General features: G+C 42.7%; 65 protein-coding genes (2 of these 65 cut by a window edge). 50 read left to right on the top strand and 15 right to left on the bottom strand.

Annotated elements, in window-relative coordinates; translation table 11 throughout:
- Nucleotides 1–536, top strand: the 3' portion of a protein-coding gene (locus JOC95_RS06425) for a 5'-3' exonuclease (protein ID WP_275580517.1). The gene continues 337 nt to the left of window position 1, outside the view; only the last 536 of its 873 coding nucleotides appear in the window; the start codon falls outside the window, past its left edge; its stop codon occupies nt 534–536.
- 74 nt (nt 537–610) lie between these two features.
- Here the strand turns inward: JOC95_RS06425 and sspL are convergent, their stop codons facing one another.
- Complete coding sequence (gene sspL / locus JOC95_RS06420) at nt 611–745, bottom strand: small, acid-soluble spore protein L (protein WP_204414512.1); 135 nt, start codon at nt 743–745, stop codon at nt 611–613.
- Nucleotides 746–843: 98 nt separating this feature from the next.
- Between sspL and JOC95_RS06415 the strand changes: the two genes are divergently transcribed.
- Nucleotides 844–1,332 carry a divergent PAP2 family protein gene (locus JOC95_RS06415; protein ID WP_204414511.1) on the top strand — a complete coding sequence of 163 codons (489 nt, stop codon included), beginning with the start codon at nt 844–846 and terminating at the stop codon, nt 1,330–1,332.
- 78 nt (nt 1,333–1,410) lie between these two features.
- Entirely contained in the window at nt 1,411–1,671 is a 261-nt protein-coding gene (locus JOC95_RS06410; RefSeq protein WP_204414713.1) for a DUF6123 family protein, read from the top strand.
- 45 nt (nt 1,672–1,716) lie between these two features.
- On the opposite strand, the gene JOC95_RS06405 is transcribed toward JOC95_RS06410, so the two are convergent.
- Nucleotides 1,717–2,109 (bottom strand): reverse transcriptase-like protein, encoded by a 393-nt coding sequence (locus tag JOC95_RS06405; protein WP_204414510.1) that lies wholly within the window; start codon nt 2,107–2,109, stop codon nt 1,717–1,719.
- 168 nt (nt 2,110–2,277) lie between these two features.
- Between JOC95_RS06405 and JOC95_RS06400 the strand changes: the two genes are divergently transcribed.
- On the top strand, nt 2,278–2,931 hold the full coding sequence (locus JOC95_RS06400; protein ID WP_204414509.1) for a reverse transcriptase-like protein: 654 nt from the start codon (nt 2,278–2,280) through the stop codon (nt 2,929–2,931).
- A 17-nt stretch (nt 2,932–2,948) separates the two neighbouring features.
- Nucleotides 2,949–3,140 (top strand): zinc-finger domain-containing protein, encoded by a 192-nt coding sequence (locus tag JOC95_RS06395; protein WP_239582719.1) that lies wholly within the window; start codon nt 2,949–2,951, stop codon nt 3,138–3,140.
- A gap of 595 nt (nt 3,141–3,735) precedes the next feature.
- Here the strand turns inward: JOC95_RS06395 and JOC95_RS06390 are convergent.
- Both JOC95_RS06390 and cspD read right to left on the bottom strand, forming a co-directional pair.
- Nucleotides 3,736–4,014 (bottom strand): DUF2564 family protein, encoded by a 279-nt coding sequence (locus tag JOC95_RS06390; protein ID WP_204414709.1) that lies wholly within the window; start codon nt 4,012–4,014, stop codon nt 3,736–3,738.
- A 133-nt stretch (nt 4,015–4,147) separates the two neighbouring features.
- Entirely contained in the window at nt 4,148–4,348 is a 201-nt protein-coding gene (gene cspD / locus JOC95_RS06385; RefSeq protein WP_204414507.1) for a cold-shock protein CspD, read from the bottom strand.
- Nucleotides 4,349–4,547: 199 nt separating this feature from the next.
- On the opposite strand from cspD, the gene JOC95_RS06380 reads away from it, so the two are divergent.
- From JOC95_RS06380 to JOC95_RS06370, 3 genes are all read left to right on the top strand, one after another.
- Nucleotides 4,548–4,796 carry a hypothetical protein gene (locus tag JOC95_RS06380; protein WP_204414504.1) on the top strand — a complete coding sequence of 83 codons (249 nt, stop codon included), beginning with the start codon at nt 4,548–4,550 and terminating at the stop codon, nt 4,794–4,796.
- A 99-nt stretch (nt 4,797–4,895) separates the two neighbouring features.
- Nucleotides 4,896–7,067, top strand: a complete 2,172-nt coding sequence (locus tag JOC95_RS06375) for a DNA topoisomerase 3 (RefSeq protein ID WP_204414502.1) — start codon at nt 4,896–4,898, stop codon at nt 7,065–7,067.
- Between the two features lie 23 nt (nt 7,068–7,090).
- Nucleotides 7,091–7,630 (top strand): NUDIX domain-containing protein, encoded by a 540-nt coding sequence (locus JOC95_RS06370; RefSeq protein WP_204414500.1) that lies wholly within the window; start codon nt 7,091–7,093, stop codon nt 7,628–7,630.
- 22 nt (nt 7,631–7,652) lie between these two features.
- Here the strand turns inward: JOC95_RS06370 and JOC95_RS06365 are convergent, their stop codons facing one another.
- The 3 genes from JOC95_RS06365 to JOC95_RS06355 form a co-directional block, all read right to left on the bottom strand.
- Nucleotides 7,653–8,270 (bottom strand): FMN-binding negative transcriptional regulator, encoded by a 618-nt coding sequence (locus JOC95_RS06365; protein ID WP_204414498.1) that lies wholly within the window; start codon nt 8,268–8,270, stop codon nt 7,653–7,655.
- A 142-nt stretch (nt 8,271–8,412) separates the two neighbouring features.
- Entirely contained in the window at nt 8,413–8,556 is a 144-nt protein-coding gene (locus JOC95_RS06360; RefSeq protein ID WP_204414496.1) for a hypothetical protein, read from the bottom strand.
- Between the two features lie 15 nt (nt 8,557–8,571).
- The gene (locus JOC95_RS06355; RefSeq protein WP_204414494.1) at nt 8,572–8,799 is read right to left on the bottom strand and encodes a DUF3892 domain-containing protein; all 228 of its coding nucleotides are present in this window, start codon (nt 8,797–8,799) and stop codon (nt 8,572–8,574) included.
- Between the two features lie 126 nt (nt 8,800–8,925).
- Between JOC95_RS06355 and JOC95_RS06350 the strand changes: the two genes are divergently transcribed.
- The 7 genes from JOC95_RS06350 to JOC95_RS06320 all read left to right on the top strand — a co-directional run bounded on the left by JOC95_RS06350 (nt 8,926) and on the right by JOC95_RS06320 (nt 15,081).
- Nucleotides 8,926–9,606, top strand: coding sequence for a class I SAM-dependent methyltransferase (locus tag JOC95_RS06350; RefSeq protein WP_204414492.1), 681 nt, complete (start codon nt 8,926–8,928; stop codon nt 9,604–9,606).
- A gap of 14 nt (nt 9,607–9,620) precedes the next feature.
- On the top strand, nt 9,621–10,319 hold the full coding sequence (locus JOC95_RS06345) for an AIM24 family protein (RefSeq protein WP_204414490.1): 699 nt from the start codon (nt 9,621–9,623) through the stop codon (nt 10,317–10,319).
- 200 nt (nt 10,320–10,519) lie between these two features.
- Nucleotides 10,520–12,154, top strand: a complete 1,635-nt coding sequence (locus JOC95_RS06340) for a formate--tetrahydrofolate ligase (RefSeq protein WP_239582760.1) — start codon at nt 10,520–10,522, stop codon at nt 12,152–12,154.
- 21 nt (nt 12,155–12,175) lie between these two features.
- A complete protein-coding gene (locus tag JOC95_RS06335; protein WP_204414487.1) occupies nt 12,176–12,670 on the top strand; it encodes a hypothetical protein in 495 nt (164 codons plus the stop codon).
- A gap of 65 nt (nt 12,671–12,735) precedes the next feature.
- Nucleotides 12,736–13,212, top strand: a complete 477-nt coding sequence (locus tag JOC95_RS06330; protein WP_204414485.1) for a glutathione peroxidase — start codon at nt 12,736–12,738, stop codon at nt 13,210–13,212.
- A 131-nt stretch (nt 13,213–13,343) separates the two neighbouring features.
- Nucleotides 13,344–14,204, top strand: coding sequence for a TatD family hydrolase (locus JOC95_RS06325; protein ID WP_204414483.1), 861 nt, complete (start codon nt 13,344–13,346; stop codon nt 14,202–14,204).
- Nucleotides 14,205–14,238: 34 nt separating this feature from the next.
- Nucleotides 14,239–15,081 (top strand): DegV family protein, encoded by an 843-nt coding sequence (locus JOC95_RS06320; RefSeq protein WP_204414481.1) that lies wholly within the window; start codon nt 14,239–14,241, stop codon nt 15,079–15,081.
- 2 nt (nt 15,082–15,083) lie between these two features.
- Here JOC95_RS06320 and JOC95_RS06315 read toward each other — a convergent pair whose 3' ends face one another.
- A complete protein-coding gene (locus JOC95_RS06315; protein ID WP_204414479.1) occupies nt 15,084–15,326 on the bottom strand; it encodes a hypothetical protein in 243 nt (80 codons plus the stop codon).
- A 724-nt stretch (nt 15,327–16,050) separates the two neighbouring features.
- Here JOC95_RS06315 and JOC95_RS06310 point away from each other — a divergent pair.
- The 17 genes from JOC95_RS06310 (at nt 16,051) to JOC95_RS06230 (ending at nt 30,057) form a co-directional block, all read left to right on the top strand.
- Nucleotides 16,051–16,677: an HD domain-containing protein gene (locus JOC95_RS06310; protein WP_204414708.1), complete on the top strand. Its 627-nt coding sequence runs from the start codon at nt 16,051–16,053 to the stop codon at nt 16,675–16,677.
- A 2-nt stretch (nt 16,678–16,679) separates the two neighbouring features.
- On the top strand, nt 16,680–18,581 hold the full coding sequence (locus JOC95_RS06305) for an ABC-F family ATP-binding cassette domain-containing protein (protein WP_204414478.1): 1,902 nt from the start codon (nt 16,680–16,682) through the stop codon (nt 18,579–18,581).
- A gap of 74 nt (nt 18,582–18,655) precedes the next feature.
- Nucleotides 18,656–19,777 (top strand): virulence factor, encoded by a 1,122-nt coding sequence (locus JOC95_RS06300; protein WP_204414476.1) that lies wholly within the window; start codon nt 18,656–18,658, stop codon nt 19,775–19,777.
- A gap of 15 nt (nt 19,778–19,792) precedes the next feature.
- Nucleotides 19,793–20,230 (top strand): BrxA/BrxB family bacilliredoxin, encoded by a 438-nt coding sequence (locus tag JOC95_RS06295; RefSeq protein ID WP_204414474.1) that lies wholly within the window; start codon nt 19,793–19,795, stop codon nt 20,228–20,230.
- 413 nt (nt 20,231–20,643) lie between these two features.
- Nucleotides 20,644–20,817 (top strand): hypothetical protein, encoded by a 174-nt coding sequence (locus JOC95_RS06290; protein ID WP_204414472.1) that lies wholly within the window; start codon nt 20,644–20,646, stop codon nt 20,815–20,817.
- Nucleotides 20,814–21,593 (top strand): class I SAM-dependent methyltransferase, encoded by a 780-nt coding sequence (locus JOC95_RS06285; RefSeq protein WP_204414470.1) that lies wholly within the window; start codon nt 20,814–20,816, stop codon nt 21,591–21,593. The genes JOC95_RS06290 and JOC95_RS06285 overlap by 4 nt, the downstream gene beginning before the upstream one ends.
- A 55-nt stretch (nt 21,594–21,648) precedes the next feature.
- On the top strand, nt 21,649–21,780 hold the full coding sequence (locus tag JOC95_RS06280) for a YuzL family protein (protein ID WP_204414468.1): 132 nt from the start codon (nt 21,649–21,651) through the stop codon (nt 21,778–21,780).
- 404 nt (nt 21,781–22,184) lie between these two features.
- On the top strand, nt 22,185–22,775 hold the full coding sequence (locus tag JOC95_RS06275) for a YpjP family protein (protein WP_204414466.1): 591 nt from the start codon (nt 22,185–22,187) through the stop codon (nt 22,773–22,775).
- 22 nt (nt 22,776–22,797) lie between these two features.
- Nucleotides 22,798–23,328, top strand: coding sequence for a phosphatidylglycerophosphatase A family protein (locus JOC95_RS06270; protein ID WP_204414464.1), 531 nt, complete (start codon nt 22,798–22,800; stop codon nt 23,326–23,328).
- A 527-nt stretch (nt 23,329–23,855) separates the two neighbouring features.
- Nucleotides 23,856–24,611, top strand: a complete 756-nt coding sequence (locus tag JOC95_RS06265) for an anthrax toxin lethal factor-related metalloendopeptidase (RefSeq protein WP_204414462.1) — start codon at nt 23,856–23,858, stop codon at nt 24,609–24,611.
- Between the two features lie 81 nt (nt 24,612–24,692).
- Nucleotides 24,693–25,487 (top strand): thymidylate synthase, encoded by a 795-nt coding sequence (locus JOC95_RS06260; protein ID WP_204414460.1) that lies wholly within the window; start codon nt 24,693–24,695, stop codon nt 25,485–25,487.
- Entirely contained in the window at nt 25,484–25,969 is a 486-nt protein-coding gene (locus tag JOC95_RS06255; protein WP_204414458.1) for a dihydrofolate reductase, read from the top strand. Before JOC95_RS06260 ends, JOC95_RS06255 begins: the two co-directional genes overlap by 4 nt.
- 28 nt (nt 25,970–25,997) lie before the next feature.
- Nucleotides 25,998–26,708, top strand: coding sequence for a lysophospholipid acyltransferase family protein (locus JOC95_RS06250; RefSeq protein WP_204414456.1), 711 nt, complete (start codon nt 25,998–26,000; stop codon nt 26,706–26,708).
- Nucleotides 26,709–26,816: 108 nt separating this feature from the next.
- Nucleotides 26,817–27,992: a beta-aspartyl-peptidase gene (iadA, locus tag JOC95_RS06245; protein WP_204414454.1), complete on the top strand. Its 1,176-nt coding sequence runs from the start codon at nt 26,817–26,819 to the stop codon at nt 27,990–27,992.
- A 14-nt stretch (nt 27,993–28,006) separates the two neighbouring features.
- On the top strand, nt 28,007–28,672 hold the full coding sequence (locus tag JOC95_RS06240; protein ID WP_204414453.1) for an SOS response-associated peptidase: 666 nt from the start codon (nt 28,007–28,009) through the stop codon (nt 28,670–28,672).
- A gap of 90 nt (nt 28,673–28,762) precedes the next feature.
- Nucleotides 28,763–29,014, top strand: coding sequence for a DUF2535 family protein (locus JOC95_RS06235; protein WP_204414452.1), 252 nt, complete (start codon nt 28,763–28,765; stop codon nt 29,012–29,014).
- Nucleotides 29,015–29,214: 200 nt separating this feature from the next.
- Nucleotides 29,215–30,057 carry a DegV family protein gene (locus JOC95_RS06230; protein ID WP_204414451.1) on the top strand — a complete coding sequence of 281 codons (843 nt, stop codon included), beginning with the start codon at nt 29,215–29,217 and terminating at the stop codon, nt 30,055–30,057.
- Between the two features lie 37 nt (nt 30,058–30,094).
- Here JOC95_RS06230 and JOC95_RS06225 read toward each other — a convergent pair whose 3' ends face one another.
- Both JOC95_RS06225 and JOC95_RS06220 read right to left on the bottom strand, forming a co-directional pair.
- A complete protein-coding gene (locus tag JOC95_RS06225; RefSeq protein ID WP_239582718.1) occupies nt 30,095–30,616 on the bottom strand; it encodes a PCYCGC domain-containing protein in 522 nt (173 codons plus the stop codon).
- A gap of 106 nt (nt 30,617–30,722) precedes the next feature.
- A complete protein-coding gene (locus JOC95_RS06220; RefSeq protein ID WP_204414450.1) occupies nt 30,723–30,989 on the bottom strand; it encodes a hypothetical protein in 267 nt (88 codons plus the stop codon).
- A gap of 122 nt (nt 30,990–31,111) precedes the next feature.
- On the opposite strand from JOC95_RS06220, the gene JOC95_RS06215 reads away from it, so the two are divergent.
- The 13 genes from JOC95_RS06215 to JOC95_RS06155 all read left to right on the top strand — a co-directional run bounded on the left by JOC95_RS06215 (nt 31,112) and on the right by JOC95_RS06155 (nt 49,088).
- The gene (locus JOC95_RS06215) at nt 31,112–32,086 is read left to right on the top strand and encodes a nucleoside hydrolase (RefSeq protein WP_204414449.1); all 975 of its coding nucleotides are present in this window, start codon (nt 31,112–31,114) and stop codon (nt 32,084–32,086) included.
- 102 nt (nt 32,087–32,188) lie between these two features.
- Entirely contained in the window at nt 32,189–33,664 is a 1,476-nt protein-coding gene (locus JOC95_RS06210; protein WP_204414448.1) for a spore germination protein, read from the top strand.
- A gap of 11 nt (nt 33,665–33,675) precedes the next feature.
- Nucleotides 33,676–34,785 carry a GerAB/ArcD/ProY family transporter gene (locus JOC95_RS06205; protein WP_204414446.1) on the top strand — a complete coding sequence of 370 codons (1,110 nt, stop codon included), beginning with the start codon at nt 33,676–33,678 and terminating at the stop codon, nt 34,783–34,785.
- Nucleotides 34,782–35,921, top strand: coding sequence for a Ger(x)C family spore germination protein (locus JOC95_RS06200; protein WP_204414443.1), 1,140 nt, complete (start codon nt 34,782–34,784; stop codon nt 35,919–35,921). The genes JOC95_RS06205 and JOC95_RS06200 overlap by 4 nt, the downstream gene beginning before the upstream one ends.
- A gap of 182 nt (nt 35,922–36,103) precedes the next feature.
- Complete coding sequence (locus tag JOC95_RS06195; protein ID WP_204414441.1) at nt 36,104–38,548, top strand: hypothetical protein; 2,445 nt, start codon at nt 36,104–36,106, stop codon at nt 38,546–38,548.
- Complete coding sequence (locus JOC95_RS06190) at nt 38,545–39,477, top strand: ABC transporter ATP-binding protein (RefSeq protein WP_204414439.1); 933 nt, start codon at nt 38,545–38,547, stop codon at nt 39,475–39,477. Before JOC95_RS06195 ends, JOC95_RS06190 begins: the two co-directional genes overlap by 4 nt.
- Nucleotides 39,478–40,347 carry an ABC transporter permease gene (locus JOC95_RS06185; RefSeq protein ID WP_204414437.1) on the top strand — a complete coding sequence of 290 codons (870 nt, stop codon included), beginning with the start codon at nt 39,478–39,480 and terminating at the stop codon, nt 40,345–40,347.
- Nucleotides 40,337–41,902, top strand: a complete 1,566-nt coding sequence (locus tag JOC95_RS06180) for a hypothetical protein (RefSeq protein ID WP_204414435.1) — start codon at nt 40,337–40,339, stop codon at nt 41,900–41,902. Before JOC95_RS06185 ends, JOC95_RS06180 begins: the two co-directional genes overlap by 11 nt.
- Nucleotides 41,903–42,910 carry an AAA family ATPase gene (locus JOC95_RS06175; protein WP_204414433.1) on the top strand — a complete coding sequence of 336 codons (1,008 nt, stop codon included), beginning with the start codon at nt 41,903–41,905 and terminating at the stop codon, nt 42,908–42,910.
- 6 nt (nt 42,911–42,916) lie between these two features.
- Nucleotides 42,917–43,780 carry a DUF58 domain-containing protein gene (locus JOC95_RS06170; RefSeq protein WP_204414432.1) on the top strand — a complete coding sequence of 288 codons (864 nt, stop codon included), beginning with the start codon at nt 42,917–42,919 and terminating at the stop codon, nt 43,778–43,780.
- Nucleotides 43,781–43,785: 5 nt separating this feature from the next.
- Nucleotides 43,786–45,585, top strand: coding sequence for a vWA domain-containing protein (locus JOC95_RS06165; protein ID WP_204414431.1), 1,800 nt, complete (start codon nt 43,786–43,788; stop codon nt 45,583–45,585).
- Nucleotides 45,569–48,361, top strand: a complete 2,793-nt coding sequence (locus tag JOC95_RS06160; protein WP_204414430.1) for a VWA domain-containing protein — start codon at nt 45,569–45,571, stop codon at nt 48,359–48,361. Before JOC95_RS06165 ends, JOC95_RS06160 begins: the two co-directional genes overlap by 17 nt.
- A 148-nt stretch (nt 48,362–48,509) precedes the next feature.
- On the top strand, nt 48,510–49,088 hold the full coding sequence (locus JOC95_RS06155; RefSeq protein ID WP_204414706.1) for an SCO family protein: 579 nt from the start codon (nt 48,510–48,512) through the stop codon (nt 49,086–49,088).
- Nucleotides 49,089–49,138: 50 nt separating this feature from the next.
- Here JOC95_RS06155 and JOC95_RS06150 read toward each other — a convergent pair whose 3' ends face one another.
- Complete coding sequence (locus tag JOC95_RS06150; RefSeq protein WP_204414429.1) at nt 49,139–49,285, bottom strand: hypothetical protein; 147 nt, start codon at nt 49,283–49,285, stop codon at nt 49,139–49,141.
- A 234-nt stretch (nt 49,286–49,519) separates the two neighbouring features.
- Between JOC95_RS06150 and JOC95_RS06145 the strand changes: the two genes are divergently transcribed.
- The 4 genes from JOC95_RS06145 (at nt 49,520) to JOC95_RS06130 (ending at nt 51,513) form a co-directional block, all read left to right on the top strand.
- Nucleotides 49,520–50,449, top strand: coding sequence for an SGNH/GDSL hydrolase family protein (locus JOC95_RS06145; RefSeq protein ID WP_204414428.1), 930 nt, complete (start codon nt 49,520–49,522; stop codon nt 50,447–50,449).
- 26 nt (nt 50,450–50,475) lie between these two features.
- Nucleotides 50,476–51,054, top strand: a complete 579-nt coding sequence (locus tag JOC95_RS06140) for a YpmS family protein (RefSeq protein WP_204414427.1) — start codon at nt 50,476–50,478, stop codon at nt 51,052–51,054.
- A 190-nt stretch (nt 51,055–51,244) separates the two neighbouring features.
- Nucleotides 51,245–51,337: a YjcZ family sporulation protein gene (locus tag JOC95_RS06135; protein ID WP_239582717.1), complete on the top strand. Its 93-nt coding sequence runs from the start codon at nt 51,245–51,247 to the stop codon at nt 51,335–51,337.
- Nucleotides 51,338–51,378: 41 nt separating this feature from the next.
- A complete protein-coding gene (locus tag JOC95_RS06130) occupies nt 51,379–51,513 on the top strand; it encodes a YjcZ family sporulation protein (RefSeq protein ID WP_204414424.1) in 135 nt (44 codons plus the stop codon).
- Between the two features lie 48 nt (nt 51,514–51,561).
- On the opposite strand, the gene JOC95_RS06125 is transcribed toward JOC95_RS06130, so the two are convergent.
- The gene (locus JOC95_RS06125) at nt 51,562–52,311 is read right to left on the bottom strand and encodes a DUF4397 domain-containing protein (protein ID WP_204414417.1); all 750 of its coding nucleotides are present in this window, start codon (nt 52,309–52,311) and stop codon (nt 51,562–51,564) included.
- Nucleotides 52,312–52,484: 173 nt separating this feature from the next.
- Here JOC95_RS06125 and JOC95_RS06120 point away from each other — a divergent pair, with 173 nt between their 5' ends.
- A complete protein-coding gene (locus JOC95_RS06120; RefSeq protein ID WP_204414415.1) occupies nt 52,485–53,306 on the top strand; it encodes an alpha/beta fold hydrolase in 822 nt (273 codons plus the stop codon).
- A 25-nt stretch (nt 53,307–53,331) separates the two neighbouring features.
- Here the strand turns inward: JOC95_RS06120 and JOC95_RS21375 are convergent, their stop codons facing one another.
- The 3 genes from JOC95_RS21375 to JOC95_RS06110 form a co-directional block, all read right to left on the bottom strand.
- Nucleotides 53,332–53,580, bottom strand: a complete 249-nt coding sequence (locus JOC95_RS21375) for a DNA alkylation repair protein (protein WP_224840580.1) — start codon at nt 53,578–53,580, stop codon at nt 53,332–53,334.
- 96 nt (nt 53,581–53,676) lie between these two features.
- Entirely contained in the window at nt 53,677–54,408 is a 732-nt protein-coding gene (locus tag JOC95_RS06115) for a LytR/AlgR family response regulator transcription factor (RefSeq protein ID WP_204414413.1), read from the bottom strand.
- Nucleotides 54,401–55,309: the 3' portion of a sensor histidine kinase gene (locus tag JOC95_RS06110; protein ID WP_204414412.1), read on the bottom strand. Its footprint extends 849 nt past the window's final position; the window shows 909 of its 1,758 coding nt (coding positions 850–1,758); its start codon lies off the right edge, out of view; its stop codon occupies nt 54,401–54,403. Before JOC95_RS06110 ends, JOC95_RS06115 begins: the two co-directional genes overlap by 8 nt.

Raw genomic sequence — 55,309 nt, 5'->3', positions numbered from 1 at the left:
AAGCCGATGATTGCCTAGGTACGCTTGCGAAAAGCTACAGCGAGGAAGCGGAAGTCATCATTCTGACTGGAGACCAGGATGTCCTCCAACTGATCACGGAGAATGTGAAAGTGGCACTTCTGCAAAAAGGGTACGGCAATTATGAAGTATTGGATGAGAATGGCTTCTATGAGAAAAAAGGGCTCACTCCCCGTCAGCTGATCGACTTAAAAGCAATCATGGGTGACAGCAGTGACAATTATCCCGGAGTAAAAGGGATTGGAGAAAAAACGGCTTCCAAACTGTTGATGGAGTATCAAACAGTGGAAGGGATCCTGGAAAATATCCATTCCCTCACAAAGAGTCAACGCCAGAAGTTTGAAGATAGCCTCGAGCTGCTGCACCTTTCGAGGGAACTTGCGACCATCAAATGTGATGTCCCTGTGTCCTGTGATCTCCCTTTGGCCACTATCACGATTGACCGTGACAAGGTCATGGACAAATTCGAAGAGCTTGAGTTCAACGGTTTACATTCATTTGTCAGCAAGGTTTGTTAATGTCAAAGAAGATGATTCACGAATGAGTCATCTTCTATTTTTATTTCTAAAAACTTGATGCAAGTAAATGCAAATTATCTTTTAGTGTTACTCTTTTTTGCATTGTTTTCCAGTTTGGATTTCGGTTCCTCTGAAAATTCCTGACCGTATCCTTGTGGATTTACTCCCGGTGCCGCTTTTCCTTTGTTAGCTGATTTGTTTCTGCTCATACAATCACCTCCCATCCATCTAGTTTTCCTTTTTTCCACAATAAATATGTTGCATACAAGTGCACTTGCCTTTGGAAACTATAGATGAGGTGATAATAATGAACAAAGCACTTAAGATTGCCCTTAGTGCGATCATGCTGGCACAATTCATAAAAATACCGATTAAATATGTTCGGACGGGAAGATGGGAATGGACGACATTTTTTGAAACCGGGGGAATGCCAAGCTCCCATTCCGCAGGTGTATCCGCGCTTGCGACATTTATTGCAATCAAACGGGGGTTCAGGACGATCGATTTTGCACTTTCCAGCATCTTCGGGTTGATTGTGATGTATGATGCACAGGGTGTACGGAGACAGACCGGGGAAATTACATTGGCAGTCAATGACCTAGCGGAGAAACTGGATAAATTGGAGGGGAAACCCGATGAAAATGTCCATGATAAGATTGAAAAGCGTTTGAAGGAGCGATTGGGGCATCAGCCTGAAGAGGTGATCGGGGGCGCATTATTCGGGGTCCTCCTAGGCATCATGGGAATATTATTTTTTCCGAAAACCAGGAAATACGATTGGCTGGAAAAACTTTAATAGGCATCCGACAAATTTTGCGGTAAGATAAAAAATAGGATCGATTAGAATAAGGGTGGATTTCTATTGAAAAGCACAATGAGCACAGAAGAATACATTGATCAGCTTACCGCAAAAGGATTTGTCTTCCGGGAAGATTCACTCGGGTTCATAGAATTTGGAAAGCACTACACTGCAAGTTCAGATTATTTAGTCAATGTGGCCATCGAAATCACTCTTAAGGCGCAAAAGCAGTTTGATGGCAGCTTTTTCGTATCTATTTTGGAGATGTTAAAAGCAGAAAAAATAGAATCCAAACATGCGGCTTTCCAATTAGTTAAAGATAAGAATATTATGTAACCTTGGCTCTTCATCATTTGGATGAAGAGCTTTTCAAACCAACTTTTATTCCCCGTTCTTCAATATTGCCTTCCGTGACAATTCATCAGCAACCTTGTTCTGCTTGCTAGGAATCCATTTGATGAAAAACAAATCAAATTCATCCACGAGCTTCAACGATTGTTCAAGAAGTTGCCGATAGGGCTCCTTTTTGGCAAACCTTTTCTCCACCGCATGCTCTACGGCCTGGGAATCCGTTCTGAAAGACACGATCTGGTAGTTTTGTTTCCGGCATATTTTCAATGCATGCAGAAGCGCATGGAATTCCGCTTCATGATTGGACATTGTCCCGAGGGGGATGCTATATTGCTCTGCTCCGCCATGCCCTTTAATGAATATGCCTGCCCCGGATGGTCCGGGATCACCGGCACTTGCTCCATCTATGTATACTTCAATCATCTTCTCTCTCCCTTTACAAACATATTCTAGGCGTTCCTGTGATAAGATAAGAATACACAACTTAGTTCCGTTAGGAAAGTTTGAAAATAAAGGTGTATCCCCCTGATCCTTTGGGTCAGGGGGGGATGATCCTGTATAAATGTAAAATGTAGGAGAGGGGCATAAAGCGTGAAAGTGACGGTGGAATGGCATTACCAAACACCAAGGCATATAGAGACCATTTTCCGAAGCGAGGAAATGGATAGCAGGCTTGCACTGCGCCTGGCAGAGGACATTGAAAAAACGGGCAGGGTGAAGCAGCTATATTTCCACGATCAAAAAGGGGAAGAATGGACGAAAAAAGAGCTGCTGAAATGGATTAAACAAAGTGAAGAAGGAATCTCGGATGTTATCGCATTTTTCGATGGGGGCTATGATGTGGACACAAAACTGGCCGGAATCGGAAATGTGGTGTATTATAACCAGAATAGAAAAGACTATAGATACAGAATCAATGCCCGCCTGGAGGAACTGGAATCCAACAACGAGGCGGAATACGCAGCCTTTTATTTTCTTGTCCAACAGCTTGAACATCTCGGGGTAAGGGCGATGGAGGTCACGTTCAAAGGGGATTCACTTGTGGTCCTGAACCAATTATCTGGAGAATGGCCTTGTTATGATGAACTCTTCAACCGATGGCTGGATAAAATAGAAGAAAAACTGAAAACCCTAAAAATAGGGCCGGTCTATGAACCAGTGACCAGGAAAGAAAACGAGGAAGCGGATAGACTTGCCCGTCAGGCACTTGAAGGAACGCCAATTGAAAGTAATCTGTTATTGTAGCTAAGGAAGTGACGACATTGATAAATCGAAAGAAGATATTGATGGAAGTTGGTGAGATTTTAGACACATATTGTACCGAATGCTTGGTTAAACAGGCACTGCGTAAGGATTACGGCAAGAATCAAGCCCAGTCCTTCTGCATCAACGAATGTACAGTAGGTGCTGAAATAAAAATCCTCGGGGACCAATTGGTTCACAGGAGTGAATAAGGTAATGGGCACATGAACGGTTCGATTTAACTGATCTTGTGCTTTTTTTATTTGACTTTGATAAAGAATGTTGTTGATAAATCACGTTGAAAAGGTCTTCATCCGGGTTATGAAGACCCTTTCTCTATATAACTGCCGGCAATTTGGTCTTCATCCGGGTTATGAAGACCTTTTCTCTATACAACGGCCGGCAATTTGGTCTTCATCTGGGTTATGAAGACCCTTCCTCTATACAACTGCCGGCAATTTGGTCTTCATCCGGGTTATGATGGCCTTTTCTCTATACAACTGCCGGCAATTTGGTCTTCATCTGGGTTATGAAGACCTTTTCTCTATACAACTGCCGGCAATTTGGTCTTCATCTGGGTTATGAAGACCTTTTCTCTACACAACGGCCGGCGTTTTGGTCCTCCTTTGGCTTACTATACATTCTATCCCCATCCATACGGTCGAATCCCTAGTTCGGGGGGGATGTAGGAGTTGGTGGAGAAGTAGCGAGACAAAGTCCGATCCAGAAATCAACAGGTGTATTTAACAGAGTTTTTTATGTAAAAAAGGGAGTCATCCTATAACAACAGGACAACTCCCTTAAAAATTATTTCTTCGCCTCGGAAAGCTGGTGCTCACATTGAGCCAATGAGAGCTCTGCATTTTGGAGGAAATCTGTATCCATCCCGGTACCGTTGCTTTTTGCATCATTCAAAAGGCTTCTTGCATTTGAAATTGCCCGTTCGGCATGCTCCATTGATTCAGGATCCAAGCTCATGGTCGCGGAACCAACCATCTTCTCGGCGGATTGAATGGAGACCTCCACCTGCATGAGATCATTATATCCTGTGTGTATATCTTGTGATTGAGTATTGTTATTGTCCATCATTACGCCTCCTTCTGTTGTTAGAATCGCTCAGAATAAAGGAAGATATGCATGGATGAACAGAAATTTATCAAAAGAAAAAAGAGGCCATCAGAGCCTCTTTCCAAAACTTATATGTGTTTGGTCGTTTAGATTATAATTTTGTGACGTTTGCAGCTTGTGGTCCACGGTTACCTTCTACGATTTCAAAAGAAACCTCTTGGCCTTCTTCCAAAGACTTGAACCCGTCACCTTGGATTGCTGAGAAGTGTACAAATACATCGTCTCCGCCTTCTACTTCAATAAACCCGAAACCTTTTTCATTGTTGAACCATTTTACTTTACCGTTTTGCATTGTTTCTTTTCCTCCTAAAAATAGCGCACCTTGTGCTTTGAAAGTAGATTATCATCTTCCCCGCTTTTAGTTTGAAAGAAAGCGGTTAAATGACACTTTCACTATACAATATATGCCTAATCAAGGTCAAGAATTCTAAAAAATACGAGTGCTAAACCTTTTCTTTTTTCATAAATTAAATAAAAAGGGAGGATTAGCTATGCTGAGAACCACATTTGGAAACCAAGAAGTCATCCTTCGTATCAAGCCGAACATTTCACGCTACACCTTGAATGATGAATTGATTTACGAGGTTTTGCAAAAGGCTATGGGAACCATCTTCCATCTAGAGAATTTTGTGTTGAATGTGGAGGGAAAATATCTGATAATAGGCGATACTCAGCAAAGTGCCTATCCGTTGATTACAGTCCTGCAAATTGTCCCGATCCGCAATATGGTCACTCTGTAAAATCCTATACAAACAAATGTTTTCCTTTTATAATAAATGGAGGAAAGGAGATTACGCTTTCCTGCATTTATTTTGTTTTAGAGCGGAGTGAAGCATGTTGTGAAATTGATTATTGCGGAAAAACCTGACCAAGGATTAAAGCTGGCTGCTCCATTTTCCCCGAAGAAAAAAGATGGCTATGTGGAAATCCCCCCTCAACCGATGTTTCCGGGCGGTGCGCTTTTGACCTGGGCTGTGGGACATCTGTGTGAGCTGCTGTCCCCGGAAGAATATGATCCCTCATGGAAGCGCTGGTCCTTACAAACCCTCCCCATATTACCCGACCGATTCCAACACAAAGTAACAAAATCGAAATGGAAGCAATTTAAGATTGTCAAAGAGCTGATCCATAAAAGGGAAGTAGATGAAATCATCATGGCAGGCGATGCCGAGCGAGAAGGAGAGGCAATCATCCGAATCATTTTGACAGTGGCCAAATGCAATAAACCACTGAAGCGTCTGTGGATTTCTTCCCTTACTCCTAAAGCGGTCCAGAACGGTTTTAATAATCTTTTGGAGGAAAATCAGACTAGAAGCATCTATTATGAAGCGCTTAGCAGATCCTGTGCGGATTGGCTTATCGGAATGAATGCCTCCCGAGCTTATACACTTCTGCTTCAGCAAAAGGGAGTATCTGACGTTTTCTCTACAGGAAGGGTGCAGACACCAACCTTGGCACTTATCGTAAAGCGGGAATTGGAAATCGAAAACTTTCAGTCCAAGCCGTTTTGGGAAGTTATAGCGACATTTAACATGGATGGTAAAATGTACAATGGAAAATGGCAAAAGGATGGGGAGTCAAGGCTTGATAACCCGGAACTTGCCAAAAGAATAGTCCAGTTCTGTAGAGGGAAGGATGCGAGGATTGATACGATAGAAAAGGAGCGGAAAGAATTCCAGCCGCCATTCTTATTTAACCTTTCTTCTTTACAGGCAACGGCAAATAGCATGTACAAGTTCTCACCTCAAAAAACGCTGGAGATTGCCCAAAAGCTATACGTAAAAGGCATCATTTCGTACCCTCGTTCCGATTCGAGCTTTGTGACGAAGGAAGAGGCGTCCATGTTTCCTGAAACACTGCAGAAGCTGAGCCAGTTCCCTGCATTCAAGGAGTATTTCCCATTGCCGTTCCAATCGGTGATGAACAATAAAAGGGTCGTGAACGATAAAAAGGTGACAGATCACTATGCCATCATCCCGACCGAGCAAGTGAAAGATCCATCCAAGATGTCACCCGAAGAGGAAAAGATTTATAGCCTGGTTGTTAAACGGCTCATCGCAGCGCACTATGATAAAGCCATTTTTGACTATACCACGATTCACACTTTAGTCGAGGAGAGAGCCGAATTCCTGTCAAAGGGGAAGGAAGAGGTCCAGGCTGGATGGCGCAAAGTGATATATGGCAACAAAAAAGAGAAGGAATCCAGTGAAGACGAACAGGATCTCCCAACGCTACAAGATGGAGAAAAAGGGATTGTACAGGAAGTGAATGTGAAGGAAGGGAAAACCCAGCCGCCAAAACGTTATACAGAAGGGCAGCTTATCACGGTCATGAAGACGGCCGGTAAGCATCTCGACGATGGTGAACTTACAAAGGTCCTAAATAAAACGGAGGGCCTTGGGACAGAAGCGACCAGGGCCGGCATCATAGGCGTATTGAAAGACCGTCAATACATTGAGGTCAGTAAAAATCAGGTTTTCGCAACCAATAAAGGAAAGCTCCTTATCCAATCGATCGGCCCAAGCATCCTAGCCAGTCCGGAAATGACCGCAAAATGGGAGCAGCGCCTGCATGAAATCGGGGAAGGAAAAGCTTCTCCTGAGGAGTTCATGGAACAGGCAAAAAAGCTATCCCTCAAATTGATTGAGGACGCACAAAGACAAAGCACCCAATGGTCCTTTAAGGGCATGGATCTAAGTGAATTCAAAAGGGGGAGACCTGGCAAAAAAGGCCGACCATCCGTTGGGACAAAAGTGGGTAAATGCATGAAATGCGACGGCGAAGTGGTGGATAAAGGGACTTTCTATGGCTGTTCCAACTACCAGAAGACACAATGCAATTTTACCATCTCTAAAAAAATACTTGGTAAGACCATTTCGGCCACGAACGCAAAGAAGATATTGGCTGGTGGAAGAACCGATGAAATCCAAGGCTTCAAAAAAGGGGATAAGGTGTTTAATGCAGCATTGGAATGGAAGGACGAACGGGTGCAGTTTGTGTTTGAGAAATAGAGGATTTTTGGGAGGACGATACGATGTTTCATAAACTAATCGGGAAACAGGAGCAACCGGATGTATCAGCGAGGATGAACTACAGGGAAGCTGTCAGGGCAGTCGTATTGGAAGATGACAAAATCCTGCTGGTGGGTTCTAACCTAGGAGATTTTAAACTCCCAGGTGGAGGAGTCGAGGCTGACGAGAGCCATGAGCAGGCACTATCCCGAGAAGTGAAGGAAGAGACGGGTTTTCCTGAAACCAACGTTTTACGAAAAATTGGAGTCGTTATCGAACGACATTCAGATGAGTATGATCCAGGTGCCATCTTTGAAATGACCTCCCACATCTATCTATGCAGGATAGTAGGAAAGAAGGGAAACCCAACTTTAGATGATTACGAGTATGAACAGGAGTATTCTCCGGAATGGGTGGATATAGAGAAAGCAATTTCTCAAAATAATAAAGTTCTTCAACAAGCTGATCACAGATGGATTCAACGTGAAAATTTTGTCTTGAATGAACTAATTGCCCATCAGGAGTTATTCAACTCTGAATTAAAAGACGCCCAGACGTATTAGTCCGGGCGTTTATTCTGTCATTCTAATCTTTCATTTGATCTTGCATCAATTGTGCAATCTCCTGGGAATCATAAGCGTGCTGCTCTTTTAGCCTAGTGATGACCTTTTCTTTTCGTTCTTTTGGATGGTGCTGATTCAGCTTCCATTTGCCTTCAAGTTTATCTACCATCAAACGGATTCCGACAATACCATTCAACATGCTGTCCACTGTTTCTTCATTTTCTTCTAGTTTCCATGGTTTATCAAAGCCTGCTTCATAGAAATCTGTCGCAGTTTTTAATATTTCTTTCAATGATCGGGAGTCTGTCAGGATTTCAACTCTTCCATGTACATGAACACTGACATAGTTCCAAGTGGATACCGTTCCCGGCTCCTCGTACCAGCCTGCTGAAATATACGCATGTGGACCGGTGAAAACAGCCAATGCCTTCTTGCCATCGAGGGTCTTCCATTGTGGATTTGCTTTAGCCATATGTGTGATCAAGATAATGCTCCCATCGGTCACTTTTACAATAAAGGGGAGATGCGTGGCTGTCGGTTGATCGCCGTCCTGTGAGAAAAGCACTCCGAAACTGTTATGCCGGATAAATTCGATGATTTCATCTTGTTTTTCATTTTTGAATTGTTTTGGTATGTACATGTTGAAAAGTTCCCCCCGATTTAATTCGTCATTTTATTTTCATTATAAATGAATGCGACTTGGAAAAGGGGGAGAAATAATGTGAAAAACCGGAAATAAAAAGCACACGGCACCATTAGCCGCATGCTTTACAACAAAAATATTATAGCTCCGTTTTGTCCTTTTGATCTTTGTTCCGCTTATTGCCCTTGCTATTATCACCGGCAACATGCTTCACAGAGCTTAAGCTCTCCCCGGTAGGGCTATTCTGATTTTGGCTTCCACCACGGTTATATTTCTTTGTCATATTTGATTCGCTCCTTCACGAGAATGTAGGTAACTGATCAAGATTGTTGGTAGGGTCGCCGTCTGCATTACCCCGGATATACATCTCGCCATCTTTCCCTTTGAATACATTGGCACCTAGTACGGCACCAGTATTGACGGCCAACAACGCTTCTTCATAGGAGAGTACGTTGCCGGAAGAAGTTTTAAACTTTACAATGTCTCCATCTCCGTTCTTTTGAACAGCAACGAAAGTTTCGCTCATCCTGCACACCTCCTTTTCGTTATGCTACTAATCTGTCCCAGAAGAACGAATTTATTCTTAAACAAAGAAAAGGATATCCCGGCGCACATAGAGAAATGAAAAGGGGAAAGGGCGTGCTGAAAAATAATGACATCATTTGATTGGAATCAGGAAACAGAAAAGAAGTGGAATGAGAATGCCGATTTCTGGCATGAAAATAGTGAAAATATGTGGCTGAAAGGGAGCAGGAGCACCATCATCCCTTTCATCCGTAAGAGACTGCCTGAAGGCTCAAAGGTTCTTGATGCCGGCTGCGGCGACGGTTTTGGATCTTACCTACTTGCAGAAAACTCCTACAAAGTGACAGGAATTGATATAGCGGAAAAGATGATCTCCCATGCAAAGGATAAGCGCAAACACTCAAATCTGACTTTTTATAAGGCCGATCTTACCAGGCTCCCATTCGAAAAAGGTCAATATGATGCGATCATGGCAATCAACTCCATCGAATGGGTAGAACAGCCACTTGATGTTCTGAAGGAATTCCACAAGGTTACAAAGGAAAAAGGTATTTTGTTTTTGGGGCTTCTTGGACCGACTGCCGGTCCTCGTGCAAACAGTTTCCCTAGACTCTATGGAGATAAAGCGATCTGCAATACAATGATGCCTTGGGAATTCGAGCAACTGGCACAAGAAAATGGCTGGGAACTTTTAGATGGGATGCCCGTATATAAGGAAGAAGCCAAGAAGGTTGATGTGTCTGGTCTTCCTAGACACCTGAAGCAGGCATTATCGTTCATGTGGGTGTTTATGCTGCAAAAAAAATAAAGGGGCGTGTTTGTATGTCAAAGTATAGCATCGATCAGTTTATTCAAAAGAGCAAACAGGTAGATAAGGGGCAGGGGTTGTTTGAGCTTGAAACGGAAAGGATATTGGAAATCAACCTGGACGGGGAAATCTGGGCCAAAATGGGTTCGATGATATCCTATGACGGAAAAATAAAATTTGAAAGGGAGGGCATCCTGGAGCACGGATTGGGCAGGCTCGTGAAAAAAGCATTTACAGGAGAAGGTTCTCAATTGATGAGGGCAACCGGGAACGGGAAGCTTTATGTTGCCGATCAAGGGAAGAAGATCACGATATTGGATCTTCAGGGTGAAAGCATCTACATCAATGGAAATGATCTGCTTGCATTTGAAAAAGGCTTGGAATGGGATATTAAGCTGATGAGAAAAATCGCTGGTATGATGGCAGGAGGATTATTCAATGTCAGACTTGAGGGGCAGGGGATGGTGGCGTTCACCTCACACTATGAGCCATTGACCTTGATGGTTCATCCGGGGCGCCCCGTCTTCACCGATCCGAATGCAACTGTCGCCTGGTCTGGAAATCTTCAACCGGAATTTGTCACGGATATACAATTGAAGACCTTTTTTGGCAGAGGAAGCGGCGAGTCGATACAGATGAAATTTTCCGGAAGCGGATTTGTTGTCGTACAGCCTTATGAAGAGGTCGTTTATGCGCAAGGCACCCAAAGTTAAACTTTGTGAATAAGCAGATGGTCTATCCATTCTGCTTATTTTCTTTCTGTAAAACAAAAAGTAATGAAAGGTAGTAGTCCATTAAAAAAGTGGTACAATAACGGGTAGGAGTAATACAATTTCTATCTGTTGGGGGAATGAAAGTGAAGCATACAAAAACGGTTGTGCCTTCTGATATTGAGATAGCGCAACAGGCATCCATGAAGAGGATTTTTGAAATTGCAGATGGACTGGACATCGAAGAAGAGGAGCTTGAGCCTTACGGGCGATATAAAGCGAAGCTATCCTTGAATATATTAAAGAGATTACATACGAAAGAAAACGGGAAATTGATACTTGTGACAGCCATCAATCCTACACCTGCAGGAGAGGGAAAATCCACTGTGACTGTAGGACTCGGGCAGGCGCTACATAAACTCGGTAAAAATGCAGTCATAGCAATGAGGGAGCCCTCTTTGGGGCCAACGATGGGTATGAAGGGTGGCGCTACCGGCGGGGGCTTTTCACAGGTTTTGCCGATGGAGGATATCAACCTTCATTTTACAGGAGACATCCATGCCATCACGACTGCCAACAACGCCCTTGCTGCCATGATCGACAACCATATCCATCAAGGAAATCAGCTGAGGATAGATACGAGAAGAATCAGCTGGAAGCGGGTAGTAGACCTTAATGACCGTGCTTTGCGTAAAGTGGTCATCGGACTTGGCGGACCTGTGCAGGGAGTCCCGAGGGAGGACGGCTTTGATATTACCGTAGCCTCAGAGATTATGGCGGTATTCTGCCTGGCAAAAGACCTGATTGATTTGAAACTCCGCCTCTCCCGCATTGTGGTGGCTTATGATATTGATAAAAATCCGATAACAGTGAAAGACCTGAATGTCGAAGGTGCTTTGACTCTATTATTAAAAGATGCGCTTCAACCGAACCTCGTTCAGACATTGGAGCATACGCCGGCAATCATCCATGGCGGCCCTTTTGCAAACATCGCCCATGGGTGCAATAGTGTGATTGCAACCCAGATGGCTGCAAAGCTCGGTGATTATGTGGTGACAGAAGCAGGATTTGGAGCAGATCTTGGTGCAGAGAAATTCCTGCATATCAAGTCACCGTCTCTAGGGTTCAATCCAGAAGTGGTAGTCATTGTGGCAACCATCCGTGCATTGAAAATGCATGGCGGCGTATCAAAAGATAACCTAAAAGAGGAGAATGTAGAAGCGCTGAAAAATGGTATTGCCAACCTGAAGAAACATATTGAAACCATCCAAAGCTTTGGTCTTCCATTCGTAGTCGCCTTAAATGAATTCGTTACCGATACCGAAATGGAGGTTTCTTATGTACTTGACTGGTGCAGAGAGCACAACATTCCAATCTCGCTGACACAGGTATGGGAAAAAGGCGGAGATGGTGGTGTGGCCTTGGCCGAGACTGTATTGCAGCAAATCGAGAACAAGAAGGCCGCCTATACACCGTTGTACGTTCAGGAAGATACACTGGAACAGAAATTGGAGAAAATCGCAGTCAACGTATATGGTGCAAAAGGAGTCGAGCTATTGCCTGCTGCAAAAAAACAACTGCAGCAGATTGAGGGAGAAGGCTGGGGCAACCTTCCTGTATGCATGGCAAAAACCCAGTACTCCTTAAGTGATGATGCAAAATTGCTTGGCAGACCGGAGGATTTCGTCATCACCATAAGAGACTTGAAGCCTTCTGTTGGAGCAGGTTTCATTGTCGCTTTGACTGGAAGTATCATGACCATGCCTGGACTGCCAAAAGAGCCGGCCGCCCTTAACATGGATGTGGACGAAGAGGGCAGGGCTGTAGGCATATTCTAAAATGTGAAAGGGATGAAACGAATGTTTGATCCTACAGTATTTGACAACTTGAAAGTCATTATAGAGGGAGCGATTTATGACCTCGATCTGGATGGAGAGCTGCAGGTTGTCAATCGGAGGGATCTAGTCGACCTTGCGACCATGTCAAGGCAGTTTTCCATGGATATTGCCGTATCCGCAGCAATGTTCGGCAGAATAGAGTTATCGAGCAACCTGGAAAACATATCAGGTGAACTCCTTAAAAGGTTGGACAGACCCGGATGCTCCGTGACGGTATCCTTCTACCAGGAAGGCAAGAGAAGCTCCATTATCAGAGAGAGCTTGGAACAGTGGAAAAAAGAATTGCAAAATATATGGGGGGAAAGTTGGGAGATGGAACTTTCCTATACAGAATCCCTTGATGCACCAGAGCCAATAAAACTGTGTGCCACAATCAGATTCGACCGACTATTCTATGAGGATAATGTCGATGACCTACAGGAGCTCATCCCCTACATGTTGAGCACATTGAGGTAAGCCTATCATTAGACAATGTGAAGCACTATCCATCATAATAAAGAAAAATAGCGGAGGTGGCCGGGATGTCCATTTATGAGTTTTCAGCCAAGGATTTGAAAGGTAACGATATTCCTTTAAATGAGTATAAGGGTCATGTTGTGTTAATTGTGAATACGGCAAGCAAATGCGGATTTACCCCTCAATATGAAGAGCTTGAACAGCTTTATAAGGAATATGCCGACAGGAAGTTTGTGATATTGGGGTTCCCTTGTAATCAGTTTGGCAATCAGGAGCCAGGAAGTGAAGATGACATAGGCGAGTTCTGTCAATTGAATTACGGGGTGACATTTCCGATGTTTGCAAAAGTGGATGTGAATGGAGATAACGCTCATCCTTTATTCAACTACTTGAAAGAGAATGCCACCGGGCTCCTGGGCTCAAAGGCAGTCAAATGGAATTTCACCAAATTCCTTGTAAATCGGGATGGGGAAGTGGTTGACCGAATTGCATCAGCGACAAGCCCTCTTAAAATGAAAAATGATATTGAAGCTTTACTATAATAATTATTTGGGATACTAACGATCTATTGTGTTGAATACTATTACAAAAATCCTTTCCGTATGGGAAAGGATTTTTTAGTATTACTATCGAATTAATAATAATACTATTATGTTAAGAGAGGAGTAACGAGGTGAAGATCATAGATGCCCATGTGCATTTTTCAAATATCGGCAGTTTTCATGATACGGCTAAACGGCTCTCTCAGCTTTCTTATTCCTATGAAGGCCTGCTTCGGGAGTGGAAGGAAAATGATGTGGTAGGCGGAGTTGCGATGGGAGTCACGGAGACAGTACATAACGGCTTTCCCGATTCCAATAGCAATACTCCCATGGGATTGGATTTATCAATGTCCATTCCACAGAATCTGGTGTATTGCCCAGGGATCAATCCATTCAAAATGGAAAAACAAAATGTAAATGATCTGGAGCTGGAATTACTGAAGCCGAATGTCGCAGGAATCAAGATCTATCTGGGCTATTATCCATTCTATGCCTATGATGAGGTCTACACCCCAGTTTATAGATTGGCAGCAAAGCACAATCTGCCTGTTGTCTTTCATACTGGTGATACATACTCCGAACGCGGTCTGTTGAAATATTCGCATCCCCTGACGCTCGATGAGGTCGCCGTAAGCAACAGGGATGTAACGTTTGTCATGGCGCATTTTGGCGACCCTTGGGTGCTTGATGGAGCGGAGGTAGTCTATAAAAACAAGAATATGTATGCCGATCTTTCCGGATTGATTGTTGGAACGGAAGCGGAAATTGACAGGCATAGGAGAACACGCTTCCTGAATCACCTTTTGCATGCCCTTGACTATTGTGATCACTACGAGAAGCTGATGTTTGGAACCGACTGGCCTTTAATTGGAGTAGGGGCTTACATCGATTTCATCAAGGGGATCATTCCGGAAGAATTTCATCATGATGTTTTTTATCGGACTGCACTTAAGGTTTTTCCAAGATTAGAGGCAAATTTGATTGAAAGATAAGTAGATAAAAAAGTTATCAAGGGGGAGAAGGTAAGTGGAGAAAATTGCTTGGGTAACAGACAGTACGGCATATTTGGATGAGGTGCTTACCAACCATCCGGATGTATATAGCATACCGATGGTCGTATATTTCGAAGAGGACGAATATCTGGATGGGGTCACGCTCTCATTAGAAGACTTTTATACAAAGCTTGAATCCAGTCAGGTTCCGCCAAAAACTTCACAGCCATCGGTCGGCGCATTTGTTGAGTTGTATAATAAACTTTCCGAGTCATATGACCGAATCATATCGGTCCATCTTTCCAGTCATTTAAGCGGGACAGTGTCATCAAGCAAACAGGCAGGAGAAATGGTCGATATTCCTGTCCACACCGTCGATTCGAGAGTGATTTCCTTTCCTTTGTCGGCGATGGTGAAAAGAGGGCTTGAAATGCGTGAAGCAGGTACCTCACATGAAGACATCCTCACACATTTGGCGGAATTGGCGAAAAAATGTGAAATTTACGTGCTGATCGGAAGTCTTGAGCAGCTTCACAGAAGCGGAAGAATGACCGGGGTGCAAAAACTGCTGGGCAGTCTTTTGCAGATAAAGCCGATCATTAAGATTGAAGATGGAAAGCTTGAAGTTTCAGAGAAAGTACGGACAGAAAAGAAAGCGTTATCAAAGATTACGGATTACTTAAAGGAAGCAGCTGCCCATTCCTCAATCAGGGAACTGTTTGTCCTGCATGGAACAAACGTTGATCAAGCAGAAGCACTAGTCAAAGAACTGCGTGAAACCTACCCTTCGATACCCATCAATGCCTTTCCGCTTTCCACGGCGATTGCTGTACATGCCGGGGTGAATACAATCGGTATCTCTTGGTTTAACGAGTAAGTTTAGCGATAGATCAAAAGATATTGAATATCTGATTGATTCAGGGGGTAGCCGCCGATAACGGTGTAACCAATGCTGATGAAGCGCGAGAGTGTTTCCGCACAGCTTATGCTTGCAGGCTCTGATGGTGCGTGATCGCTTTTTGTGATGGAGAGGACCTGGTTGGTAAGATAATTGCACCTTATGAGAACGACATGCGTTCCCTGCCACGCAGTCCCGATCTGATTGGAGTTAGGATTAACCATTATATTCCCTCCTATAAAGCTGGTTGATTAATGAGGATATCACATGCTCACTTGATCAATTGGCTTTTTGTTTGGTCATTTTTTTATAGTAGGTTTACAGATTATTTGTTTTAAAATTGATGAAATATATGCATCAAATTAAGCCCGTTGATTTCCACTCCGTATACTTGCTTTCCGCGGGGACGGATGGGAGCCTCCTCGGCTTCGCCTGCGGGGTCTCCCATGCCCTCTACGTTCCCGCAGGAGTCAAGTATCCTCCGCTACAATCAACTCAGTGATTAAACATTATTTGCTCAACTGAAATGAAAAAATGTGTAAAAGTTCAATTTTTCAAACTTTAGTGAGGTAAATTTTATACTATGAGTCACCCCTGTTGGTTGGAGTGCAAGGCGTGAGACTCCTGCGGAACCTGCGTGTCAAGGGAGACCCCGCAGGTGCGCAGGCACCGAGGAGGCTCCCGAGGCCTTCCTGGATAAGCGAACGCCTGGAACGGAGACCAACAGGGTGGCAAAAGTGGAAACCTTATCCTTAGCCAAGACCAATACATAAAAACATCTTAACGATAATAGTTTTTTATATGCACTTGCCCATTAATATATATATGATATTAACCATTAGTGGTGACTGGCGGCTTTAAAGGGAATTACATTATTAGATTCCCTGTTTTCATGATAGAATGAAGGAGTATAAACATTTAATCAGGGGATAAGGAGTCTTTCTTGTGATCGATAAAATAGAGAGTTTTGTACAAGCAAAATTTGAACATGATGCAACAGGTCATGATTGGCATCATATACAACGTGTGAGAAAACTGGCTGTACATATTGCCGAGCAGGAGAAGGCTGATCGTGACTTTGTTGAGATCATTGCTCTTTTGCACGATGTAATCGATGATAAACTGACGGTGAATACAGAAGAAGCGCAGAATGAACTAACCGAGTTTCTCAAGGGTTTGGCTGTTTCCGAAGAACAGATACATGAAATCATGTACATAATTGATAATATAGGATTCAAAGGCGGCAATGGCATTGTACTACCAAGCTTGGAAGGCAGGATAGTCCAGGATGCTGATAGACTTGATGCACTTGGTGCTATCGGTATCGCACGGACCTTCATGTATGCTGGGGCGAAGGGTAGTGCGATGTATGACCCGCGTATAGAGGTCAGAGATTCCATGAGCTATGAACAATATCGCACTGAGCGATCTTCTGCTATCAATCATTTTTATGAAAAATTGTTTTTATTGAAGGATACTTTACATACCAATACCGCAAAACGTATCGCAGATGAGCGTCACGTATATATGGAACAGTTTGTAGATCAATTTTTGAAAGAATGGAATGAGATTTAACGATGAAAATGTTAATCGGGGAGAACCTCTCCAAAACCTATGTAGAAAAAGTACTGCTCGACAATGTTTCATTCAGTATACAAGAGAAAGAAAGAGTCGGTTTGATTGGAGTAAATGGAACGGGTAAATCCACACTGCTTAAAATAATTGCAGGACTTGAAAGCTGTGACACTGGTGCGATTACGACTTCTAACGATTATACGATCGGATTCTTATCCCAGTCGCCCGAGCTTGTAGATGAATTTACGGTGATGGAACAGATTTACAGCAAGGATACACCTATGAATAAAGCCATCAAGGAATATGAGGCGTGCCTTTTAAAAATGCAGGAGGATCCTACGGATATAAGCCTTCACGATGAGCTTGCAAAGCACCAGCAACAGATGGATCAGCTGCAGGCATGGGATGCAAGTGCACATGCAAAGGCAATTCTGAACAAGCTGGGAATGGATGATGTGTATCTCGTTGTCGGGAATCTTTCAGGTGGACAGAAAAAGAGGGTTGCGTTGGCACAGACTTTGCTCGAATCGGCTGATCTGCTGATTTTGGATGAACCGACCAACCACCTTGATTTTGAGGCGATTGAATGGTTGGAGGATTATTTAAGCAAATACAGAGGGTCGGTCTTACTCGTGACGCATGACCGTTATTTCCTTGACCGTGTAACGAATAAGATTTTTGAGCTTCACAATGGTTCAGTTTATACATACAACGGAAACTATGGGGACTATCTCGAAGCAAAAGCCGTCCGGCTGGAAGAATTGGAGAAGACAGAGGCTAAGCAAAAGAGCCTTTACCGTCAAGAGCTGGAGTGGATGAGAAAAGGCGCCAAAGCGAGAACGACGAAGCAGAAGGCTAGAATCAAGCGATTTGAGGATCTAGATGAGAAGGTGTCATCGACTTCTGCCTCGCAGCACCTAGAAATGATCACAGGTTCTCAGAGGCTCGGGAAAAAAGTGATGGAACTTCAGGGGGTCAGTCTGCATTTTGGGAAGAAAGTCATTTTGGACCATGTGGATCTACTGGTCAAGCAGAAGGACAGAATCGGGATAGTAGGGCCGAATGGGGTCGGGAAATCCAGCCTTCTGAATGTGCTTGCAGGTAGGATCCAACCCGATGGCGGTGAGCTGGATACAGGTGTGACAGTAAAAATCGGATACTATACGCAAGAACAGGAAGAAATGAACCTTGATCAGCGGATGATAGATTATGTGAAGGAAGAAGCTGAGGTCTTTAAGAGTGAGGATGGCAGCCAAACAAGCGCATCCCAGCTTTTGGAGCGATTCCTGTTTCCTTCCCATTCCCACGGTACACCGATAAGGAAGCTATCTGGTGGCGAGCGAAAAAGGCTATACCTTCTTCGCATCCTCATGTCCCAGCCGAACGTATTATTTTTGGATGAACCCACCAATGATCTTGATACAGAGACTTTGACCATCCTGGAGTCTTATCTTGCAGAGTTCCCAGGTGTCGTCATCACGGTTTCACATGATCGCTATTTTCTGGATAAAGTGGTGCAGGAACTCGTCATCCTTGAAGGAAACGGAAAACTTAAACGGATTTTCGGGGAGTACTCTGATTATGTGGAAGAGCAGCTTCGCAAACGCCAAGAAGATAAAAAGCTGGAACAGTCGGTAAAGGAAAACCCGCAAAGGCAAAAACCAAAGCCCTTGAAGTTGACTTACCAGGAACAGAAGGACTGGGAAGGAATAGAAGAGCGGATCATGGCGGTCGAAGAGAAATTGGAAGAGATTGAGGCAGAGATAGCCAAAGCAGGTAGTGACTATGAACAGGTCAGTAAATGGATGAAGGCCCAGGAAGAGAATAATGAACTTCTTCAGAGCCTGATGGATAGATGGGAAGAGCTCTCAGAGAAAGTGGAAAAAATAAATTCCCAAGGATAATGTCTATTCTTTTAAATCAATAAGGCTAATATGCTACCATATTACTATTAGATCGTGTAAAGGAGTGAACACTCGTGAGAATTAAAGCAATCGAACCTACACCAAGTCCAAATACGATGAAGGTTATTTTGTCGGAGGAGCTACCTGCAGGCGCGAGAAACAATTATACAAAGGACAATTCCTCACAGGCACCGGATATCATCCAGTCCATACTGGAAGTGGAAGGCGTCAAGGGAGTCTATCATGTTGCAGACTTCCTGGCGGTAGAGAGAAATGCCCGCTATGACTGGAAAGTGATCTTGGCGGATGTGAGAAGTGCCTTCGGTGAAACGGAAGAGGAACGCGAAGAATCAGGTGGAACATCTTTGAGCGGTTTCGGGGAAGTGAAAGTCTTTATCCAGATGTTCCAGGGCATTCCCATGCAAGTGAAACTGACTGACGGGGAAGTGGAAAAACGCGTCGGCCTTCCTGAGCGTTTCATGAAAGCGGTCCTGACCTCGCAAGGAAATCAGGACAATGTCGTCTTGGAAAGAGAATGGAGGGAGCATGGAATCCGCTACGGCGACCTCGAAGCGGTAGGCAATGAGATAGTGGAGGAAATTTCAGCGACCTATTCCGAGCAAAGACTTCAGAGCATGTCGGAAAGGTCGGTCACAGGTGAGAAGCAGTCGAACATCAAACAGAAACAAAGATATAAGGTGACTTTGGAGATGCTTGACAATCCCGACTGGTCCGAACGGTTCGCAGCACTGGACCAGATGGATCCGACAGAAGCGGATATCCCGGTGTTGGCCAAAGCCCTGGAGGATGAGAAAGGTTCTATCCGCAGGCTGGCAACCGTATACTTCGGTATGCTGGAAGACTCTGATATATTACCTTATTTGTATAAAGCCCTTAAGGACAAATCTGTAACAGTCAGAAGAACTGCAGGTGATTGCCTTTCCGATCTTGGAGATCCAGCGGCAATGCCAGAAATGATGGAAGCATTGAAGGATAAAAATAAGCTTGTCCGCTGGCGGGCAGCAATGTTTCTTTTTGAAGTCGGAGATGAAACAGCATTGCCTGCGCTGCGTGCAGCAGAAGACGATTCGGAGTTTGAGGTCAGCATGCAGGTGAAGATGGCGATTCAGCGCATCGAAGGCGGAGAAGAAGCAAAAGGTTCCGTCTGGAAACAAATGACCGAACGTAACAAATAAAAGGGGGACTAAATCATGTCGATGGCATATGAAGATTATATGAGACAATTAGTAAAACCGATGAGAGATGAGTTGACGAGAGCTGGATTCCAGGAGCTCAAAACAGGGGAAGAAGTGGAATCTTTCTTTGATAAAGTGGAAGGAACGACTCTTGTTGTCGTAAATTCCGTATGTGGCTGTGCAGCAGGCCTGGCACGTCCAGCGGCAACACAAGCTATCATTCAGGCGGATAATGCCCCTGATCATCTCGTGACAGTTTTTGCAGGGCAAGATAAGGAAGCAACAAAGAAAATGCGCGGGATCTTCGGCGACATCCCTCCTTCATCCCCTTCCATGGCAATCATGAAAGGCAAGGAAGTTGTGCATTTTATCCACCGTCATGATATCGAAGCAAATACGATGGAAAACATCATGACCAATCTTCAAGGTGCTTTTCATCAATATTGCAAATAAGTTCTATTAAGTTGGTGTGCACTCTAGGGTGCACACCCTTTGTGTATTGCTTGAAGTATACATAAAGGAAGGCTCTTTTCATATAGATTGTTCTTTTAAGTATAAGGCTGGTCTAAGGATAAGGTGTCAACAATAAACTCCCTGTTGGTCTCCGTTCCAGGTGTTCGCTTTCCGCGGGCGGCCTCGGGAGCCTCCTCGGCGCTTTTCCGCCTGTGGGGTCTCCCTTGACACGCTGCTCCCGCAGGAGTCTCACACCTTGGACTCCAACCAACAGGGGTTAATCGTAGTATAAAATTCACTTTCCTGATGTTTGGATAATTTGTTTTATTTTTTCATACAGTAGAGCAAATAGTGTTAAAAAACTGAGTTGATTGTAGCGGAGGACACTTGACTCCTGCGGGAGAGTAGAGGGTATGGGAGACCCCACAGGCGAAGCCGAGGAGGCTCCCATCCGTCCCCGCGGAAAGCAAGTGTCCGCAGCGGAAATCAACGGGTTACATTTGTTGTTTACATTTTCTCTATATAGCGACAATGAATGCGAAAAGAGCCAAAAGGAAAAACCAATAGCAGGAGACCTTAAAATATGATCGTAACCACTGCAGGCAGGACAAATGAACAGATGATCCAAAGCGCCAAACGCGTAGCAATGGAAATGGATCTTCCATACATAGAACGAAACAAAAAATCCATAAGCCTTTTACAGGCTCAGTATAAAGCTGATGTTTTAGTGATTGGAAAAGACAGAATCGAATGGTTCGTACTTGGTACAGATGAGCCTGTGTTTTTCCATCCGAACAGTGCGGCTTTTCGGGCAAAAAGATTATTGGCAGGCGAAGTGGAACCGTTCATACAGGCAACCGGCCTTAATGAGGGGATGTCTTTTTTGGATTGTACATTGGGCCTTGCGTCTGACAGCATCATTGCTAGTCTTGCTACGGGACCTGCAGGTAAAGTGACAGGCATCGAAGCGAACAAGCAATTGGCCTATATCGTGAATACCGGCCTTCAGACATGGGAAATGCAAAATGAGGAAACAGAACGATCGATGAGGCGGATTGAGGTCGTGCATGGAAATCACCTCGATATTCTGCAGACCCTTCCTGAGGATTATTATGACGTTGTCTATTTTGATCCGATGTTTGAAAAGCAGATAGAGGAATCCACCGGGATCCTTTCATTAAGGAATGTGGCGTGTCATGATGCTCTTAGTGAAAAAGCAGTGGAAGAGGCAAAAAGAGTGGCAAGAAAACGGGTAGTATTAAAAGACCATTGGCAAAGTGATCGTTTCGATCATTTGGGTTTTACGAGACTGGTCCGAAAATCATCCAAATTCCACTATGGTTATTGGGAGAAAAAACACTGATTTGGGACAACCTATAAAAGAGCACATACAATACCCCAAGGAGGTCTTCTATATCATGAGTGGAAAAAGAAAAAAGCCAGGCAATGTGGGGTTACCATCTTCCCAAGTGGAAGGACAGGGAACAACGTCCTCTGAAATCGATGGTAAGTCCATGAGCTCCAGCAGAAAAAGTACGAAACGAAATTAAAAAGAAACTCGTGTCGGAGAGGATCCGCACGAGTTTCTTTTTGCTTTTCACATTAGTCAGCAAAACATAAATAAGTTAAATAACCCAATGTTAAAAATGAGCTTACAATCAATAGAACATCATACATGTATAAAACCTCCATTATGTACTATTCACACTTATAAACGAAGCGGTTATGCAAGGATAACGCTTTTCTTAATATTAACAAAAAAAGCTAAATAAATGAATAAAAAATATTAAAATTGAGTCCCCAACCAATCATTGTTGCTAATAATGTAACATGTTTTAAGGAAAAGATACTTTCCTCTCCTAAAAAACAAGGTTAAATAGATAAAATTTTCTAACTTTTATGATATACTAGATTTACAAAATTAATGATGTACATAACAGAAAGGGAGTTCCCCATGCCGAAATGGTTGAAGAAATCGTTAGTTGTCCTTATTACTGCATTGACATTCGGTACTGTGTCGCCTCCTGCATATTTGATTGCGGACGACAATTCCGATGAATCCAATTTCAGTGATATTAATAGTAGCGAATCTGATAGTTTTTCCACGGGATTATATCAATCTCTCAAACCGCAGCTTTCCAAGGAGCAATTTCTCAATCAAGCACTAGTCCAAGCGGAAGAGCAAAGCTTTACGAAGTTCGGTTCCCGCATCGGGCCGAAAATCGAAGATGAATTCAAGGATCTGATCCTCCCAAAAATGGAGGAAGTAATCAGTACATTGGCTTTTCAGCATCCTGAAGAGGACTTAAGCAATCTAACAATTTCGGAATCTCCGGCCGGAGGGGATGGCGAAAAAATCTTTCATATCTACCATAAGGTATCAGGACAGGATATCATCCGTTTTCACGTAAGAAAGGACAACCCGCCAAAAGAGGGGTATTGGTTTAATTTCCACTACCATACACATCATGACCAATTCCAGAACCATCATGCGTTGGGGTCCATTTACTGGGCGAAGAACATGCCGCCAAAATGGCTGAGCTAAAAAGAGAGAATGAGGGGTCTGAATGAGAAAATATACTCTGCAACAGATGAGGGAGACCACAAAGAAGATGCTCGAAGATCGAGGAGTGACCATCAGGGATATTGCCGAGATTGTACTGCTTCTTCAACAAAGATATATTGTAGATGTGACTTTGGAGGACTGCATCCACAACGTGGAGAAGGTGCTTGAAAAAAGGGAGATCGTCCATGCAGTACTGACAGGACTATCATTGGATATCCTTGCTGAACAAAAGCTTCTGCCTGAACCTTTGCAGTATCTGGTGGAAACGGATGAGCCATTATATGGGATCGATGAAATCATCCCCCTTTCCATTGTAAATGTATATGGATCGATCGGATTGACGAATTTCGGTTTTCTGGATAAGGAGAAATTCGGAATCATCAAAAAGCTCGATGAACATGAAGGAGAGGAAGTCCACACTTTCATGGATGATATAGTCTGCGCACTTGCTGCAGCAGCCGCAAGCCGGATTGCCCATCGCACCAGGGACATACAAGAAGCAGCTTTGAATGAAGAGGAAATTATCGTTTAAAATCAAGAGGCTTTCCAGAAGTCAGTTATTCATGACTTTTTAGAAAGCCTTTTTTATATTCGGAATGTGAGTGAAAAGTACATAAAGGAGTAATCAGTGGCCTTTTTACACTTGAATTCCGCTGAAAAGTCCAATAGGAGCGATCTAATGGCCTTTTTACCACGTAATCTCCAAGAAAAAGTCCAATAGGAGCGATCTAATGGCCTTTTTAAACTTAAACCCCAATGAAATGTCCAATAGGAGAGCTCTAATGGACTTTTCGCATGTAAATCTCAAGAAAGGATCCAATAGGAACAATCAAATGACCTTTTTACTCACTCAGCTAATTAAAAAGTGGATGCCCTATCAATCTAATAAGATTGGAAAAAATTATATACCCTTTTCCAATCATTGTTAAACCTTTTTACCTAAAATAACATCTCAAACATAGTCTTAGATGTTATAATAGAAACATATTATACGATAATGTGAATTTTCGGAAAAAATACATAACATCTTAGAATCTCATCATCAGAAGGAGAGGGAAAATGAGCCGACGTGTTTTAGCCATTGGTCTTTTACTGATCATTACGATTATTCCGGTTTATTGGAAGGCATACGCAAGTTTGGATGCGATTTCATTAAAAAACTATCAATCTCCTACATTTAATACTCATCTTGGGGAAATACAAAATAGAGAATTGATTGAGAAACTGGTCTATGTACCGTCTGGAGAATTTGCCGAAAAAGAGGCGGCAAGCATGGTGGCCAGATTATCACATATTCCGGGTAGCATCCTAAGTATCCTGGTCCAGCAGAACATCCACCTTTATTTATTTAATGGCAGTTTGACTGAAGTGCAGGGCTTTGAGCATCTTCACGGCGTCAAGCCAAGGGGTTATAGCTTGAAAGGTTCGACCTGGGAGGAGGTTCCCGGAGTGGGGGGATCCAAGCTGGTCTTGGCAAAAATCGGGCATAGCGAAAAAGGGATGGGTCATGGCTCGGTCAATCTTGAGCTCCATGAATTGGCGCATTCCATTGACAAATATGTGCTTGGAAATGTAAGAATGAACCAGGCATTTTTGACGCTCTGGAAGGAGGAAGCACCTCAGCTTTTTCCTGGTAAGGACTATTTCCTTCATTTTCCTGAGGAGTACTTTGCAGAAACGTTCGCAATGTACTACCTTAGCGAAACCACCAAATTGGAAATTGCCATGAAAGCACCAAAGACCTTTCTATTCCTGGAGAACCTGGAGACCTCCCCCATAACTAAAGGGAATCTCCTTGGCCTTCGCACACATTGAGCATTTCATCATGAAATGCTCTTTTTTTATTATCAATATGGTAGAATAGAATCGTCGACTATTGCTTAAGAGGTGAAATTCATGAAACAATACTTAGATCTTTGTAAACATATTTTACATAACGGAACAAAAAAGGAAGATAGAACAGGTACTGGTACAATCAGTACGTTTGGGTACCAAATGAGGTACGACCTTGCAGAAGGCTTCCCTGTCGTGACAACGAAGAAGCTGCACCTGAAATCCATCATCCATGAACTGCTCTGGTTTCTTAGCGGTGATACGAATATCAAGTATCTTCAGGAAAATGGGGTCCGCATTTGGAATGAGTGGGCAGATGAAAAGGGAGATCTTGGACCTGTCTACGGCTATCAGTGGAGATCATGGCCAACACCTGATGGGAAGAGCATTGACCAGATCACGAGCGTCGTTGAACAGATAAAGAACAATCCTGATTCAAGAAGGTTGATCGTGTCCGCTTGGAATGTAGCGAATGTGGATTCGATGGCATTGCCACCATGTCATACTATGTTTCAATTCTATGTAGCAAATGGCAGATTATCCTGTCAGCTCTACCAGCGTTCAGCCGATGTTTTCCTAGGAGTTCCATTCAACATCGCATCCTATGCGCTCTTAACCATGATGGTCGCACAAGTCTGCGATTTGGAGCCTGGTGAATTCATCCATACGCTTGGTGATGCGCATATCTACACGAACCATCTTGATCAAGTGAAATTGCAGCTTGGCAGGGAACCGAAAAAACTGCCTAAAATGGAAATCAATAAAGAGGTGAAATCCCTTTTTGATTTCACCTATGAAGACTTTAACCTGGTTGGCTATGATCCGCACCCTGCAATCAAGGGAGTGGTAAGTGTATGATCTCCATGATCGTTGCAACAGACAGGAATGGTCTGATAGGCAAGGACAATGATATGCCTTGGAGGTTGCCGGAAGATCTATCGTATTTCAAGAAAATCACAACGGGCTCAACTGTGGTGATGGGGAGAAACACTTTTGAATCGATTGGAAAGCCTCTTCCAAATAGAGAGAATATCATCCTGACAAGAAATAGTGACTACCATGTGGAGGGCTGCAGAACAATATCTTCCATAGAGGCACTGAAGGGGATGGCAGAGAAAGAAGAAGAAATCTTCGTCATCGGCGGGGCAAATATCTACAAGCAGGCTTTGCCATTTACGGAAACTCTTTACCTTACCTATATTGATGAGGTGTTCGAGGGGGATACCTACTTCCCTGAAATCGACGAAAGTGATTGGAAGATGGTTTCAGAGGAAAAGGGAGTAAAGAATGAAAAGAACCCTTATGACTACTTTTTCAGGGTGTATAAGAGAAGACATTAGAGTTGTTTGAATTAGGGAGAGAAATGACATGTTACGTACGTTATGGTGGTTCACCTACTTTTTCGGCTATTTGATTTATAGTTTGCCGACTATCAAAAAGGTAAAAGGATTGGACACTTCCATGCCGGTGGAAGAGAGAGATATGATCATTCATCAAAAGCCTAAGCATTGGGCAAAAAGCCTGGTGAACATTACCGGATCCAATATCCATGTTATAGGGGAAGAGAAGGTGCCGAGCGGGCCGGTGTTGTTTGTAAGCAACCATCAAGGAAACTTCGATGTACCGATACTTATTGGATTCCTTCAGAAGCCTCTTGGATTCATTTCAAAAGTCGAGGTAAAAAAGATTCCTTTTGTTCCAAGATGGATGGAAGCGATGAATTGTGTGTTTATCGATCGCAAGGATAGAAGAAAAGCCATCCTGTCCATCAGGGAGGGAATTTCGACTTTGAAAGAGGGTCACTCTCTTGTCATCTTCCCAGAAGGAACCAGAAGCAAAGGGAATGAAATGGGAGAATTCAAAAAAGGCGGACTGAAGCTCGCTACAGAAAGCAGAGTGCCGGTTGTGCCTGTCACAATCTCAGGTTCCTATAAAATCATGGAAGAGAGCAAGTTCGGTTTTAGACCCGCTGAAGTGACTGTAACCATCAGCGATCCTATCTACATCCCGGCAGAAGGAAAAGTCGATGGAAACGAACTTGGAATCGAAATTCAAAATAGAATTAAAGAGCATTTATAATACAAAATAGCAATTTTTATTAATACAGCATGGTCACTACTGCAAGCAGTTAGTGGCTTTTGTTCTATTTAAGTATAGGAGAGATTAAACAAGGGGGAAAATGGGAGTATGTTGAAGTTGATTAAGAATGTTCATGTGTATGCACCAGAAAATCTGGGGAAAAAAGATGTTCTTTTGATCGGGGATAAAATAGGAGCAGTCGAAAATGAAATAACGCTTCATACTAATTTACAAAATTTGGAGCTGATAGATGGAGCAGGCCGATTACTTGTCCCCGGATTCATAGACGCCCATGTGCATATTACAGGTGGAGGGGGAGAAGGAAGCTATCATACCAGAACACCCGAGCTGATGCTTACTGACGCGACAACATCAGGCATCACGACAATCGTCGGTGTGCTGGGAACTGATGGGACAACAAGGACGATGACAGGGCTTATCGCCAAAGCCCGGGCCCTCGAGGAGGAGGGGATTTCCTGTTACGTTCACACAGGGTCATATCAAGTACCGGTCAAAACACTGACCGATTCCATAGAAAATGATCTCATCCTGATCGATAAAATTATTGGTGTCGGGGAAATTGCGATTGCGGATCATCGTTCCTCACAGCCTACTATGGAAGAGCTTGCAAAAATAGCTTCCAGCACCAGAGTGGGAGGCATGCTTTCAGGTAAAGGGGGCATCGTCAATATTCATGTAGGGGATAGTCCTACAAAACTTTCGCTTATTGAAAGGGTCGTGGAAGAAACGGATATTCCGATCGCCCAGTTCTATCCGACGCATATTAATCGAAATCATACCTTGTTTGAAGCAGGTATCCGTTTTGCGAAAAATGGAGGCTATGTAGATTTTACAACCAGTACAGTCCAAAGATTCCTCGATCAAGGAGAGGTCCGTTGCAGCACAGGCCTAAAAAAGATGCTCGAAGCAGGTGTGCCGATCCAAAACATCACTTTCACTTCCGACGGACAAGCAAGCCTTCCCGAATTCAATAAGCAGGGGGAGCTTATAGGATTACAGGTGGGAAAAGTGCGGTCCCTCTTTCAGGCAGTAAGAGAGGCAATCCTAGAAGAAGGTATCGCGCTCGATGTGGCTGTTAGGGTCATCACAGAAAACCCTGCGAAGATTTTGAAACTCACACAAAAAGGGACCATAGCCACAGGTAAAGATGCTGATTTGGTAATGCTTGATCCGCATGACTTGACGATACAGTCGGTATTTGCGAAAGGGAAGATGATGGTCAGTGGAGCAAAGGCGATCGTTAAAGGTACCTTTGAAGAATAAAGGAGGATTGCAATATGTGCGGAAGATTTTCTCTGACAACAGAAATCCACAAATTGCAGGAGCAGTTTTTTTTGGAAAATACTGAAGACCTTGATTTTCAGCTAAGCTATAATGTCGCACCGGGGCAGCAGGTACTTGCCGTTGTCATGGGGCAACATGGGAACAAGGCAGGATTTTTACATTGGGGCCTTGTACCAAGCTGGGCAAAAGATAAGAAAATCGGATACAAAATGATCAATGCCCGTGCAGAAACATTGCATGAAAAAGTGAGCTTTAAGCGTCTTCTCGAAAGAAGGCGGTGCCTCATTCCGGCAGATGGCTTCTTCGAATGGAAAATGGTCGAAGGAGTGAAAAAGCCTATCCGGTTCGTCATGCAGGACCATCAGCCATTTGCATTTGCCGGCCTATGGGACCGTTGGAATCATGAAGGAGAAGAATTGGTTAGCTGCACGGTCATTACGACCAGGCCGAATGAATTGGTCAAGGATGTACATGACCGGATGCCTGTCATCCTAAAAAGGGAACATCAGCAGAAATGGATTGATCAGGAGGAACACGATCTCTCCTATCTTTCCTCCATGCTTACACCTTTCGACGCCAATCTCATGGCCGCCTACGAGGTTTCCGATATCGTCAATTCACCCAAAAACAATGATTTAAGATGCATTGCACCCATATAAAATGTTTTATTTTGTCAGACTAAATATTAACACTTGTGTGAAAGATTAGGGTATAATAATGTCAAACGGGTGAAAAAGAGGATTGATATTTTGCTATGGAAAAGCCTAGAGTTCACGATTGAAAAGGGACAGAAGGTAAAAGTCATTGAAATTCCAGTATTGGAGGACGATAGCACATATCACTTTATGCTTCGTGTCAGGTTGCAGACATTTCTAGCACAAATTGTTTCGGATGATAACCCCAAACAAGTGTATTCGTTCAGGGAATATCTGCAAAAAGTGTTGAAATGGCCAGATTATTGCAATGTAGTAAAATCAGATATCCTAAAAAATAATGCATAGAGAACTAACCAAGAATGTGATAATATGGGGACAGGGTCAACACCCTGTTATTTTTTTTGTTCAAAAAGGCAAACAAGGAAAAATTTGTGACAAAATCCTGCATAATGTCGGTTTCTAGTCGAAAAATAATGATTATTGGTTTGAAGTGGCAATAAATGCAGGTATAATAATAACTAGGCTATATTTGGGGAAGTGAATTCATGAAAAATGTAAAAATAGTGACGGATTCGACCGTTGATATTGATCAATCCATCATAGATGAGCTAGGCATCAAGATTGTACCATTATCCATCACAATAGACGGAAAATCATACATAGACCGATTTGGTATCAAGCCTGATGAATTTATGAACAAAATGAAAGAATCCAAGGAACTTCCTAAAAGCTCCCAACCAGCTGTTGGTACTTTTGTGGAAACATATGATGAACTCGGTAAAGACGGAAGCAGAATCCTTTCCATCCATATGACAGGTGGAATGAGCGGAACAGTCACTTCGGCTGAGAGTGCTTCAAATATCACCGAGGCTGATGTAACGGTGGTCGACTCCCGGTTCATCTCTTTTGCCTTATCTTTTCAAGTAGTGGAGGCTGCAAGGATGGCCAAGGAAGGTAAGACGATCGAGGAGATAATGCAACGATTGGATGAAGTAAGGGCTAACACTGATCTGTTCATCATGGTGGATACACTGGATAATCTGGTGAAGGGTGGCCGGATTGGACGCGGAAAGGCCCTGATCGGCTCCTTGTTGAGCATCAAACCGATCGCCTCGCTTGCTGATGGAGTATATACACCGGTCAACAAGGTAAGAAGCCACTCCCAGGTCATTAAGTTCTATACAAGACAATTCAAGGAAGATATTGCTGGAAAAACAGTTAAGCGCGTAGGTATTGCGCATGCAGGCTGCTTGAAGCTTGCAGAAACATTAAAAGCTTCCCTGCAGGAGGTCTCGGGTTTTCAGGATGTGGAGATTGCATTCACGACACCTGTCATTTCCACCCACACAGGTCCGGGTGCCCTTGCACTCATGTATTTTGCTGAATAGCATTAAAAAAAGCTAAGGGCTGGTCCCTTAGCTTTTTTTAATGGTCAGAAGGCGGCATCGGTGTAGGTGTAGGGGAGGAATAGCCTTCCTTGTATGCCTCATCGATCCCGTCCCTGATTTCTTTAATTGATTTACCGTCCTTGTATTCCATGACCGCAGTAGCTGCAATCTCCAGGCACACTCCGCATCTAGTACCATGATCATCCCATTCTAGGGATCCATCCTCGTACACCTCATGAACGAAGCATTGGTAACTGCTTTTATGTCCGGCAGAAGTTCCGCAACCACAATAGCATGGTATGTGCTCAAGGACTTCCTGGTGTTGCGCAGCTACAGCATAGATTATTTTTATATCGTCAGATTTTTCGTCCAGGAATTTTGGTAGCTCTTGAACAGAATTCGTTTTTTCTCTAAGATCCCCTTGAAAAAAAGAGGGTTTTTCATGTTGATGATGTTCTTCCTTTTCAGGCGCTTGACCAGTGAGATCCGTCTCTGGGCTATTGGAACATCCAGTAAAAATGACTAACATGAATATCAGTGTAAATGTCATTCTTTTCATATCGCACACCTCGTTTACATAAACTATACCATTCTACTATAACATAGAGGGATTTTGGATTCTTTAACATCTTTGTGAACGAGGTGTGATGAGCAGATTTGTATCATTACCAGAATAGTAGTCCGCCCAATACAATTCCAGTAACAAAAGCAAGTGGAACAGCTACCGGGTTGTATCCATATCCGGGATAACCGCCATATCCAGGATAAAAGCCCATTCCGAAGCCATGAAGGCCTCCTCTTCTATTGGGCTGGATATATACATGGCTTGGTGACACCCTCATGATCCTTCCACAATGACTTGAGCCGTCCCTGCATCTGATCGTGACAACTTGCCCATGGTAACGTTGACACTGTTGATAAAACTGTGACATCTCTTCATCCTCCTATCGATTAGATTACATAATAGACTATTCCGCGTTTGAATGTGTTGCTTGTACGTTTGACTAGCTATATCCGATATCACCTATTAACTCAGAAAAAGGAGGATATTTTGGTGACCAGAAAAATCCTGTTATTTGCAGATTTTGGAATAGATGATATTATGGCAATCATATATGCGTACAATGAAATCAACGTAGAAATTGTGGGAGTGGTTGCCGAGTACGGAAATGTCCAGAAGAGGACGGCTATCCGTAACGCTAAATATTTGCAGGAAGTCACCGGAAGAGATGATGTCCCGCTAATAGGGGGTGCGGAACGCTCGTTGATTGGTGTGCCGCCGATCTATTATCCGGAAGTCCATGGACCTGAAGGATTTGGAGGCTTTGTCCCACTTTCGGAATTTATCCCTGAAGGGGAAGAGAATATTTTCGAAAACTTTCATCAAATATATGACATCATCGAAAAGTATGATGGAGAGCTGACTATAGTATGTGTGGGCAGGCTCACTTCATTGGCTACTTCTTTTATTCTATATCCCGAAACGGTTGCAAAAGTTAAGAAAATATTTATCATGGGTGGGGCATTCAATTTTCCCGGTAATGTGACACCAGTCGCAGAGGCAAATATTTTTGGTGATCCATATGCAGCAAATATTGTATTCAATTTTGCAGAAGACTTGACCATCTTTCCATTGAATGTCACACAACAGGCAATACTGACATATGACATGGTCAATTACATCGACCAGGTGAATAAGGAGGCAAACAACAAGCTTGGTCAGATCATCAAGCCGATGATGGACTATTACTGGCAGTTCTATAAGTCCCAGATACCTACCATAACTGGCGCACCACTGCATGACGTCATAACATTATGGGCAGTATTCAATGAGCAGCATATCAAATATGTAAAAAAACCCGTCAGTGTAGTAACGGCATCTGGAAATGCTTTCGGACAGACGGTTGGTGACTTCCGGGATTTTGTCCAGCTTTCGGAGAAACCTGTCCATCGGATAGCGGTAGAGTTTGACTATTCCAAGTTTATTAGTCGCGTAGTGGAAGTGCTGACAACTGAATTGATCTCTTAGGCGAAAAGTCACCTCTTAATGAATAGGAGATGACTTTTTTCATATTCTTTATCGTTCTGGCTATCCTATCCATATAGAAGTTTGCCGGAAAGGATGTAACTGATGGATTCTTATGCTTCCCTGTCAAGGCTTGGCAAAGAGGAGATAAAGGATTATTTCAAAGAAAAGCTTCATCATAGTCCAGATCTGTATTTTTATGAGTTGCCGGTAAAGGAATCAACATTATTGTTTATATATATGAAGAATTTAGTTGATGATTCAACGCTTAGTCAGTTCATACTCTCACCGATTATAGGAAATCTTGCATGTTTCAATTCAGAAATGAGCGAACTCAGATACAAACTTTTGGTGACAGATACAATACTTACAGAAGATGGCGAAGTTGCAATCAAGAATATATTGGACGGATATGTTTATATTTTCTCCAATCATGGTGAAACAGGGATCTTGGCCAATGTCGCCAAGAAGGTCGAACGCGGTTTAGAGAAGGCGGAGACGGAATCGCTTGTGTTCGGTCCGAAGATTTCCTTCACGGAGTCACTGAGCACGAATATCAGTATCGTACGCCAGAATATCCTTCTTGACGATCTTTGCACAAGGAAGCTGACAGTTGGAAAAAGGAATGAGACAGAGATCCGGTTGGTATATATAAAAGGGATTGCTGATGATGAATCGGTGGCATACATAGAAGATAAAATTACGAAACTTGAAGTGAAGGAAATCCTGGACACTTCCGTATTGGCCCAACTGATAGAAGACAACAGTTATTCCGTTTTCCCTCAATATCTGCAGACAGAGCTCCCTGACCGTGTTACCTATAGCCTTGAAAGAGGAATGATTGCTGTTTTTGTGGATAGAAGCCCGATGGTGCTATTGGGACCGGCTACTCTTTTCAATTTTTTTGAATCCACGGAAGATGTATATATGCGTTGGAATATGGGGAGCTTTATTCGATCTCTCCGCTACCTGACGATGTTCTTGTCTATACTATTGACTCCTGCCTATGTGGCAATCATTACATACCATTATGAAATGATACCATCGACATTGATTGTTTCTTTGGGTGAGTCCCGTTCCAAGGTGCCGTTTTCGCCGATATTGGAAGCATTCTTGCTGGAGATCATGATCGAACTTTTAAGGGAGGCTGGCGCAAGACTGCCGACGAAGGTTGGTCAAACAATGGGTATCGTAGGCGGGATTGTACTAGGACAAGCTGCTGTGGAAGCTGGATTTACAAGTAATATCCTCATTATCGTCGTTGCACTCAGTGCGCTTGGGTCTTTTACTGCCCCAAGTTATTTAATGGGTACTGCAATCAGAATCACGAGATTCCCGATCTTGATCCTAGGAGGTCTATGGGGCGGAGTGGGGATAGCAATCGGACTATGCTTCATTCTGATTCATCTATTAAGGCTTTCGAGTGCGGGAAAACCATATTTAAGGCCGGTGTACCCGCTTGATTTAAAAAGGGTGAAAAATACCGTATTAAGAATTCCTGTAGAAATGATGAAAACCAATCCAGATAAAAGAGGTTTCTTCTCCTTTAACGGAAAATACTCCAAAGATATTGATGAATAGGGTGGTCAAGGATGAACACTCCCACAAAGGTAAAAAAACAATTTCTGGTGCAAGCATTTTTAATCTTCTTTGTTGTGCACACGAACCAGACAGGGGTGGGGATTGCAGGGGTAGAAAGAATTTTATTCTTTGAGGCCAAGCAGGATGCATGGATCTCCCTGATCTTCAGTTATATAGGAATGGCTCTCACCATTGCTGCCATGTGCTATATTTTACGCTCATTTAAAGATAAGGATCTATACGACATCCATGTATCCCTATTCGGCAAGTTGTTTGGAAACATGATGAACATCCTTTATATCACGTATTTATTGGCCGGGTTATTGGCAATCATCCTCGGTTATACGGAGATTGTCCAGGCATGGATCTTCCCTGATATGAAGACCTGGGTCATTTCATCGTTTTTGCTCTTTTTGACTATATATGGTGTTTTTGGGGGAGTGCGCACCATTGTGGGAGTGAGCTTTATCACTTTCTTTTTAGCCATCTGGCTGCTGCTTTTGATATATGAGCCCATCCGGTTTATGGATTGGACCAATTTCCTACCAGTGATGGAGGCCTCTCCCAAGGAAATAATGAAGGGGGCTTATAAATCATCATTTACTGTATTGGGGCTTGAAATCCTTTTCTTCATCTATCCCTTTATATGGAATAAGGAGAAAGTGCATTTCTATGCCCAAGCTGGTGTCCTCTTCACTTTTTTACAAATTCTTCTATTAATGATCGTGTCCATTGGATACTACAGTGGTGAACAGCTTGAAAAGACAATCTGGGCAACACTCTCCATGTTTAAAATCATTCAATTTCCCAACCTGGAGTGCTTTGAATTTTTTGCGGTTTCCATGTGGTTGGTCATCATCTTGCCTAACATCCTATTCATGATGTGGGCGGCAAGCAGAGGACTGAAAAAGATTACAAAAATGAAGCAAAGAAAGATTGTGGTGGGATGTGCGGCAGTATTGATTGGGTTGACGTCGATCTTCAATAGGAGAGTTGAAAATAATGAATACATTGATGCAGTCGGACTTTATGGTTTTAGTATTGTTTTTGTCTATACTGCGATTTTATTTTCAATTGTATTTATACGCAATCGGGTACTGGCAAGGAGGAGGACGGGATGAAGCAATTTAAACTGATAAGCATATTGGCCTGTTCCATCTTCTTGGGTGGCTGCCTTCAACAAAAACCTCTTGAAGAATTGGGCTTGGTGACTGCCATGGGCTATGACAAAGAGGATGAATTGCTTAGGGGTACCATCGTATACTATGAATTCGATCCGCTCCATACGAATGATTCCAAGATGGTTTCCACTCTTTCTAATACAAGTAAGGGGATCCGTCAGAAGGAAAACCTATCATCAAGCAGGAAACTGGTATCAGGTCAATTAAGGATCGCCATCTACGGAGAAGAACTGGCGAAGGAAGGGATTATTGCATATATCGATACACTCTCCAGAGATTCAGAAGTAGGAACCATGGTTTATTTATCAGTTGCGGAAAATTCAGCTTATGAATTGATTCACAACTCCCAGCAATCTGAGGAAATTACGAATGTTGGTACATATTTATACGATTTAATCAGCCAGAATGTGGAAGCTGAATCACTTGTTTCGCCGACCCTTCATGAATTTATGCAATGCTACTATAGTGAAGGAAGGGATCCTGTACTGCCTTTGCTCGATTTTTCAGATGATACGCTGCGTATAAAGGGTCTTGCACTATTCAAAGATGACAAGATGCAAGGATCAATCGATACAGATAAGTCCTTCTATCTGAAGCTCCTACTGGACCCGTACAGAGCGGGAACAATCGAAATTTCACTCCCGAAAAATGATATGGGGAATCACATCAAAAAGAGGGAGCAGGTACAAAATAAAGCTGAAAACCTGTTTGTTTCACTAGATCATCTGGAGAGTTCAGTGGATATAAAGCTCGAGGATGCAAAAGCAAATGAATATAGTATAAAGGTGGATGTGGTTACAAGAATGCAGGAAATTTCAGAGGATTATGATCTTGGAAACCCAAAAGCCTTGATAGTTTTGGAAAAGGCAATCAGTAAAGTGATGGAGAGAAAAATGGAAAAGATTATAGCGGAGTTTCAAAGTCTTGGGGTAGATCCAATCGGCTTTGGCAACTACTACAGATCAAAGGTCGGATATGAGAAGTTTTCAAGGGATAAATGGCAGGGAATCTATCCAGGAGCTACTTTTAATATCGAAGTGAAAACCAAAATATTGCGTACAGGAGTCATGGATTAGAGAGCAGCGCTTGCTCTCTTTTTTTGGTTGAAAAGTTATGGTTATTAAAAAATTTTGGAAATGTTTGAAACTTTTTACGACCCATTTCGTCAAAGATATAGTTATCCTGCCAGAACTGCTTTAAAATGGAAATATCAAGGATGTAAAGAGAAAAGTTTTTATGATCAATAGGGGGAAGCAACTTGAGAAAAGTGGAGAATTTCAAAAAAATCATTGTCTTATTAATATTCTGTTTTGTTCTACTTCCGGGAATGCCAAGTGCAGAAGCAAAGCTGGAAGTGAAAATCGAATATGGGGTGGACAATAAAGTCCAAATGGGCAAAGGACATCCCGTTAAAATCGAGATGAAAAATAATGGTGATGCCGTAAAAGGCGACTTAGTCATATTCACAAGTCCTACATATAACATGGCAGGAAGCTATGTCATACCGGTGGAACTGGAATCTGGCGGCTCGAAGGTCATCGATCTTTCGGTCAAAGGCAGTACAGACCAGTATTCCTACGGGTATAACGGAAACCCCACTGATACAATAAGCTTCTATGAAGGCGGCGTGGAAAATGGCAAGGAAGTGAAATTGAGTGGCAATGCAAATGCCAAGCCCCGCTTCATGGCCGATAACCGCCTGATATTGGGTGTTCTAAGCAATAATCATGACGCAGTCAATTATATGAAGCTTGTAAAATATCAAAATGAAGCGATGGAGTTACTGAACATCAAACAGGAACATATCCCGACAGAATCATTCGGCCTTGAAATGTTCGATGTCATCCTTATACACGACTTTCCTATATCTACTTTAACTTCAGCACAGCAAAAAGCTTTAAAAGAATGGGTCACCAATGGAGGGTCCATCGTCTATGACTCCAAAATAAGCATGGCACAGGATTTTGGGGAACTGACAGATCTTCTATTAATTGATCCAATCAAAGAAACAAATATAACAGCCCTTAACAGTGAAAGCACATTTCCCAATCTTCCTGTCTATACCGGGGAGATGAAATATGACGATGTTAAGGTACTTGTAAAAGAGGGCGAAACACCATTAACGGTATTGAAGACTTTTGGAGCAGGTACCGTCACCCAGGTAACAAGCAGTCTATCAAATGCTGCGTGGAGCGGGTGGGATGGTGTAGGAACATGGTGGAACAGTATCATGCAAAAGGCATCCACTAAAAATGTTGCAACATACAAGGCACCGCTTCTTGAAGAGATATCGCATCAGCTAAGCGCAATAGGTGAAACTTTCCCAGGTTCAATTGTATCCGTTCCATTGTTGATAGGAGCATTTGTACTCTATCTCATCATTTTGATACCTGTTCTTTATTTTATTTTAAAGAAAACCGATAAAAGGGAACATGCATGGTGGATCATCCCTGGCATTGCGGTATTTACCAGTGTAGCGGTATTCGGAATAGGTGCAAAGGATAGGATTGCAGGCACTCAAATCAATGAATCAAGCATCCTTGTATTGAATGGGGAAACAAAATACGCTTCTGGCTTCGGCGTGGCATCCATCCTGACAAACAGTGGCGGCAAATACCGTGTTGAAACGGAGCATGAACAGACAGATTTCTTCCCGGTGACCTATGGCTATAACGATAATATCGATCTTATGAAAAATTATGCTTATTTGCAGGCAGGCGGAAATGGAACCGATATTACATTCAACGATGTGGAATACTGGTCCATTAGAACAAGTGTGGGAAATGTCAATAATGTGGAACTTGGGGCATGGGACTACGAGTTGACCGTAAAAGACGGTAAAGTGGTTGGGAATATCCAAAACGGATTAACTTATGAATTGCAGGACGCCTACCTCCTTTCAGGAAGATACGCCCAAAAACTTGGTAGTATCAAGGCAGGCGAAGCAAAGCAAATAGAATTTGACATACCGAAAGGAAATATAGCGAATGTACTTGCATCTCCCAATTATGCGGCATTAACCAATGCTTTCCCGGATTTCAGCAACAGCATGTATCAACAGGGTGGTCCTATGCAGATTGAAAAATCAGAACTTCAATCTTACAAGCAATTTCAAATGCTCGATATGCTACTGAACAGAAAAAATGTCTTTTCTGAAACAGATCAGCCAATAATTGTAGGGTATATTACGCAAGATCTATTAGGAACGAAAGTTAATGGGAAAAAATCAAATAACCATTCCTTGCATTTGGTGGCAATCCCAGTAACGATCAATAATGACGGATCTGGAAGCTTCAGCTTTTCTGAAGAGCAGTTCAGTCCGAAAATAGCGATAACTGAAGGAGAGTCAGGAAACATATTCCATAACGGCCTGGATTACGGTGAACCATTCATCCATGTGAGTGATGGAAGCTATACAATCTCCTATCAGTTGCCAGAAATGATCTCAAAGGATAGGGATAGCTTCACTAAACTGAAGCTTAAGCTGAAGACAAGGGACGGAAATCTTGAGTATTTCATCAAAAACCAGAAAACAGGGGAGCTTATCTCTTTGGAAAACAAAAGCAGTATAACGATTGAAGAAGAGGTAAAGGATTTAATTTCAAATCAAAACGGCATAGATCTAGTCATTAAGGCCCCGGTGAATTTTGAAGAACAATTGGAAATACCGGGAATCGAGCTAGAGGGAGAGTTAAGTCAATGATAGAAACAGTCAATCTTACAAAAAAGTACGGCAAATTTACAGCTTTGGATTCATTGAACCTCAAGGTGGAGAAGGGAACAGTATTCGGGTTCGTGGGACATAATGGAGCGGGCAAGTCGACTACTTTCTCGATCCTCTCCACCCTTTTGGCTCCTACAAGCGGAACTGCTTATGTTAATGGGTATGATGTATGCGAGAATCCAAAAATGGTACGAAAATTCATTGGCTATATGCCGGATTTCTTCGGTGTATATGATCAATTCCGGGCAGATGAATATCTTGACTTTTATGGAGCAAGCTACGGTATCCCATATGAGGAAAGACAGAAACTGATCCCTCAGTTATTGGAGCTTGTGAATTTGACAGATAAAAAGGATGCATATGTTGATGTGCTATCCCGTGGGATGAAGCAAAGACTTTGCCTTGCCAGGGCACTGATCCATGATCCAGAGGTACTTATTTTGGATGAACCGGCATCCGGACTCGATCCGAGAGCAAGGATCGAAATGAGGGAGATATTAAGGGAACTGAAGCATATGGGTAAAACCATCATGATTTCCTCACATATCCTCCCGGAGCTTGCCGAAATGTGTGATGAAATCGGTGTCATCAATGGAGGGAAGCTTGTGGCGACAGGCCGGGTGGAGCAAATCCATCAGCAGCTTCAGGCAAACAAGGTGTTAAAGGTCCTCGTGACAGGAAATATGGAGGGAGCAATCCGATTTTTTGAAGATTGTCCTTCTGTGTCAAATATCCAGGTCAATGAACAAAAGGAAAACCTCCTCTCCTTCTCCTTTGAAGGGTCGGACGCGGAACAGGTGGAACTTTTGAAAAATGCACTTGGAAAGGGCATCATGATCCTAAGCTTCAGTCAGGAAGAATCCAATTTGGAAGACATCTTCTTAGAAATAACAAAGGGTGTGGAATAAATGAGGTCACAACTGATCAACCCCATGTTGAACAAAGAGTTCAAATTACGGTTTCGAAGCTTTAAAAGCTTTTTGGGGATATTCTTTTATTTAGCGGTACTGGGTTTGATCGCATTGTTTTTCATCTATATGGAAACGCGATACAGCTCGATGGGGATGTTCCGCCCCGAAAACAGTAAGAATATGTTCATGATTTTGGCTTTTGTACAGCTTGCTCTAATTTTCTTCATGACACCAGGCCTTACAGCAGGCATCATCAGCAGCGAAAGGGAAAAGCAGACCTTGAATATACTTCTGACGACACAACAGTCCTCTACAAGCATAATCGTAAGCAAGCTTGCATCGTCCTTGTCTTTTTTATTGCTGATTGTTTTATCTAGCCTGCCGCTTTATAGTATCGTGTTTCTCTTTGGAGGAATCTCTCCAAAACTGTTGTTCATGACGTTTGGAATCTATCTGCTTTCCATGATCACGCTAGGCAGCATCGGGGTCTTTTTCTCGACCTTCATCAGAAAAACGATCGTTGCCATGGTCTGCACATATGGGGTAGCTTTCTTTTTTGCAGCAGGGACAGCTGTAATCACCATGTTCTTAATGAGTTTCCTTTCATTTGGCGGTGCTGGTGGAGGGCCGCTGGTCAATCCGGCACCTTACTTTATCGCGATGCTGAATCCTTTTGTACTATTGATGCTCGCTTTCGAACCGGGTTTTGAAATGGAATTTCAGCGTATTACCGGTATGGAAACATCTTTGGGACTCGGGTTCATTCTATCTTATATCATTATATCTATCGGGCTGGTCATATTGAGCATTCGGAAGCTGCGTCCAAATATGAAGCCTCGTAAAGGGAAGGGAAAAAATGAAGGATAAAGAACAACTTATCGTTTTTCTTCGTTCCATTCGAAAAAAGCTGCGGATCCAAAGGCTCTCCAGGCAGGCACAGCTGTCCTGGCTCTTCGGTTCCTGCGCATTTCTCCTCATCGTTTTGATCGGGAGGATTGTTGTCACACCATATATGATTGAAAAAGCATTGATCCTTGGAGGCATTGTGTTCTTCATTTCCTTATTCTTTTATTGGAGAAAAAGGCCGTCCAACTATGATGCAGCCAAGTTTTCCGATCAGATATTGAAAGAGGATAGGCTTGTCACCACACTGGATTTTGCCAAAGAATCATCATTCCTGGCAGAGTTACAACGAAAAGAAGCTCTGCAGCATCTCAGGCAACATGAAAGGGAGATAAAGGATATCAAGCTGAAGCATTTCTATGGGAAAGTCCTGGTAACGTCCATGGTGACAATTTGTTTGGCGATCCTGCTGATTGTGTTGCCGAATGCAAAAATGCTGGAAGCGGAAGCAGTCGAGAAAGAGAAGGAAATTATCGAGGAAACGAAAGAAGAGTTGAAAAAATCGACGGAAAAAGATAAAGACAAACAAGGTATAAAAGATGATCTGGAAAAATTAAAAGACCTTGAAAAATCAGATGATCCAAATGAACTCTTAAAGGAACTGATGAAAAGAGAAAACGAACTTAATGAAAAACTGAAGGAATTAAAGGAAAAAGAACAAAAATTAAAGGAGCTTGCAAAGAACAGTCCAGAGAATTCATTGGCTAACCTTGCATTGAACGGTAAGGACGAAGAACTCCAAAAAAGACTGAACGAGCTGAAGAAGAACAGTGATAATCTTACCGAAGAGGAAAAAGAAGAACTGAAGCAATTGGCTGAGAACCTCCTCGATAAAGAGAAAACTGACTTGGAGCAATTATCCGCTGAAGAACTGGCAGCATTAATGGAACAGCTAGAGCAGCTTCTGCAGGACGCTGCCTCCATGGAGCAGCTTGAAAGCCTGCAAAGTTCCCTGCAATCTGCAGCGACAAATCAATATGCCAAAATGTCACAGGCTGGAATGAACCCAACTAAGCTCACACTATCTAATTCCAAGCAAAACACTCCTTCCACCCAGACAGCCCAAGGGCAGCAGGGTCAAGGCCAGGGTCAGGGTCAAGGTCAAGGTCAAGGCCAAGGTCAGGGTCAAGGCCAAGGCCAGGGTCAAGGCCAGGGTCAAGGTCAAGGCCAAGGTCAAGGTCAAGGCCAGGGTCAAGGGAGTGGAAGCGGGAGTGGAAGTGGCGGCGGCGGAACCGCACCAGGTACCGGCGCTGGAGGTCAGACGCTTACTGTCCCGTCCTATATTGCCGGTGAAAGCAGGACGGAAACGGATTCAGGACCAACAGGGGACGGAAACTCCAATTTTGAGGACGCAGAGGACTCCCCTGTTTTAAAGGGCGAGGTCCGTAATTACGATGAAGTGTATTCTTCCTATGAAAAGAGCTATCGGGAATCCTTGGAACGCATGAATCTGCCATCAAGGCTCGAAGATATCGTCAAACAATATTTTAGCGAAATGGATCCGAAGGGAGTCAATTAAGTGATAAGTTTGGAAGAGAAAGAGAAGGAATTAAAGTATTTTCAAGATTCATTGTCAGAAATTCAGAAGGAAATAGGTAAAGTGATTGTCGGACAGGAAGAGGTCATCCAGCAACTGCTTTGGGCGATGGTATCAGACGGTCACGCATTGCTTGAAGGGATGCCTGGTGTTGGTAAGACGATGTTGATCAGGACCATTTCAGAGGTCCTGGATTTCCGGTTTTCGAGGATTCAGTTTACCCCGGATCTCATGCCATCAGATATTACTGGTACAAAAATGATTGAAATCCATGATACCGGGAAGCAATCCTTCGTTTTCCACGAAGGTCCCATCTTTTCCAATATCGTCCTGGCTGATGAAATCAACCGTGCCACACCAAAAACCCAGAGTTCATTGCTTGAGGCGATGGCAGAAAAGACTGTCACCATCATGGGGGAAACCCGTAAGGTTGCCTCCCCATTCTTCGTGCTGGCTACCCAGAACCCTATTGATATGGAAGGGACCTATCCATTACCGGAAGCACAGATGGACCGATTCCTATTGAAAATCAATATGGATTATCCGAAAAAAGAGGAACTCTATGAAATTATCAACAGGACGACAGGTACCTCTTCCTATAAGGTAAGTAAATTGCTCGATACAGGCAAAATGCAGAAGATCCAGGAGGCCGTGAAAGAGATCCTGGTATCAAAAGAACTATTGGACTATACGGTGAATCTTATCATGGCTACACATCCGGCAGATGAAAATGCAAGTGAGATGGTCAAGAAATATGTCCGCTATGGCGTAGGGCCCCGTGGTATCCAAAGTTTGATCAAAGTGGCAAAAGCAAGGGCGTTTTGTTCTGGGCGTTTTCATATCTCCAAGGGGGATATCAAGCATGCCGTTTTCCCGGTATTGCGTCATCGCCTGTTCTTGAATTTTGAAGGGGAAGCTTCAGGGGTGAAAGAGGACAGCATATTGGAAGACGTGATCAGCCACATGGATAAACGTTCAAATGACAGGTAAAACCATATGTTAAATGGATCAATTACAAAGCAGCTCCAGTCCTATTCCCTTCAGGCAAGCAAACTGAAAAGAAGCTGGCACAAAGGCACCAGGAAATCAAAGAGATTTGGCGCTTCCCACGATTTTTCCGACTATAGGATGTATCAACAGGGAGATGATCTGCGCCAGGTGGATTGGAATATCTATGCCAGAACACAAAAGCACTATATTAAGAGATATTTAGACGAACAGGAACTCATTGCTTCCATTTATTTGGATTGCACATATAGCATGTCCATTGCACCTGAAAAATGGAGATTGGCCAAAACACTTGCCGCCTCTTTTGCGTATTTAGGTCTTTGCCAGGATGATAGGGTTTCAGTGATCGGTGTACATGGCGAGCAGTCTCCTTATCTATACCGGAAGGGGAAAGCAAACCTTTTTCAAATGATGCAATACGTGGAAGACCTCAGCCCAAAAGAATCCAACTCCCTCTTTTCAGAAGCCGTAGCAGGCTATGTGCAAAGAAAATGCAGTATTTCCATTGTGATCAGTGACCTGATGGAGCCATTGGAATCCATATTCCATGTCCTCAAGTTGATACAGGCCAATAGACAGGAGATCTACCTCATACAGGTGCTGGACCAGGAGGAGTTGGATCCAAGCTTGGAAGGGGATTATATGCTGGTGGACAGTGAAACAAACCAGGAGGTCAACGTAACGATATCCGATTATACAAAGAACCAATATAAGCTGAGAATGAAAAACAGGATGGAAGCCCTTGAAAGCTTCTGTTTTGATAGGGGCATTTCCTATCTGACATGCAGCACAAAGGAAAACGTCGAAGATATTCTCTTTAAAAGAATGACCTCATTAGGTTGGATTAGGTGATATAGATGGGATTTTCAGCACCACTTTATTTTACACTCACTTCTTTTCTGCTCTTTGTCATCCTTTTGTATTTTTTCAGAAAGCAGTATGAAAAGAGACCCATTCCTTCTGTGCTTTTATGGCAGGAATGGATGAATGAATTCGAGGCGCAGGCTTGGTGGAAAAAGCTTCAACATCATATTCTATTATATTTGCAATTATTGGCACTTCTCTTTCTCATTTTTTCTCTCGTGCAGCCGTATTTAGAGAAAAAAGGAATGGAAGGAGATCATTTCGTCTTTATTTTTGACACATCCGCAAGCATGACAGCTTTGGCAGATGAAGAGAATACCAGGTTTGAACTTGCGAAAAGGGAAGCCCTCGACACATTGGAACAACTTAGTGATCAGGCTGTGACGATCATTGTTGCTAACGATACACCTTTGGTGATGGAAGAGCGCAAAACCTCAAAAAACGAAATAAGAAGACACCTGGAAGCTTTGAAGCCTTCCTATTCAACGGCAAATCTTACCGATTCCATCGAGTTGGCAAAGAGCTTGATAGGGGAGGAGCAGGGACAGATTCATGTGTTTTCAGATAATCTTTCAAAAAGTACAGACCTTTTATTCCATGAAAATACCACATTTGCAGCTCATAATTTAGGCGGGGAGCTTCCTAATCTCTCCCTTATGACCTTCGGTGTCAGTAGGAATGATGAAAAGGTAATAGGTGTAGCAACCATAAAAAATGAGAGCAAGGAACCAAAAGAGGTCGTATTGGAAGTGTATGGAGAAGACGAAAAATTAGTGGAAATGACAGAACGAATAGAGCCAGATGAAACGAAAACCATTTATTTGGAAAACTTATCAGAAGCAAAGATTTATCATGCGAAAATCAGTGGTGACAAACATTACGTATTGGATAATGAACAGCATGCTTTTCTTTTGGATGAAAGTGAATCCACTGTATATGTTCACGAAAATGTGCATCCTTTTGCAAGAAAGGCCTTGGAGATTGCCAGTTCTCAAGTGGTTCATCTTACTTCCAAATCTCCAGTTCCAGACCAGGAAGGTGTTCACTTTATCAAAGGCATACCAATGGAAGAATGGCCAAAGGGACCGAAGTACATTTTTCTGCCGATGGCACAATCCCCCGAGCAAAAAGTGGAACTGAAAGGTGAAATAAGTTTTGACCAGAATCATCCGCTATTAAATTTGGTGGAAATTGATAAAGTGTTTGTCCAGTCGGCCTATTCCACTCCAATAGACGGGTTAGAGGTTTTGGCAAATAAGGGAAATGTACCATTACTGCTTGAAGGAGTGCATGATGGCTATCCCATCATCATCCAGACATTTGAACTCGATGCCAGCGACTGGCCTTTGCATCCCGGTTTTCCCTTGTTTTTATATAATGCAATCGAGCATCTGACTGCTGGACAGGAACTTCTGGGCTATTTTTCACCAGGGGACTGGCTTGAATATATTCCACCATCAGACATCAGTTCGGTGGAAATATCTAACGCTACAGGCGAGACAGTCGTTCAATACGAGGATTTTGATCAGAATCTGCAGCTTCCCCATAAACCGGTCCTGTATAGATTAATAGAAGTGAAGAGCAGTGATACTACAGAAAAATTCCTTACAGTCATGCTTGACGATGAGGAAAAATCTATAAGTACTGAAGAAAGTTTTTCCCTGTCTTCATCAAAGGCATCCAAGGTAGAGGAAGGAATTTCTAAATATGATATTACCTATATATTCCTTATATTAGGCTTGCTTGTACTGCTAGTGGAATGGGAGGTATATAGACGTGCGGTTACAAATTGAACATCCTCTCATGCTCATATTCCTGATACCTGTCATCATCAGCCTTTATTTATTCTGGCGTAAAAAGAAACAGAAAAAGAGCAAGGATCTTGTCATTTTTACCCTTAGAAGCATGATTTATTTTCTAATAATCCTTGGTTTGGTTGTTCCTTATTTACTCTCACCGGTTAAGGGGATACATACGGTATTTGTACTGGACCAGTCAGATAGTGTCAAACGTATGGAAGGGGAAATGCTGGACTTTGTAAACCGTTCGATAGATTCAAAAGTGGATCAAGATTCCTATGCCCTTATGACCGTAGCTGAGAATGCAAAGCTTGAACGCTCATTTTCTAGAGAAAAAAATGAAGTGAATGACGTTTCTGTAAATGAAGAAACAAACTTCACCAATCTGGAGGAGGGCATCAAGCTAGCTTCAAGCTACCTTCCGGAAAACTCCAAGGGTAGGATCGTTCTATTGACAGATGGCGTGGAAACGAACGGAGACATTCTCAGACAGGCGGAGCTTCTCTCATCGGGCAACATCGAATTTGATGTAAAGGCCTTTCAGCCTCCAAATGTCCAGGACGTTTCAATTGAATCATTTACTACTCCTCAAAATGGTTTTCAAGGGGAGGCGGTTCCTTTCCAGGTGTCACTGGAATCCAATTTTGATACGACTGCTACACTGCAGATAACACAGAACAAGGAAATGATCATCCAAGAGGAAATCGCCGTAGCCAAAGGGATGAATTACTATTCCTATCAAGCGCCTTTAAAAGAGCCGGGACTTTATTCCTTTAAGGCGGAAATTATCCCTAAGGATGATAAAATTGTGGAAAACAATCTATCCCATTCAATCACCACTGTCAACGGGCAACCGAAAGTGCTCCTGGTAGATCAGGATGCACAAGGGGAGAATGTCTTTCAGGCACTGACTGCAAGCGGCTGGAGGGTGGATAGGATCCAACCGGAGCTATTGCCAACCAATCTGGCAGGATTCCTTGCATATGAAAGCATCCTTTTCCACAATATTTCGGGGCATCATTTAAGTGAAAATCAGATGAACTTGATCGAGACGGCAGTAAGAGACTTCGGCGTGGGATTTGTCATGACCGGTGGTGAGGAATCATACGGATTGGGTGGCTATTTCCAGACTCCGATTGAAAGGATCCTGCCTGTAGACATGGATGTCAAAGGTAAAAAGGAAATTCCATCCCTTGGCCTCATCATAGTGCTTGACCGCTCAGGCAGTATGATGGGCGAAAAATTCGAGTTGGCTAAAGAAGCGGCTGCAAGGTCTGTTGAATTGTTAAGGGAGGATGACACCTTCGGATTTATAGCATTTGATACAGAACCTTGGTCTGTGGTTGAAACACAGCCTATCAAGGATAAGAAGGAAGTAATCGAGACGATTCGTTCCACTGCACTTGGTGGTGGTACAGATATTTTTCCTTCTTTAAGCCTGGCTTATGAACAGTTAAACGACCTTGATTTAAAAAGGAAGCATATTATACTGCTTACAGATGGTCAATCCCAGGATGGTGCTTACGAAGAACTGATCGAGGAGGGACTTCAACATAATGTAACTCTCTCCACCGTTGCCATCGGGGCGGATGCCGACCTTAATCTCCTTGAGGAGCTTGCAGGTTACGGGACCGGAAGATTCTATGAAGTATACGAGGCAAGTTCTGTACCCAGCATCCTGTCACGTGAGACTGCTTTGACAACGAAAACCTATATTGAGGATAACCCTCATGTACCGTTTGTAACATCAGGCTATGACTGGTCCACACGTTTTTCTGCAGGTACTCCGTCGATCAACAGCTATATTGCTACAACGCTTAAATCGAGGGCAGACCAGATCATCAGCAGTGAGAAAGATGATCCAATCCTTGCTCGTATGAACTACGGTTTGGGAAGGACGGTTGCCTGGACATCTGATGTATCCGGTGCTTGGAGCGGAAGTTTCCCGACTTGGAACGAATGGACAGGTTTCTGGAATGATATCGTCACATGGTCCTTGCCATCCTATGAAAAAGGAAATTATGATATTCAGACAAATATAGCAGGTGGAAAGGCCACCGTAAAAGTGGAGGCTTCTGAAAATAAGCTACTGCCCCTAAGTATCAGTGTATCGAACAACAAGGGTGAAATAATTGAAAATGCCAAAAGTAAATTAATAGGACCTGGGCAGTATGAAGTAGAATTTCCCGCTCTGCCTGAAATCTATTTCCTGAATATCAGCCAGGGAGAACAAGGAAAAACGGTGAATACCTATTCCACCGGCATGGTGGTTCCATACTCCACAGAATTTGAACAAAAGCCTGTCAATCAGGAGCTGATTACAAAACTAACTTCCCTCAATAATGGAAAGGTTTTGGAGGAACCAAACGAGGCATTCAGACCTTGGCATAAGAACCTTTATCAAAGTCAGTCCGTTTGGATCCCATTCGTCATCCTTGCTTTTTTCCTACTCCTCTTGGAGATCTTTATCAGAAGGTTCGGTCTTTCACCTTTCTTTTATCTTAAACGCAAGGTCGTTCCTATGAGGAAGCCTGTTGAAAAGAAAGAAAAGAGACTGCCTTCCATTAAAGTAAAAGAAACGAGCATTGCGAAACCGAAGCCTATCATCCTTACACAGGAAATCAGAAAAGAAAATCCTGTTTCCAGTGAACCGGCGAAGGTAACTAAAAAAGAGGACCCTCCATCGACTGAAAAAAGCACAACCGCTACCAATAATGAAGATCGCTTGGCACAGCTACTAAAAGCCAAAAATCGAAAAAGAAAAGGTTAACCCCTGGGGTTAGCCTTTTTCTGTGATCACCGAAATATGTTGATTTTATGAACTTGGATGCATGCTTCTTTTAACACCTGGCATTTAGTGATAATATTTGACATAGAAAAAGTTTTCATGAAAAAAGGTGAGTTGTTTGAGAAAGAGAATGAAATTATTAAGTATATTCCTTGCTATGACATTACTATTGGCAGCATGCGGAACTTCTGAGAAGGAAGGGATACCGGACGCAACAGACCGGCCATTGGGGGACTTCTTTTATACTAATCAAGATGGAAATGCCTTTTCCCTCGAAGATATTAAAGGTGATATTACTATTGCCTCATTAATTTTCACAAGCTGTACGACTGTATGTTCACCTATTACGGCCAATCTTGCCAAATTGCAACGAATGTCCGAGAAAGAAGGGCTGGACGTTCATTTTCTATCATTTTCGGTAGATCCAGAAGTGGACACACCTGAAAAGTTAAAGGAGTTCGGCAATCAATTCGAGGCTGATTATTCTAAGTGGAATTTTTTGACCGGCTATTCCCAGGAGGAGATTGAAACCTTCGGACCGGAGAATTTCAAGACCATCGTTGCAAAACCTAAAAATGGTGGAGAGGTTGTCCATGGTACAAGCATCTACCTGATCGATAAGGAGGGAACCATTGTAAAAAGTTACGATGGGCTGGATGTTCCATTTGAGGAAATCCTGGAGCATGTGAAAATCCTTCAAAAAAAATAATCTGGAATGTCCGGCAAAAGCTCCTGTTTTGCCGGACAATTACACATCTTCTAGTTATGATCTGACTCCTGTTCCATACTTGCCTTGACGCCATCTGTCACAATAACATGTAATTCCTTTGAAAATAGCTCCTTTGAAACCTCTTCATTACAAGCAAGAATTTCCTTTTCCTTCAAATTTTCATTTTTATGATCCATCTGTCTCTTCCTTTCATTTAATATAGTATTAAAGTGTTTAACATCAGGTTTTTGAAAAAAGAGTGGTAGTATGGTATAAAAAATATACTGTATCCACTTTAAGGGTATATAATTGTGAACATATACCTATCTGCTATAGACCCATAAGTGCATGAATCTTAGATAGGGTTACTTACTTTCAATCAAGTGGGTGATCCGTGCGAAGCAGGTTCACTTACTGGAGGAGAATGTGTAATGAATAAAAAATTGACCATTGTTGGCCTAGTGGGCCTTTTCATAGTCGGTACTATTAGTATGCCTGGTTGCAGTGCACAAAATTCTTCAAGTATTGTGCTTGAAAAAGTAAAAGAAAGACGCGAAAGCCAGGAAGAAAAAGAATTTTTCGAGGGAGGATTCTTCTTTAATAAAGAAGACCAAGCCGAAAACAAGCAGAAACAGACTATTTTGGAGGAAAAACAAGAAGTATCGGATGACTTTTTTGATCGCTCCTTCCAGCTAGTGTTCTTTGGGGATTCATTGACGCAAGGTGTAGGTGATAGTACTGGCAAGGGAGGTTTTACTCCTTTTGTGAAAGAGCATTATTTGAGCAAATCCTATATAGATGAAGTATCCATCACAAATCTCGGGGTTAGGGGTAACAGGACCAACCACCTATTAAAAAGATTGAAGCAGCCAGAAGTGCAGGAATCCCTTAAAAGTGCTGATGTTATCTTTATGACCGTTGGAGGAAATGATTTGATGAAGGTGATCAGGGAAAATTTCCTTGATCTGAATTTCGAGTTATTTGAGAGGGAACAAGAGGAATATGCAGAAAGACTTGAAACTGTCATTTCAGAGGTAAGAAAAAACAATCCGGATAGCACCATCTACATTGTTGGACTTTTTAATCCTTTTTATGAATTCTTCAAAGAAATTCCGGAAATGAATGAGGTGGTCACCAATTGGAATGAAACCACCATATCCGTATTGGAAAATCATCCAAAAACAGTTTTTGTCCCCATCCAGGATCTTTTCATCGATACGGATGTAAATTTGCTGGACGATGACCAGTTTCATCCGAATGAAAAAGGGTATCAATTAATAGGTACGGAGATTGTAAATCAAGTGATAGAATACAATGAAGAAGTGCTGACCGATGAAAATGTGCTGCAAGAAAGGGAGTAGAATAGAAAATCATGGTGAAGAGAGTGATGAATTGGAAAGTTGCATTTTTTTCCTTACTTATAATCAATATTCTGATTGCCGGCATGGTAGTCGTGCTTGTTCTGCTTCCCAAGCATTCCAATCTGCTCAGATTAAACGAAGAAAAAGCGGATGATAGGCAGCGCGTTTCCTTTAATATTCAATCCGATAAACAAGATCTTAACCAGCTTGTAGCTTATTACTTGGAAAAAGAGACGAAGCGACCGTTGAATTATGAAGTGAAGCTTACTGACAGGGTGGAACTCAGAGGGGAAATGACCGTTTTTGAAAGGGATATCCCCCTTACCATGACGTTCATTCCACAAGTGCAAGAAAATGGGGACGTGAATCTTAAGCAGGATTCAATGTCCATAGGCAGATTGCAAGTACCCGTTTCCATGGTCCTCAAATATGTGGGGGATAACTATCCGCTTCCTTCATGGGTAAGCATATTGCCTGAGGAACAGAGCATTTATGTATCATTGCAGGAATTGGAGCTTCGCAGTGACGCAAAGGTCGAATTCACAAAGTTCGATCTTGAAAAGGATGATATTGAATTTAGACTTCTAGTACCGGTTGAAGATTAATTTGGAGCTTTTGACAGCCTGAAGAAGGCAGGAACAGTGATCATGTTCCTGCCTTCTTTTTTGTTGTAAAGAACTCACAGAATTTCAAAATGGGGGGATACCTAATTTTTTTTGGAACTGGGCATCAGCCTTTCCCTTTGGACTCTGGATGAATACATTAAGTATTAGGAAAGAGGGGGAGGTGTACAGCATGGGTGGTCCTGGATATGGAACAGGATTTGCATTGATTGTTGTTCTGTTTATCTTATTGGTAATTGTAGGTGCAGGAGCGTTAAAATTCTAAATCGCTGCAGGCGTTGATGATATGTAGAGGAGGTGACAGCTATGAGTTGGTGTGGTTGCAACCCTTACGGTTACGGTCAAGTTGCTGGTGCAGGTTACCCTGGATATGGCAGTTCTTTCGTGTTAATCGTAGTATTATTCATTCTTTTGATCATCGTAGGATGTGCTTGGTGCTGATAGCCTAAATGATGAAATGCCCAGTTCTCCGACTGGGCATTTCTATTTTTATGGAACCAGGAAGATGGCCTCCATTTTGGGTGTTTCCCCCAATAGGCCGACCACCGCAATGGTGTATGCCAGATCGGGCTTCACATTGACCCTATTTATGGACATCAATACATCCTTTGTTCCAGAAAGCCTTATCTCAAAATCGACTGTCATCGGTGTCAAACCTAAGTAGTCAGTTACATTTCGATATTCCAGATCTGAAAAGATGATATCTCCTTTCTTGACGGCTATATCGACTTTTGGTGTAGTCGGGGATAGATGCAGAAAACGGACTTTTGTTTCACCTGGAGGTACCTGTTCATTGTCATTGATTAGTAGGATGGTTGTTTTTCCATTGGCATTCAATGCTGCAAGTGTATATGGGATTCCTTGTGCCACCTCGATGATGGACGAGCTCAAAATTTGGGAGGCTTTATCGGTGACTGTAATTTCGACCTGATAGGAACCTGCCGGGATTTCGAGATATTCGCTGCTATTTTTATAACGTAAGCCACTTAAGATCAGCTCTTTGTTTATATATACATCAATGGTGCTTGTTTTTGGAGCACCGTGTAATACCCGTACCTTTGAAATGATGTGGTCAGAAACATTCCTTATTGACTGTTGTTGAATCCAACTGTACAGATGTTGGTAATGTTTTTGGTAAAAGTAAATATGTTTGGCGGGATCTGAATATTTATAATAATCTGCAAGTAGCTGATATCTTGTTGCCTTTGTATAGGAATCGGGATTTGATTCAAATGGCATATTTCCACCTCCGGATAAGTCCTGACGGTAAAAAGATATGCTGGATAACTTGTGAACTTGTCTATTTTTTATTCTAACCTGCAAAACGAGTAGATAGTTTACGTGGAAGAAAAATGTGGTAAATTAATGATAGGAACTTTTTCTCTATTTCATAAAAAAAGGAGCAAAAAACCATGGCTGAATATGAAAGCACGATCCACAATGATATTTCTTTATATTATGAAGATAAAGGTGTAGGTAAGCCTGTCGTTCTATTGCACGGCTTTTGCGGTACACATGCGTATTGGAAATATATCATGGAAGAGCTTTCCTCCTATTACAGGGTCATTGCGATCGACCTGCGGGGCCATGGGAAATCTGCAGTATCAGAGGAACCTTTCACGATTGATGATATGGCTCAGGATATCGCTCAACTCCTGGAGCAGCTGGAAATAGAAAAAGCTACAGTTCTTGGCCATTCATTGGGTGGTTATGTCACCCTGGCTTTGGCAGAAAATACTCCTTCTGTGGTAGAAGCTTTTGGATTGATCCATTCTACCGGAGCAGAGGACAGTGCAGAAGCTAAAGAGGGTAGAGATAAAGCGATAGAACGTATCAATGAAGAAGGCATGAAAGGATTCATCGAAGAACTTTCCGTCAAGCTTTTTGCAGAAGAAAATCTGGAGGAAATGACAAATGAAGTGGAGTTTGTCAAAAAGCTTGGATTCAATACGAGGGTGAATGGAGCCCAAGGTGCCCTGCATGCGATGAAAAACAGGGAAAACAGGGAACATATAATAAAGGAATTGAATTGTCCAATACTGCTGGTTGCAGGAAAAGGGGACAAAATCATACAGCCTGAGAAGACTTTTATAACGGAAGGACCTCATATTCATCGAACATTGATGGAGAAATCCGGTCATATGAGCATGATTGAGGAGCCCAATGAATTATTGGATGCGATTATCGGATTTTTGGGATATGTGGATAAACATAGACGTAACAATCATAATTGAAAAAAGGGTAGAAGGCGACGGCCTTTTACCCTTTTTGATATTCTGCCCTTTTAATGAATGATCTTTCCTCTTCAATCAGTCCGCAAGTGGCACATTGGACTTTGTAGGATGGTCCTTTGTAAGGAATGTGAAAAGCGTCCAAAGTTTCGGAAGAGAATTCGTTCAGCACTTCTCCAGAATGAGGATCAAGTTTAACCGATTTTGGCACTTGTTCAATTATATTAAAGCGTGATCTGTTCGTTTTACAATTTGGGCATAAATAAGGTGATGTCATAAATCAGGCTCAACTCCTTTTCGTTATTTTTTTCTATTTGCAGGAAAATATACAATAAAATAAGAGAAGGGAACCACCCTTATGGCGATTCCCTGTTTATAGCTCCAGTCTTTTTCTGAGGGCCTTTACATAGTTCCTGCTTACTGAAAGCTTCTCTTCACTATCCATAAGCTCCAGCAGATAGGCCCCATTGAACCAGGGAATGAGCTTTTGAACATAGTTTAGATTTACGAGATAACTTTTATGGATGCGGAAGAAGGGATAGGATTTCAGCCTCTCTTCAAGATCCTTCAGTGCCATCTTTGACTCAAAAGGCTGATCCTTGGTGAAAATCCGGCTCACTCTCTCATCCCGGCTGATGTAGAGGATGGCATGCGGATCGATGTAATGGATTTCACTTTCAAGTTCCACTGCAAGCCTGGTTGATGGTGCAATCTGAACGTCGTCAACTGGTTTTAAGAGCAGTTTTTGCAGTCGCGTCATTGTATCTGTCAGCTGCTCTTCATCAAAGGGTTTTAGGAGGTAGTCCACGGCTTCATACCGGAATGCTTCGACAGCGAAATTGGGATAGGCTGTAGCGAAGACTATATAAGGCATATGTTTCAGTTCCCTTAAGTTCTTCGCAACCTCCAGCCCGTTCATTTTCGGCATTTCTATATCCAGGAATACTACATCAGGTTGCTGCTGCATACAGATGATCAATGCGCTTTCCCCCGAATCTGCTTCCCCTATTATTTCAACAAAAGGAAATTCGTTCAGCAGATGCTTCAATTCCTCTCGACTGTAACGTTCATCGTCAACTACGACAGCTTTTATCATGCTACTCATTCCAATCATCCTTCTTTAAACGTTTATCTATGAAAAATAACACCGTTGTCCCTTTACCAGGCTGGCTTCTGAAATGGAGCTGCGATTCTCTGCCAAACATCATGATCAACCGCTTATTTATATTATATAATCCAAATCCCGTTCCACTGGCAGATGAAACGAGCTCTTCTCCAAGCAGATCCATTCTCTCTTTAGGTATTCCTTTTCCATTATCGGTGATCTGTATTTCAATTCTATGATCATGCTCCTTGATGCTGATTTGTACTTTGCTATTCCTTTCCATATCTTTAATCCCATGCTTCACTGCGTTTTCAACGATAGGCTGAAGCGAAAGGGGAGGGATCAGGTAATGCAGGACGTTTTCATCTATCCTATATTCAACATCCAATTTATCAATGAATCTGGCTTCTTCTACTGATAGATAAGCCTGTACATGTTTGAGCTCATCCTGAAGGGTCGTCCATTTTACAGTCGTTGCAGATAGGTTCTGCCGGAAGAAATGAGAGAGTGAAACCAAAAGCTTTCTTGCCTTGATGGGATTGGTCCGTATCAAGGATACGATGATATTCAGGGAATTAAATAGAAAGTGAGGACTGATTTGCGCCTGCAACGCCTTTATTTCAGCTTCATTTGCCAATTTAGAAGCTTCTTCAGCGTCAGAGATTTCCAGCTGGTGACTCATGAGCGAGCTCAGACCCTTAATCAACTGAATGACGATATTATTTATATCCCGTTCAGCAGGAAAATAAAATTTCAATGTCCCGACAGTTATGTCCCTTTTCTTTAATGGCGCGATTACAACCGCACCGAGGGGACAACCTGGATGTGTGCAATGTATCGAGTCTTTACCGGCGACAAGAAGCTCTCCACTTTGCAGCACTTGTTTTGTAACATGTGTTTG

It is taken from the genome of Sutcliffiella tianshenii (assembly GCF_016908565.1).
In the GTDB taxonomy this organism is placed as follows: domain Bacteria; phylum Bacillota; class Bacilli; order Bacillales; family Bacillaceae_I; genus Sutcliffiella_A; species Sutcliffiella_A tianshenii.
Note: the sequence above shows the minus strand (reverse complement) of the source record. Positions and strands in the feature narration are given on the sequence as shown.

What these genes read in the sequence shown, in the direction of transcription:
- sspL (WP_204414512.1), bottom strand. Translation starts at nt 745, where the DNA reads ATGAGCAGAAACAAATCAGCTAACAAAGGAAAAGCGGCACCGGGAGTA.
- JOC95_RS06415 (WP_204414511.1), top strand. Translation starts at nt 844, where the DNA reads ATGAACAAAGCACTTAAGATTGCCCTTAGTGCGATCATGCTGGCACAA.
- JOC95_RS06410 (WP_204414713.1), top strand. Translation starts at nt 1,411, where the DNA reads ATGAGCACAGAAGAATACATTGATCAGCTTACCGCAAAAGGATTTGTC.
- JOC95_RS06405 (WP_204414510.1), bottom strand. Translation starts at nt 2,109, where the DNA reads ATGATTGAAGTATACATAGATGGAGCAAGTGCCGGTGATCCCGGACCA.
- JOC95_RS06390 (WP_204414709.1), bottom strand. Translation starts at nt 4,014, where the DNA reads ATGGACAATAACAATACTCAATCACAAGATATACACACAGGATATAAT.
- cspD (WP_204414507.1), bottom strand. Translation starts at nt 4,348, where the DNA reads ATGCAAAACGGTAAAGTAAAATGGTTCAACAATGAAAAAGGTTTCGGG.
- JOC95_RS06380 (WP_204414504.1), top strand. Translation starts at nt 4,548, where the DNA reads ATGCTGAGAACCACATTTGGAAACCAAGAAGTCATCCTTCGTATCAAG.
- JOC95_RS06370 (WP_204414500.1), top strand. Translation starts at nt 7,091, where the DNA reads ATGTTTCATAAACTAATCGGGAAACAGGAGCAACCGGATGTATCAGCG.
- JOC95_RS06365 (WP_204414498.1), bottom strand. Translation starts at nt 8,270, where the DNA reads ATGTACATACCAAAACAATTCAAAAATGAAAAACAAGATGAAATCATC.
- JOC95_RS06360 (WP_204414496.1), bottom strand. Translation starts at nt 8,556, where the DNA reads ATGACAAAGAAATATAACCGTGGTGGAAGCCAAAATCAGAATAGCCCT.
- JOC95_RS06355 (WP_204414494.1), bottom strand. Translation starts at nt 8,799, where the DNA reads ATGAGCGAAACTTTCGTTGCTGTTCAAAAGAACGGAGATGGAGACATT.
- JOC95_RS06350 (WP_204414492.1), top strand. Translation starts at nt 8,926, where the DNA reads ATGACATCATTTGATTGGAATCAGGAAACAGAAAAGAAGTGGAATGAG.
- JOC95_RS06345 (WP_204414490.1), top strand. Translation starts at nt 9,621, where the DNA reads ATGTCAAAGTATAGCATCGATCAGTTTATTCAAAAGAGCAAACAGGTA.
- JOC95_RS06340 (WP_239582760.1), top strand. Translation starts at nt 10,520, where the DNA reads ATGAAGAGGATTTTTGAAATTGCAGATGGACTGGACATCGAAGAAGAG.
- JOC95_RS06335 (WP_204414487.1), top strand. Translation starts at nt 12,176, where the DNA reads ATGTTTGATCCTACAGTATTTGACAACTTGAAAGTCATTATAGAGGGA.
- JOC95_RS06330 (WP_204414485.1), top strand. Translation starts at nt 12,736, where the DNA reads ATGTCCATTTATGAGTTTTCAGCCAAGGATTTGAAAGGTAACGATATT.
- JOC95_RS06315 (WP_204414479.1), bottom strand. Translation starts at nt 15,326, where the DNA reads ATGGTTAATCCTAACTCCAATCAGATCGGGACTGCGTGGCAGGGAACG.
- JOC95_RS06305 (WP_204414478.1), top strand. Translation starts at nt 16,680, where the DNA reads ATGAAAATGTTAATCGGGGAGAACCTCTCCAAAACCTATGTAGAAAAA.
- JOC95_RS06295 (WP_204414474.1), top strand. Translation starts at nt 19,793, where the DNA reads ATGTCGATGGCATATGAAGATTATATGAGACAATTAGTAAAACCGATG.
- JOC95_RS06290 (WP_204414472.1), top strand. Translation starts at nt 20,644, where the DNA reads ATGGGAGACCCCACAGGCGAAGCCGAGGAGGCTCCCATCCGTCCCCGC.
- JOC95_RS06285 (WP_204414470.1), top strand. Translation starts at nt 20,814, where the DNA reads ATGATCGTAACCACTGCAGGCAGGACAAATGAACAGATGATCCAAAGC.
- JOC95_RS06280 (WP_204414468.1), top strand. Translation starts at nt 21,649, where the DNA reads ATGAGTGGAAAAAGAAAAAAGCCAGGCAATGTGGGGTTACCATCTTCC.
- JOC95_RS06275 (WP_204414466.1), top strand. Translation starts at nt 22,185, where the DNA reads ATGCCGAAATGGTTGAAGAAATCGTTAGTTGTCCTTATTACTGCATTG.
- JOC95_RS06270 (WP_204414464.1), top strand. Translation starts at nt 22,798, where the DNA reads ATGAGAAAATATACTCTGCAACAGATGAGGGAGACCACAAAGAAGATG.
- JOC95_RS06265 (WP_204414462.1), top strand. Translation starts at nt 23,856, where the DNA reads ATGAGCCGACGTGTTTTAGCCATTGGTCTTTTACTGATCATTACGATT.
- JOC95_RS06260 (WP_204414460.1), top strand. Translation starts at nt 24,693, where the DNA reads ATGAAACAATACTTAGATCTTTGTAAACATATTTTACATAACGGAACA.
- JOC95_RS06255 (WP_204414458.1), top strand. Translation starts at nt 25,484, where the DNA reads ATGATCTCCATGATCGTTGCAACAGACAGGAATGGTCTGATAGGCAAG.
- JOC95_RS06250 (WP_204414456.1), top strand. Translation starts at nt 25,998, where the DNA reads ATGTTACGTACGTTATGGTGGTTCACCTACTTTTTCGGCTATTTGATT.
- iadA (WP_204414454.1), top strand. Translation starts at nt 26,817, where the DNA reads ATGTTGAAGTTGATTAAGAATGTTCATGTGTATGCACCAGAAAATCTG.
- JOC95_RS06240 (WP_204414453.1), top strand. Translation starts at nt 28,007, where the DNA reads ATGTGCGGAAGATTTTCTCTGACAACAGAAATCCACAAATTGCAGGAG.
- JOC95_RS06230 (WP_204414451.1), top strand. Translation starts at nt 29,215, where the DNA reads ATGAAAAATGTAAAAATAGTGACGGATTCGACCGTTGATATTGATCAA.
- JOC95_RS06225 (WP_239582718.1), bottom strand. Translation starts at nt 30,616, where the DNA reads ATGAAAAGAATGACATTTACACTGATATTCATGTTAGTCATTTTTACT.
- JOC95_RS06220 (WP_204414450.1), bottom strand. Translation starts at nt 30,989, where the DNA reads ATGTCACAGTTTTATCAACAGTGTCAACGTTACCATGGGCAAGTTGTC.
- JOC95_RS06210 (WP_204414448.1), top strand. Translation starts at nt 32,189, where the DNA reads ATGGATTCTTATGCTTCCCTGTCAAGGCTTGGCAAAGAGGAGATAAAG.
- JOC95_RS06205 (WP_204414446.1), top strand. Translation starts at nt 33,676, where the DNA reads ATGAACACTCCCACAAAGGTAAAAAAACAATTTCTGGTGCAAGCATTT.
- JOC95_RS06200 (WP_204414443.1), top strand. Translation starts at nt 34,782, where the DNA reads ATGAAGCAATTTAAACTGATAAGCATATTGGCCTGTTCCATCTTCTTG.
- JOC95_RS06190 (WP_204414439.1), top strand. Translation starts at nt 38,545, where the DNA reads ATGATAGAAACAGTCAATCTTACAAAAAAGTACGGCAAATTTACAGCT.
- JOC95_RS06185 (WP_204414437.1), top strand. Translation starts at nt 39,478, where the DNA reads ATGAGGTCACAACTGATCAACCCCATGTTGAACAAAGAGTTCAAATTA.
- JOC95_RS06180 (WP_204414435.1), top strand. Translation starts at nt 40,337, where the DNA reads ATGAAGGATAAAGAACAACTTATCGTTTTTCTTCGTTCCATTCGAAAA.
- JOC95_RS06170 (WP_204414432.1), top strand. Translation starts at nt 42,917, where the DNA reads ATGTTAAATGGATCAATTACAAAGCAGCTCCAGTCCTATTCCCTTCAG.
- JOC95_RS06165 (WP_204414431.1), top strand. Translation starts at nt 43,786, where the DNA reads ATGGGATTTTCAGCACCACTTTATTTTACACTCACTTCTTTTCTGCTC.
- JOC95_RS06155 (WP_204414706.1), top strand. Translation starts at nt 48,510, where the DNA reads ATGAAATTATTAAGTATATTCCTTGCTATGACATTACTATTGGCAGCA.
- JOC95_RS06150 (WP_204414429.1), bottom strand. Translation starts at nt 49,285, where the DNA reads ATGGATCATAAAAATGAAAATTTGAAGGAAAAGGAAATTCTTGCTTGT.
- JOC95_RS06145 (WP_204414428.1), top strand. Translation starts at nt 49,520, where the DNA reads ATGAATAAAAAATTGACCATTGTTGGCCTAGTGGGCCTTTTCATAGTC.
- JOC95_RS06140 (WP_204414427.1), top strand. Translation starts at nt 50,476, where the DNA reads ATGAATTGGAAAGTTGCATTTTTTTCCTTACTTATAATCAATATTCTG.
- JOC95_RS06135 (WP_239582717.1), top strand. Translation starts at nt 51,245, where the DNA reads ATGGGTGGTCCTGGATATGGAACAGGATTTGCATTGATTGTTGTTCTG.
- JOC95_RS06130 (WP_204414424.1), top strand. Translation starts at nt 51,379, where the DNA reads ATGAGTTGGTGTGGTTGCAACCCTTACGGTTACGGTCAAGTTGCTGGT.
- JOC95_RS06125 (WP_204414417.1), bottom strand. Translation starts at nt 52,311, where the DNA reads ATGCCATTTGAATCAAATCCCGATTCCTATACAAAGGCAACAAGATAT.
- JOC95_RS06120 (WP_204414415.1), top strand. Translation starts at nt 52,485, where the DNA reads ATGGCTGAATATGAAAGCACGATCCACAATGATATTTCTTTATATTAT.
- JOC95_RS21375 (WP_224840580.1), bottom strand. Translation starts at nt 53,580, where the DNA reads ATGACATCACCTTATTTATGCCCAAATTGTAAAACGAACAGATCACGC.
- JOC95_RS06115 (WP_204414413.1), bottom strand. Translation starts at nt 54,408, where the DNA reads ATGAGTAGCATGATAAAAGCTGTCGTAGTTGACGATGAACGTTACAGT.